Source organism: Bacillus infantis, assembly GCF_050107595.1.
Taxonomy (GTDB): domain Bacteria; phylum Bacillota; class Bacilli; order Bacillales; family Cytobacillaceae; genus Bacillus_AB; species Bacillus_AB infantis_C.
The window spans coordinates 573,808-631,478 of sequence record NZ_JBNILH010000002.1; the positions used below are offsets into that span (position 1 = coordinate 573,808).

At 46.5% G+C, this 57,671-nt stretch carries 54 protein-coding genes and 1 pseudogene (1 of these 55 running past the window's edge); 48 read left to right on the plus strand and 7 right to left on the minus strand.

Features of this window, described 5'->3' with window-relative positions:
- Positions 1-131 precede the first annotated feature (131 nt).
- From ACQCVH_RS06105 to ACQCVH_RS06265, 33 genes and pseudogenes are all read left to right on the plus strand, one after another.
- Positions 132-1,805 (plus strand): ribonuclease J, encoded by a 1,674-nt coding sequence (locus tag ACQCVH_RS06105; protein WP_426834875.1) that lies wholly within the window; start codon positions 132-134, stop codon positions 1,803-1,805.
- Between the two features lie 178 nt (positions 1,806-1,983).
- Positions 1,984-2,736, plus strand: a complete 753-nt coding sequence (locus ACQCVH_RS06110; RefSeq protein ID WP_426834876.1) for a ClpP family protease — start codon at positions 1,984-1,986, stop codon at positions 2,734-2,736.
- Entirely contained in the window at positions 2,733-2,951 is a 219-nt protein-coding gene (locus tag ACQCVH_RS06115) for a YlzJ-like family protein (protein WP_426834877.1), read from the plus strand. The genes ACQCVH_RS06110 and ACQCVH_RS06115 overlap by 4 nt, the downstream gene beginning before the upstream one ends.
- Before the next feature lie 270 nt (positions 2,952-3,221).
- Entirely contained in the window at positions 3,222-5,570 is a 2,349-nt protein-coding gene (locus ACQCVH_RS06120; RefSeq protein ID WP_426834878.1) for a DNA translocase FtsK, read from the plus strand.
- Between the two features lie 405 nt (positions 5,571-5,975).
- Positions 5,976-6,701, plus strand: a complete 726-nt coding sequence (locus ACQCVH_RS06125) for a GntR family transcriptional regulator (protein WP_426834879.1) — start codon at positions 5,976-5,978, stop codon at positions 6,699-6,701.
- 89 nt (positions 6,702-6,790) lie between these two features.
- The gene (locus ACQCVH_RS06130) at positions 6,791-7,888 is read left to right on the plus strand and encodes a BMP family lipoprotein (RefSeq protein WP_426834880.1); all 1,098 of its coding nucleotides are present in this window, start codon (positions 6,791-6,793) and stop codon (positions 7,886-7,888) included.
- Positions 7,889-8,159: 271 nt separating this feature from the next.
- A complete protein-coding gene (locus tag ACQCVH_RS06135) occupies positions 8,160-9,695 on the plus strand; it encodes an ABC transporter ATP-binding protein (protein ID WP_426834881.1) in 1,536 nt (511 codons plus the stop codon).
- Complete coding sequence (locus ACQCVH_RS06140) at positions 9,688-10,734, plus strand: ABC transporter permease (protein WP_426834882.1); 1,047 nt, start codon at positions 9,688-9,690, stop codon at positions 10,732-10,734. Before ACQCVH_RS06135 ends, ACQCVH_RS06140 begins: the two co-directional genes overlap by 8 nt.
- Positions 10,735-11,694: an ABC transporter permease gene (locus ACQCVH_RS06145; protein ID WP_426834883.1), complete on the plus strand. Its 960-nt coding sequence runs from the start codon at positions 10,735-10,737 to the stop codon at positions 11,692-11,694.
- A gap of 354 nt (positions 11,695-12,048) precedes the next feature.
- Positions 12,049-12,918: a GGDEF domain-containing protein gene (locus ACQCVH_RS06150; RefSeq protein WP_426834884.1), complete on the plus strand. Its 870-nt coding sequence runs from the start codon at positions 12,049-12,051 to the stop codon at positions 12,916-12,918.
- A 213-nt stretch (positions 12,919-13,131) separates the two neighbouring features.
- Positions 13,132-14,412 carry an EF-P 5-aminopentanol modification-associated protein YfmF gene (gene yfmF, locus ACQCVH_RS06155; RefSeq protein WP_426834885.1) on the plus strand — a complete coding sequence of 427 codons (1,281 nt, stop codon included), beginning with the start codon at positions 13,132-13,134 and terminating at the stop codon, positions 14,410-14,412.
- Complete coding sequence (gene yfmH, locus ACQCVH_RS06160) at positions 14,413-15,699, plus strand: EF-P 5-aminopentanol modification-associated protein YfmH (RefSeq protein ID WP_426834886.1); 1,287 nt, start codon at positions 14,413-14,415, stop codon at positions 15,697-15,699.
- A 68-nt stretch (positions 15,700-15,767) separates the two neighbouring features.
- The gene (gene ymfI, locus ACQCVH_RS06165) at positions 15,768-16,490 is read left to right on the plus strand and encodes an elongation factor P 5-aminopentanone reductase (protein ID WP_426834887.1); all 723 of its coding nucleotides are present in this window, start codon (positions 15,768-15,770) and stop codon (positions 16,488-16,490) included.
- Positions 16,491-16,566: 76 nt separating this feature from the next.
- A complete protein-coding gene (locus ACQCVH_RS06170; RefSeq protein WP_009791674.1) occupies positions 16,567-16,830 on the plus strand; it encodes a DUF3243 domain-containing protein in 264 nt (87 codons plus the stop codon).
- 195 nt (positions 16,831-17,025) lie between these two features.
- Positions 17,026-17,820, plus strand: coding sequence for a YmfK family protein (locus tag ACQCVH_RS06175; protein WP_426834888.1), 795 nt, complete (start codon positions 17,026-17,028; stop codon positions 17,818-17,820).
- Between the two features lie 20 nt (positions 17,821-17,840).
- On the plus strand, positions 17,841-18,746 hold the full coding sequence (locus ACQCVH_RS06180; protein ID WP_426834952.1) for a helix-turn-helix domain-containing protein: 906 nt from the start codon (positions 17,841-17,843) through the stop codon (positions 18,744-18,746).
- Between the two features lie 193 nt (positions 18,747-18,939).
- Complete coding sequence (gene pgsA, locus ACQCVH_RS06185; RefSeq protein ID WP_224903605.1) at positions 18,940-19,518, plus strand: CDP-diacylglycerol--glycerol-3-phosphate 3-phosphatidyltransferase; 579 nt, start codon at positions 18,940-18,942, stop codon at positions 19,516-19,518.
- Between the two features lie 48 nt (positions 19,519-19,566).
- Positions 19,567-20,808, plus strand: a complete 1,242-nt coding sequence (locus ACQCVH_RS06190; protein ID WP_426834953.1) for a competence/damage-inducible protein A — start codon at positions 19,567-19,569, stop codon at positions 20,806-20,808.
- Between the two features lie 369 nt (positions 20,809-21,177).
- Positions 21,178-22,224, plus strand: a complete 1,047-nt coding sequence (gene recA / locus ACQCVH_RS06195; RefSeq protein ID WP_426834889.1) for a recombinase RecA — start codon at positions 21,178-21,180, stop codon at positions 22,222-22,224.
- 331 nt (positions 22,225-22,555) lie between these two features.
- Positions 22,556-24,118, plus strand: coding sequence for a ribonuclease Y (rny, locus tag ACQCVH_RS06200; protein ID WP_426834890.1), 1,563 nt, complete (start codon positions 22,556-22,558; stop codon positions 24,116-24,118).
- A 114-nt stretch (positions 24,119-24,232) separates the two neighbouring features.
- The gene (locus ACQCVH_RS06205; protein WP_426834891.1) at positions 24,233-25,030 is read left to right on the plus strand and encodes a TIGR00282 family metallophosphoesterase; all 798 of its coding nucleotides are present in this window, start codon (positions 24,233-24,235) and stop codon (positions 25,028-25,030) included.
- A 202-nt stretch (positions 25,031-25,232) separates the two neighbouring features.
- On the plus strand, positions 25,233-25,493 hold the full coding sequence (gene spoVS, locus ACQCVH_RS06210; RefSeq protein ID WP_009791522.1) for a stage V sporulation protein SpoVS: 261 nt from the start codon (positions 25,233-25,235) through the stop codon (positions 25,491-25,493).
- A 233-nt stretch (positions 25,494-25,726) separates the two neighbouring features.
- Complete coding sequence (locus ACQCVH_RS06215; RefSeq protein WP_426834892.1) at positions 25,727-26,674, plus strand: dipeptidase; 948 nt, start codon at positions 25,727-25,729, stop codon at positions 26,672-26,674.
- A gap of 243 nt (positions 26,675-26,917) precedes the next feature.
- Positions 26,918-28,654 carry a 2-oxoacid:acceptor oxidoreductase subunit alpha gene (locus tag ACQCVH_RS06220; RefSeq protein WP_426834893.1) on the plus strand — a complete coding sequence of 579 codons (1,737 nt, stop codon included), beginning with the start codon at positions 26,918-26,920 and terminating at the stop codon, positions 28,652-28,654.
- Positions 28,655-29,521, plus strand: a complete 867-nt coding sequence (locus ACQCVH_RS06225; RefSeq protein ID WP_426834894.1) for a 2-oxoacid:ferredoxin oxidoreductase subunit beta — start codon at positions 28,655-28,657, stop codon at positions 29,519-29,521.
- Between the two features lie 816 nt (positions 29,522-30,337).
- Entirely contained in the window at positions 30,338-31,882 is a 1,545-nt protein-coding gene (miaB, locus tag ACQCVH_RS06230; protein ID WP_426834895.1) for a tRNA (N6-isopentenyl adenosine(37)-C2)-methylthiotransferase MiaB, read from the plus strand.
- Entirely contained in the window at positions 31,882-32,310 is a 429-nt protein-coding gene (locus ACQCVH_RS06235; RefSeq protein WP_224906549.1) for a YlbF/YmcA family competence regulator, read from the plus strand. The genes miaB and ACQCVH_RS06235 overlap by 1 nt, the downstream gene beginning before the upstream one ends.
- A gap of 254 nt (positions 32,311-32,564) precedes the next feature.
- Positions 32,565-33,113, plus strand: coding sequence for an outer spore coat protein CotE (locus tag ACQCVH_RS06240; protein ID WP_224906565.1), 549 nt, complete (start codon positions 32,565-32,567; stop codon positions 33,111-33,113).
- A gap of 159 nt (positions 33,114-33,272) precedes the next feature.
- A pseudogene (locus ACQCVH_RS06245) lies at positions 33,273-33,584 on the plus strand (VOC family protein); the annotation flags it as partial.
- 291 nt (positions 33,585-33,875) lie between these two features.
- Positions 33,876-34,316, plus strand: a complete 441-nt coding sequence (locus tag ACQCVH_RS06250; protein WP_426834954.1) for a VOC family protein — start codon at positions 33,876-33,878, stop codon at positions 34,314-34,316.
- A gap of 149 nt (positions 34,317-34,465) precedes the next feature.
- On the plus strand, positions 34,466-37,117 hold the full coding sequence (gene mutS, locus ACQCVH_RS06255) for a DNA mismatch repair protein MutS (RefSeq protein WP_426834896.1): 2,652 nt from the start codon (positions 34,466-34,468) through the stop codon (positions 37,115-37,117).
- An 18-nt stretch (positions 37,118-37,135) separates the two neighbouring features.
- Positions 37,136-39,061 (plus strand): DNA mismatch repair endonuclease MutL, encoded by a 1,926-nt coding sequence (gene mutL, locus ACQCVH_RS06260; RefSeq protein WP_426834897.1) that lies wholly within the window; start codon positions 37,136-37,138, stop codon positions 39,059-39,061.
- A gap of 94 nt (positions 39,062-39,155) precedes the next feature.
- Positions 39,156-39,695 (plus strand): helix-turn-helix domain-containing protein, encoded by a 540-nt coding sequence (locus tag ACQCVH_RS06265; protein ID WP_426834898.1) that lies wholly within the window; start codon positions 39,156-39,158, stop codon positions 39,693-39,695.
- A gap of 59 nt (positions 39,696-39,754) precedes the next feature.
- On the opposite strand, the gene ACQCVH_RS06270 is transcribed toward ACQCVH_RS06265, so the two are convergent.
- Positions 39,755-40,159 carry a nucleoside 2-deoxyribosyltransferase gene (locus ACQCVH_RS06270; protein WP_426834899.1) on the minus strand — a complete coding sequence of 135 codons (405 nt, stop codon included), beginning with the start codon at positions 40,157-40,159 and terminating at the stop codon, positions 39,755-39,757.
- Between the two features lie 233 nt (positions 40,160-40,392).
- On the opposite strand from ACQCVH_RS06270, the gene ACQCVH_RS06275 reads away from it, so the two are divergent.
- Positions 40,393-40,932 (plus strand): GrpB family protein, encoded by a 540-nt coding sequence (locus tag ACQCVH_RS06275; RefSeq protein WP_426834900.1) that lies wholly within the window; start codon positions 40,393-40,395, stop codon positions 40,930-40,932.
- 397 nt (positions 40,933-41,329) lie between these two features.
- Here ACQCVH_RS06275 and mreBH read toward each other — a convergent pair whose 3' ends face one another.
- Positions 41,330-42,337 (minus strand): rod-share determining protein MreBH, encoded by a 1,008-nt coding sequence (mreBH, locus tag ACQCVH_RS06280; protein WP_426834901.1) that lies wholly within the window; start codon positions 42,335-42,337, stop codon positions 41,330-41,332.
- A 255-nt stretch (positions 42,338-42,592) separates the two neighbouring features.
- Here mreBH and miaA point away from each other — a divergent pair, with 255 nt between their 5' ends.
- The 3 genes from miaA to spoVK all read left to right on the plus strand — a co-directional run bounded on the left by miaA (position 42,593) and on the right by spoVK (position 45,202).
- Positions 42,593-43,594: a tRNA (adenosine(37)-N6)-dimethylallyltransferase MiaA gene (gene miaA / locus ACQCVH_RS06285; RefSeq protein WP_426834902.1), complete on the plus strand. Its 1,002-nt coding sequence runs from the start codon at positions 42,593-42,595 to the stop codon at positions 43,592-43,594.
- 28 nt (positions 43,595-43,622) lie between these two features.
- A complete protein-coding gene (gene hfq, locus ACQCVH_RS06290; protein ID WP_022543740.1) occupies positions 43,623-43,856 on the plus strand; it encodes an RNA chaperone Hfq in 234 nt (77 codons plus the stop codon).
- 395 nt (positions 43,857-44,251) lie between these two features.
- Positions 44,252-45,202, plus strand: a complete 951-nt coding sequence (spoVK, locus tag ACQCVH_RS06295; RefSeq protein WP_253619074.1) for a stage V sporulation protein K — start codon at positions 44,252-44,254, stop codon at positions 45,200-45,202.
- A gap of 42 nt (positions 45,203-45,244) precedes the next feature.
- Here spoVK and ACQCVH_RS06300 read toward each other — a convergent pair whose 3' ends face one another.
- A complete protein-coding gene (locus tag ACQCVH_RS06300; protein WP_094767406.1) occupies positions 45,245-45,856 on the minus strand; it encodes a trimeric intracellular cation channel family protein in 612 nt (203 codons plus the stop codon).
- Between the two features lie 292 nt (positions 45,857-46,148).
- Between ACQCVH_RS06300 and hflX the strand changes: the two genes are divergently transcribed.
- From hflX to ACQCVH_RS06325, 5 genes are all read left to right on the plus strand, one after another.
- Positions 46,149-47,405, plus strand: a complete 1,257-nt coding sequence (gene hflX / locus ACQCVH_RS06305; RefSeq protein ID WP_426834903.1) for a GTPase HflX — start codon at positions 46,149-46,151, stop codon at positions 47,403-47,405.
- A 48-nt stretch (positions 47,406-47,453) separates the two neighbouring features.
- Positions 47,454-48,722 (plus strand): methionine gamma-lyase family protein, encoded by a 1,269-nt coding sequence (locus ACQCVH_RS06310; protein WP_426834904.1) that lies wholly within the window; start codon positions 47,454-47,456, stop codon positions 48,720-48,722.
- 161 nt (positions 48,723-48,883) lie between these two features.
- The gene (locus ACQCVH_RS06315) at positions 48,884-49,288 is read left to right on the plus strand and encodes a MerR family transcriptional regulator (protein WP_009791586.1); all 405 of its coding nucleotides are present in this window, start codon (positions 48,884-48,886) and stop codon (positions 49,286-49,288) included.
- A 34-nt stretch (positions 49,289-49,322) separates the two neighbouring features.
- Positions 49,323-50,657, plus strand: coding sequence for a type I glutamate--ammonia ligase (glnA, locus tag ACQCVH_RS06320; protein WP_009791587.1), 1,335 nt, complete (start codon positions 49,323-49,325; stop codon positions 50,655-50,657).
- An 843-nt stretch (positions 50,658-51,500) separates the two neighbouring features.
- A complete protein-coding gene (locus ACQCVH_RS06325; protein ID WP_426834905.1) occupies positions 51,501-51,797 on the plus strand; it encodes a hypothetical protein in 297 nt (98 codons plus the stop codon).
- A gap of 32 nt (positions 51,798-51,829) precedes the next feature.
- On the opposite strand, the gene ACQCVH_RS06330 is transcribed toward ACQCVH_RS06325, so the two are convergent.
- The gene (locus ACQCVH_RS06330) at positions 51,830-52,351 is read right to left on the minus strand and encodes a hypothetical protein (protein ID WP_426834906.1); all 522 of its coding nucleotides are present in this window, start codon (positions 52,349-52,351) and stop codon (positions 51,830-51,832) included.
- A gap of 214 nt (positions 52,352-52,565) precedes the next feature.
- Between ACQCVH_RS06330 and ACQCVH_RS06335 the strand changes: the two genes are divergently transcribed.
- The 3 genes from ACQCVH_RS06335 (at position 52,566) to ACQCVH_RS06345 (ending at position 54,117) form a co-directional block, all read left to right on the plus strand.
- Positions 52,566-52,937 carry a hypothetical protein gene (locus ACQCVH_RS06335; protein WP_426834907.1) on the plus strand — a complete coding sequence of 124 codons (372 nt, stop codon included), beginning with the start codon at positions 52,566-52,568 and terminating at the stop codon, positions 52,935-52,937.
- A 129-nt stretch (positions 52,938-53,066) separates the two neighbouring features.
- Complete coding sequence (locus ACQCVH_RS06340; RefSeq protein WP_426834908.1) at positions 53,067-53,600, plus strand: helix-turn-helix domain-containing protein; 534 nt, start codon at positions 53,067-53,069, stop codon at positions 53,598-53,600.
- A 196-nt stretch (positions 53,601-53,796) separates the two neighbouring features.
- Positions 53,797-54,117 carry an SPOR domain-containing protein gene (locus ACQCVH_RS06345; RefSeq protein ID WP_426834909.1) on the plus strand — a complete coding sequence of 107 codons (321 nt, stop codon included), beginning with the start codon at positions 53,797-53,799 and terminating at the stop codon, positions 54,115-54,117.
- 330 nt (positions 54,118-54,447) lie between these two features.
- Here ACQCVH_RS06345 and ACQCVH_RS06350 read toward each other — a convergent pair whose 3' ends face one another.
- The 3 genes from ACQCVH_RS06350 to lexA form a co-directional block, all read right to left on the minus strand.
- Positions 54,448-54,990, minus strand: a complete 543-nt coding sequence (locus ACQCVH_RS06350) for an IseA DL-endopeptidase inhibitor family protein (protein ID WP_426834910.1) — start codon at positions 54,988-54,990, stop codon at positions 54,448-54,450.
- 205 nt (positions 54,991-55,195) lie between these two features.
- Positions 55,196-55,477, minus strand: coding sequence for a DUF4257 domain-containing protein (locus ACQCVH_RS06355; protein ID WP_094767396.1), 282 nt, complete (start codon positions 55,475-55,477; stop codon positions 55,196-55,198).
- Positions 55,478-55,730: 253 nt separating this feature from the next.
- On the minus strand, positions 55,731-56,354 hold the full coding sequence (gene lexA / locus ACQCVH_RS06360) for a transcriptional repressor LexA (protein WP_009791598.1): 624 nt from the start codon (positions 56,352-56,354) through the stop codon (positions 55,731-55,733).
- Positions 56,355-56,512: 158 nt separating this feature from the next.
- Here lexA and yneA point away from each other — a divergent pair, with 158 nt between their 5' ends.
- From yneA to ACQCVH_RS06375, 3 genes are all read left to right on the plus strand, one after another.
- Positions 56,513-56,845, plus strand: a complete 333-nt coding sequence (gene yneA / locus ACQCVH_RS06365) for a cell division suppressor protein YneA (protein ID WP_426834911.1) — start codon at positions 56,513-56,515, stop codon at positions 56,843-56,845.
- Positions 56,846-56,860: 15 nt separating this feature from the next.
- Entirely contained in the window at positions 56,861-57,508 is a 648-nt protein-coding gene (locus tag ACQCVH_RS06370; protein WP_224906521.1) for a YneB family resolvase-like protein, read from the plus strand.
- 131 nt (positions 57,509-57,639) lie between these two features.
- Positions 57,640-57,671, plus strand: the 5' end (the start) of a protein-coding gene (locus tag ACQCVH_RS06375) for a DUF896 domain-containing protein (RefSeq protein ID WP_224906519.1). Its footprint extends 208 nt past the window's final position; the window shows 32 of its 240 coding nt (coding positions 1-32); the start codon lies at positions 57,640-57,642; its stop codon lies off the right edge, out of view.

The following is a 57,671-nucleotide window of genomic DNA, read 5'->3' on the forward strand; positions in this document are numbered from 1 at the left end:
TGCAGTCAGTATACATAAAAGTTTTAAGGACGTTTTCTGTTTATAAGCGTGTTAAGCTATACAGCTATATATATTAAAAAGGCTTGCCCCAGTCCGGGGTACAGCCGAAACAGCATTGGAGGAGCTTTTAGGTGAATAATAGAAAAAATGAAAGCATCAGGCTGATCGCCCTCGGCGGCGTCGGGGAGATCGGCAAAAATATGTACCTTGCAGAAGTGGATGAAGATTTGTATGTCATCGACGCAGGGCTAATGTTTCCGGAGAACGAAATGCTTGGGATTGATATCGTGATTCCGGATGTCTCCTATCTGGTCCAGAATAAAGACAGAATCCGGGGCATTTTCCTGACACATGGACATGAGGACCATATCGGGGCACTTTCTTATGTGCTTAAAAAGGTATCTGTCCCTGTCTATGGCACAAAGCTGACCCTTGCTTTGGCCAAGGCGAAGATGAAGGAGCAGGACTACAGGGGCAAAGCAGAACTGATTGAAATCAATTCCGATTCAGTGCTTGAATTTGAACATTCGAGTGTTTCTTTTTTCCGGACCAATCACAGCATTCCTGATTCAGTCGGTATATGCATCCATACTTCAGAAGGAAGCATCGTCTACACCGGCGATTTTAAGTTTGACCAGGCTGCTCCTCAACTGTACAAAGCGGAGATTGGAAAAATGGCCGGAATCGGCGACAATGGGGTATTATGCCTTCTGTCAGACAGTACAGACGCAGAACGGCCGGGATACTCAACATCCGAGGCAGTCGTGCAAAAGGCGATGGCACATGCATTTTATAGCGCAAAAGGAAGGGTCATCGCAGCCTGCTTTGCTTCTGATCTTATTCAGATCCAGCATATATTCGATGCGGCAGAGGAAAGCGGCAGGAAAGTTGCCGTGGCAGGGAAGAGCATCCAAAAGGTATATGACCTGGCAGTCCAGCTCGGTTATTTGGCTGTCAAAGATGACATCCTCATACCTTTATCAGAGCTTGGCAGCTTCCGGGACCATGAAGTGGTCATCCTGACGGCCGGCTCCCAGGGCGAGCCGATCGAGGCGCTGCAGAAAATGGCGAAAACGACCCACAGGCAGGTGACGATCCAGGAGGGAGACACCGTCTACCTCGCTGCTGCCCCGATCAGGGGAGGCGAAGTGTTCATTTATAAGACGATGGATATGCTTTACAGAGCCGGAGCGACCGTAATCACCGGTAAGAACAGTGCCACTGCATCAAGCCATGGAAGCCAGGAAGAATTGAAATTCATGATCAATCTGATGAAGCCGAAATATTTCATCCCGGTTCATGGAGAATATAAAACATTGAAGACACATGGAAAGCTCGCCGCAGAATGCGGAATCAGCCAAGACTCGATCCTGATTCCTGAAAAAGGGGATGTCTTCGAGATCAAAGAAGGCAGAATCAAGCAAAGCGGCCGCGTGCCGGCTGGAAATGTACTCATTGACGGAATCGGCGTCGGTGATGTCGGAAATATCGTCCTGAGGGACAGAAGGCTGCTTTCACAGGACGGAATCTTGATCGTTGTCGTTACGCTGAACCGCCATGATAAGCAGATAGCTGCTGGTCCTGAAATCATTTCCCGCGGTTTTGTGTATGTGCGTGAATCTGAAAAGCTGCTGGTTCAGGCAGCAGATATGGTCAAGGAGATCGTACACCGCGGCTCCCAGAAAGAAAGTTTTGACTGGGCTGCTGTCAAACAGGATATGCGCGACGAGCTCAATCAGTTCTTCTACGAAAAAACAAAGCGGCGTCCGATGATCCTGCCGATCATCATGGAAGTGAAGCAATAGATTATATTTTATAATAAGAGGGCATGAAGCAGCTGCTTCATGCCCTCTTATTGAAGTTTTAAAAGTTCTGCTCGTCCTCTGCTGAAAGAATTGCCGTCCCGCTTTTTTGGCTGTCCCGGAATGAAAAAGGCATTGGCGTCCATACTAACGATATTAAGCCTTGAAAGGAGAATACAGGATGGATGAGAATTTTTTTCAAAATGCCAATGAAGGCGGAGGAAGCCCGGAACAGCCCAAGGAAGACAAACCATCAGCCCTGATGGAAAAAATACAGCAGCTTGGCCAGACGAATGTGCCCCAGCTCCCGCAGGATACAACCATCCATTGTTTGACAATTGTCGGACAAATTGAAGGGCATCTTCAGCTGCCGCCGCAAAATAAAACGACGAAATATGAGCATCTGATCCCACAGATCGTGGCAATAGAGCAAAACCCTAAAATTGAAGGGCTGCTTGTTATCCTGAATACAGTGGGGGGAGACGTGGAGGCAGGACTGGCTATTTCTGAAATGCTTGCGTCCCTTTCTAAGCCGACCGTATCAATCGTTCTTGGAGGCGGCCATAGCATCGGTGTCCCGATTGCTGTTTCCTGTGATTATAGCTTTATTGCGGAAACGGCAACGATGACGATTCATCCTATCCGCCTGACAGGATTGGTGATCGGGGTGCCGCAGACTTTTGAATATCTGGACAAGATGCAGGACAGGGTCATCAATTTTGTGACGGGGCATTCAAAGGTATCAGAGCAGAATTTCAAGGACCTGATGTTTGCAAAAGGAAATCTGACCAGGGATATTGGAACGAATGTAGTCGGAGCAGATGCGGTCTCCTACGGCTTGATTGATGCAGTCGGCGGCGTCGGGCCTGCCCTTATGAAGCTGAATGAGCTGATTGATCTGAATAAAGGCAAGGAAGAGGGGCTGGTGCAATGATTTTATACACATCGATGCCCCAGGAATTGATCTTCCAGCCGGAAGAAAGTGCATTTAGCAGACAGAAGTTCCTTTCCTTTGAAGGAATACCTGTGCTTGCCGAAGCTGTCGGTGATATGCCTCAGCAATATACAGTGATCAGAGTCATGAGCACAGATCCGAATCATTTTCTGGATGAAAGATGCATGCCCGGCTCTAAAATTACAATAGTATAACCCAAAATTCGGGCTTTATGCTATAATATTGTTATACTACTAAGAGCAGCCAGATGGCTGCTTTCCTTGTAATGGCAATGGCTGGCAAGGAAGCAGCGCGGCCGGATTGCCGGGATGGGGAAAGGGTAATTCCGGTTTATGCTCCGCCTTTATAGGGCTCGGCAGTCTGCCGGGTTTTATTTGTTTTTTCAGTTGTCAGACGAACGTCTGCCGCATGTCAGCTATGGCAATAATGAATCAGGATAGAAATCTGCAGTACAGGGTGATGAAATGGCAAAAAGAAAAAGAAGGCAATCGAAGAGCAAAGAAAAACTGAAAAAAACCGTTCAATATGAACTGACTGGTTTGATACTGATTGTCCTGTCAGTGATTTCAATAGCAAAACTCGGGGCGGTCGGGACATCGATCGTCATGTTCTTCCGTTTTTTTATGGGAGAATGGTACATATTGGGGCTTCTGGGGATGGCTGTCTATGGAGGATATTTGATGTGGAAAAGGGAGCGGCCTTATCTTTTTCCTACAAAGCTGATGGGGCTGTACCTGATTATTGCTTCTATGCTGCTCCTTAGCCATGTGACACTTTTCCAGCTGCTTTCAAACGGCGGCAAGTTTGAGGATCCAAGCGTCATCGGCAACACATGGGAGCTGTTCTGGATGGAGGCAGGCGGCGAAACGAGCACGACCGATCTGGGCGGAGGGATGATCGGCTCGGTGCTGTTTGCGATGTCTTACTTCTTGTTCGATGAAGCCGGCACAAAGCTGATTGCTGCTTTATTGATTATAATCGGGCTCGTTCTGCTGACCGGAAAGACCTTTGGGGAAGCGGCAGGCAAGCTGTTTATCTCCATTTGGGGCTTCATCAAAAAGCAATGGGCAGCTTTCCTGGAAGATATGAAGGAATCGAAGCGGAAGTTCCGTGAAAGAAGCGATGAGCGGAGACAGAGGCAGGGAGAGCTCCGCCAGGCAGCCGAAGAGCGGGAGCCTGAACCGGCCATCAATATTACCCAGCCTCCGCAGCCGGCTGAAGAAGAGCCTTCACCTGAGCCGATCATTTCAAGCTTCGCTGAGCGGGCTTACCAGCAGCAGCCAGAACCTGTACAGGAAGCGGCAAAGCGGAAGTCCAAGCCGGGCGGTGAAGAGGCAGCAGAGGATGAGTCTGCTCCGGCCATCACTTTTACCGAAGTGGAAAATGTAGACTATGAGCTTCCTCCGCTTAGCCTTCTCACTATGCCGAGGCAGGCGGACCAGAGCGGTGAGTATGAACAGATACATGCCAATGCAGCCAAGCTTGAGCGTACCTTCCAGAGCTTTGGGGTTAAGGCCCGGGTCACACAAGTCCACTTAGGGCCTGCTGTAACCAAATATGAGGTTCACCCTGATGTGGGCGTGAAGGTTAGCAAAATCGTAAGTTTAAGTGATGACCTGGCGCTTGCGCTAGCAGCAAAGGGAATCAGGATCGAGGCCCCGATCCCGGGCAAATCGGCGGTCGGGATTGAAGTGCCGAACACAGAGGTAGCAATGGTCTCCCTGCGTGAGGTGCTCGAATCCAAGCAGAATGACAGGCCGGACAGCAAGCTGATGATCGGCCTTGGCCGCGATATCACCGGGGAAGCCGTCCTGGCTGAGCTGAATAAGATGCCCCATCTGCTTGTTGCCGGGGCTACGGGCAGCGGGAAAAGTGTCTGCATCAATGGCATTATCACAAGCATCCTGATGCGCGCCAAGCCGCATGAAGTGAAATTGATGATGATCGATCCGAAAATGGTCGAACTGAATGTGTATAACGGTGCACCACATTTGCTGGCACCTGTTGTCACCGATCCAAAGAAGGCTTCACAGGCGCTGAAAAAAGTGGTCAGTGAGATGGAACGGCGCTACGAATTATTTTCCCATACAGGGACCCGCAACATTGAAGGCTATAATGAGCATGTCAAACGGCATAATGCAGAAGAAGAGGCACAGCAGCCCCTCCTGCCTTATATCGTCGTCATTGTGGACGAGCTGGCTGACCTGATGATGGTCGCATCCTCGGACGTTGAGGATGCCATTACAAGGCTCGCACAGATGGCGAGGGCCGCTGGAATTCATTTGATTATCGCGACCCAGCGTCCATCTGTAGATGTCATAACAGGGGTCATCAAGGCGAATATTCCTTCAAGGATCGCTTTTGCAGTATCCTCCATGACTGATTCCAGGACCATCCTGGACATGGGAGGAGCAGAAAAGCTCCTTGGACGGGGGGATATGCTGTTCCTTCCTGTCGGCGCTTCTAAGCCGGTCAGGGTCCAGGGCGCATTTCTTTCCGATGAAGAAGTTGAAGAGGTAGTCGATTTCGTCATTTCCCAGCAGAAGGCGCAATATCAGGAAGAGATGATTCCTGATGATGTGCCTGAAACGTCGGCAGAGGTTGATGACGATCTTTATGAAGAAGCGGTGGAGCTTATAGTGGAGATGCAGACTGCATCTGTCAGCATGCTTCAGAGGCGCTTCAGGATCGGCTACACCCGCGCGGCGAGGCTCATTGATGAGATGGAGCTGAGGGGGATAGTAGGACCATACGAAGGCAGCAAGCCGAGGGCGGTCCTGGTTGCCAAAGCATCAGAGGAAGCAAGTTCTTAAGCAGATGAAAACCGGTCCAGGGAGGCCGGTTTTTTTGAGTTCAAAAAAAGATAGCAGTACAGCAGTGAATAAGGTTATACTATTAAAAGCGCTTTCATAAAATTGAAGGTCCGGCACGATTTTTATAGTCAGCGAGTCTTGCACAATGGAAAAACTTTCAATTTAGTTAGGGAATAAATAACAGGAAAGCGCTTAAAAAAGAATGATTTTTCCTGGTATTCCCGTTTCTGAATCGGGCGATTTTTATGTGTTTTCTGATAAATGCTTTAAAACCACCTTTTTTCGACAAATTCTCGAAATTCTATTTATTTATTAAATAAAAAGTGTTATAGTATTTTCGATTAGTAGGAATCATTAAACATCAGAGGTCTGATGTCTTGAGAAAAAAGGTTGGAGGAACCCTGCATGTCAATTAAGTCAGATAACCGGCATCTATACCTGCAAGTCATCGATCGATTAAAGCAGGACATTGAAGAGGGACTCTATAAAGAAAGAGAAAAGCTTCCTTCTGAATTTGACCTTGCAAAGCAGCTTGGAGTAAGCAGAGCTACACTGCGTGAAGCGCTCCGTATTCTTGAAGAAGAAAACGTGATTATCCGCAGGCATGGTGTAGGAACCTTTGTGAATGCAAAGCCTCTCTTCACTTCAGGGATCGAGCAGCTTAACAGCGTGACGAACATGATTCTGCAGGCAGGGATGAAACCAGGAACAGTTTTCTTAAGCTCAGTCACTCAGGGGCCAACCGAAGAGGATGTGCGCCGTTTCTCATGTTCGGCGGAGGAAGGGATTGTGGTTATCGAAAGGGTCAGGACAGCGAATGGGGAGCCTGTGGTCTACTGTGTGGACAAGCTGCCGGAAAAGATACTCCCGGAAAGCTTCACGCACGACCAGGAATCGATTTTTAATGTGCTCGAAGATGAAGCCAATAAAAAAATCACCTATGCCGTTGCCCAGATTGAACCAATCGGCTATCATGAGAAGATTTCCCCAATCCTTGAATGTGAACCGGAAACTGCACTGCTTGTGTTAAAGCAGATGCATTACGACGAAATGGATGAACCGGTCCTCTATTCGGTGAATTATTTTAAGGCCGACAAGTTCAGCTTCCATGTCCTGCGCAGGAGAATATAATTTTTTTGCGGATATGAAAGCGAAAACAAATCTGTTTTTCAGAATATTCCTGCTAAAATTTTCAACAAATTCCTTGGGGGGTACAAACCTTGAAAAAGCGTAAATTTGGTTTGGCGATGTCACTTGTTCTTGCAGCCGGCACAATTCTTGGTGCTTGCGGAAACAATGATGAAAAAGACGATGCAGCTGGTGAAGGCGGAAAAGAAAAAGAAAATGCATTCTCTGTTGCAATGGTAACTGATGTCGGCGGTGTTGATGATAAATCATTCAACCAATCTGCCTGGGAAGGTCTTAAGGCATTTGGTGAGGAAAACGGACTGGAAAAAGGCAAAGGCGGCTTTGACTATCTGCAGTCACAATCAGATGCTGACTACGCTACAAACCTGAACAACCTGGTTCGCCAGGACTTTGACCTTGTTTTCGGAATTGGTTTCATGATGCAGGGAGCAGTTGATGAAATCGCTCAGCAGCAGAAGGATGCACACTTCGCGATCGTTGATGCAGAAGTTCAGCAGCCTAATGTTGCAAGCATCCTATTCAAAGAGCAGGAAGCTTCTTTCCTTGCTGGAATCGCAGCAGGTTTAACAACTAAATCAAATAAAATCGGCTTCATCGGCGGTGTTGAAGGAGCTGTTATCGAACGCTTTGAATCCGGCTTCCTTGCAGGGGTACAGGCGATCAACCCTGAAGCACAAGTAGATGTACAGTACGCTGGCGCATTTGATAAAGCGGAACTTGGCCAAACGATTGCAGCTAAGATGTACTCTTCTGGAGCAGATGTTATTTTCCACGCTGCCGGAGGAACTGGAAACGGACTATTCAAAGAAGCCCGCGATCTTAAGCAGAAAGATCCTTCTAAAGAAATCTGGGCAATCGGCGTTGACTCTGACCAGTCAGCTGAAGGTGTTGTCGGCGACCATAACGTCATCATCACTTCTGCACTTAAGCGCGTTGACAATGCAGTGAAAGACCTTTCAACAAAAGCTATGGAAGGCAACTTCCCTGGCGGTGAAATCACTACTTACGGTTTGGCTGAAGACGGTGTAGGCCTTGCAGAAATCAATGACGAAGTTTCTGTGAAAGCCGACATTGAAGCTGCTGTAACTGAGTGGCAGGATAAAATCAAGAGCGGCGACGTTGTTGTACCTGGTACAAGAGCTGAGCTGGAAAACTTCAAGGCTGAATAATACAAAAGGGAATAAGGGGGTTGCAAGGCCCACTTATTCCTTTTTAATGCAAATCTGCAGGCTGGAACATTAATTGAAGAGCAGAATGTTTCTGCCTTTCACTTAGTGTTTTAGATTATCTTCTCTGAAATATAGATGTTTAAGAAACCTTGAAAACCGGATTGCAAAACTGCAGGCCGGAGGAATCGGCACTTGCCGGATTTTTTTACAGCTTCTAAGGTATGACCTCTTACTACTATATTTTCTATCAATTTGTGCGAGGAGTGGAAGAATGGAATACGTTATTGAAATGCTCAATATCCGCAAAGAATTTCCGGGCATCGTCGCAAACGACAATATTACTCTTCAATTGAAGAAGGGTGAAATCCACGCTCTCTTAGGTGAGAACGGGGCAGGAAAATCAACGCTGATGAACGTGCTGTTTGGCCTCTATCAGCCTGAAAAAGGTGAAATCCGTGTCAACGGTAAGCCGGTCAGCATCACGAATCCGAACATAGCCAATGACCTTGGCATCGGCATGGTCCACCAGCACTTCATGCTGGTCGACACGTTTACAGTCACTGAAAATATCATTCTTGGAAAAGAAACAACAACCGCCGGGAGGATTGATATTAAAAAAGCTGAACAGGAAGTAAGGGAAATCTCTGAGCGCTACGGCTTATCCGTAGATCCCCAGGCAAAGATATCCGATATTTCTGTAGGAATGCAGCAGCGTGTTGAAATCCTGAAGACGTTATACAGGGGAGCTGAAATCCTGATCTTTGATGAGCCGACCGCTGTTCTGACTCCACAGGAAATCGGCGAGCTGATCCAGATTTTCCGGACACTGATCAAGGAAGGCAAATCCATCATCCTGATCACGCATAAGCTGAAAGAAATCATGGAGGTCTGCGACAGGGTTACGGTCATCCGCAAGGGCGTTGGCATCGGCACAGTTAATGTAAGCGAGACAGATCCCAATGCGCTGGCAAGCCTGATGGTCGGACGTGAAGTCACTTTCAAGACCGAAAAGAAGGCTGCGGATCCAAAAGAGGTTGCATTTGAGATCAATGGGCTTACTGTTAAGGATTCGAGGGGCGTTCCTGTTGTAAATAATCTCAATTTAAAGATAAAAGCAGGCGAGATTGTCGGAATTGCCGGTGTTGACGGCAATGGACAATCAGAGCTGATCGAAGCGATTACCGGTCTTAGAAAAGCAGAGAGCGGGACAATCAGCCTGAATGGCAAAGATATCAGAAATCTTTCTCCGAGGAAGATCACTGAAAGCGGAATTGGCCATATCCCTCAGGACAGGCATAAGCACGGTCTGGTGCTCGATTTCCCGATCGGCGATAATATCGTGCTGCAGACTTACTACAAAAAGCCTTTCTCCAAATACGGGGTATTGAATTTTAAAGAAATTTACGATAAGGCCCGCAAGCTGATAAAAGAGTATGATGTCAGAACGCCGACTGAATATACAGAGGCAAGGGCATTGTCAGGTGGAAACCAGCAAAAAGCGATCATCGGCCGTGAAATTGACCGCGACCCTGATTTGCTTATCGCTGCGCAGCCGACAAGGGGCCTTGATGTAGGGGCCATTGAATTCATCCATAAGCGCCTGATCGAGCAGCGTGATAACGGAAAAGCCGTTCTGCTTCTTTCTTTCGAGCTGGATGAGATCATGAATGTCAGCGACCGGATTGCCGTTATTTATGAAGGTGAGATTGTAGCGGTCGTAGATCCGGCTGAAACGACCGAGCAGGAACTTGGGCTGCTGATGGCAGGCTCGAAAAGAAAGGAAGCGGGTGAAAAGTCTAATGTCTAGTCGTTTGAAAAATATAATGATTCCTTTAATAGCGGTTCTGCTTGGAGTTATTGTCGGCACCATCATCATGATTGCGACAGGCTATGATGCGGTTGCCGGTTATACGGCATTGTGGAACGGAGCATTTGGCGAAGTCTATTACACTGGTGAGGTTGTCCGCCAGGTAACACCATATATACTGGCAGGTTTGGCAGTCGCGTTCGCATTCAGGACCGGGCTGTTCAATATCGGGGTTGAAGGGCAGCTGATTGTCGGCTGGCTTGCAGCCGTCTGGGTCGGTGTGGCTTTCGATCTTCCGAAATTCATTCACCTTCCGCTGGCTGTACTGGCTGCAGCTGCTGCGGGTGCGCTTTGGGCCTTCATCCCAGGGCTGTTAAAGGCTAAATTCAAGGTGCACGAAGTAATCGTGACCATTATGATGAACTATATTGCCTTGCATGTAACGAACTATATTGTCCGTTCTGTATTGACTGATAATGCGGATAGAACGGAAAATATCGCAGATACAGCTTCCTTGAGATCTCCGTTCTTTGAAAGCATCACTGATTACTCGAGACTTCACTGGGGGATTTTGATTGCACTTGTTTGTGTGTTCATCATGTGGTTCCTGCTTGAGAAGACTTCCAAAGGTTATGAACTGAAGGCGGTAGGTTTCAACCAGCATGCTTCCCAGTATGCCGGAATGAGTGTAAGCTCTAATATTATTTTATCAATGGTCATTTCAGGTGCTTTTGCCGGGCTTGCCGGTGCAATGGAAGGTCTTGGGACCTTCGGCTATGCTGCAATCAAAGGCGGATTCACCGGTGTCGGCTTTGACGGAATCGCGGTTGCACTCCTTGGGGCAAACGGACCGATCGGAATCGTATTTGCGGCTATCCTGTTCGGCGGCCTTAAAGTAGGAGCACTGAATATGCCTCTTGAGGCTGGAGTGCCGAATGAACTGGTAGATATCATCATCGCGCTGATTGTATTCTTCGTAGCAGCCAGCTACATGATTCGCATTGTTATTGATAAGTTTGGCAAGAAGGGGGTGAAATAAGTGGGCTTTATGGATATTTTGCTGATCATTGTTCCTTCCACGCTTTTATGGGCGGCACCGCTTATTTTCACTGCATTGGGCGGAAATTTCTCTGAGCGTTCCGGTGTTGTCAACATCGGACTCGAAGGGTTAATGGTTATTGGAGCGTTCACTGCAATCGTATTTAACCTGACATTTGTTGATTCACTGGGAAAAGCAACTCCATGGCTCGCACTGGTCGCTGCACTGGTTGTCGGCGGACTTTTCGCCCTCATCCATGCGGTAGCTTCCATCACATTCCGGGCTGACCAGACCGTTTCCGGGGTAGCCATCAACCTGCTGGCTATCGGACTGGCATTATTCCTTGTCAAGTTCATCTATGATAAAGGCCAGACAGATATTATCCAGATAGGCTTCAGCAAGGTCGATATACCTTTATTAAGTGATATACCATTTATAGGGGAAGTCCTTTTCTCCAATACCTATTACACATCCTTTGTTGCTATCATCATCGCTTTCATCGCATGGTATGTGATGTTCAAAACGCCATTCGGCCTCCGTCTGAGATCAGTCGGTGAACATCCGATGGCTGCTGATACGATGGGGATTAATGTGACAAGAATGCGTTATATCGGTGTAGTCATTTCAGGTGCACTTGCAGGTGTAGGCGGCGGTGTCTATGCCCAGTCGATTTCCTCTGACTTCGGGCACGCTACCATCAGCGGGCAGGGCTTTATGGCTTTGGCGGCGCTGATCTTTGGAAAATGGCATCCGCTAGGTGCAATGGGTGCTGCTTTGTTCTTTGGCTTTGCCCAAAGCTTGAGCATTGTGGGCTCCAGCCTGCCGCTGCTTGAGAACATTCCGAATGTTTATCTGCTGATTGCGCCTTATGTCCTGACAATCCTGGCATTGACCGGCTTCATCGGCCGCGCAGAAGCACCAAAGGCACTCGGTACTCCATATATAAAAGGAAAAAGATAATAATGCTAAACCCGGTCATGCAGGCCGGGTTTTCCTGTGGATACAATAGATTACCATTTCAGGAGAAAGTTAACTGAATAGATTGACTGTTGGAAAAAGCTGCCTTAAAATTAAATAGTTAATATTCTATCATTTCTGATCGGGGCCGTCATATGCCAAATTCCTTGTTTTTAAATGATTATCATACAGATAAAATCGTTTCCTATAGCAGATAGATGGCTTATCCTCCTTCTGATCCTCTTCATATGCCATTCACCAGCTGCTCCCATTCAGGCAGAGAAGACAGTACTTCCGGCTGTCCTTGCTGCATTTTCTTTTCTCTATATTGCAGCCGCCCATATATACACAAGCTGTATGAAAAAAGGAAAAGCAAGCAGGCGTATTGCGGCTGTGTGGACTGGCTGCGACCATATTGCTGCTGCTGTACTTTTTTGGATTTATGGTGCAGGGGCAGCCGTCTTTTATCCGCTGGCCATTCTTCTTACTATGAATACGGCCATCAGGATGCGCACCAGAGGTGCATTTTTTTCAGCTCTGTTCTTGTCGATTTCTATTCTTGCCGGATCAGGTTTGGGGCAGGATGCAGGACTCGTTCTTCTGCCTTTAGGTATTCTTTGGGTTGCCGGGATTCTGTCCGGGGGTGCTGCCGCCAGGGGAATGAGGCAAAAGGCACAGATTGAAAAACTTAAAAGAATGGTGTACACAGATTTCCTTACCGGGCTTGCCAATAGAAGAGCATTCCATGAGCACCTTAACCTTATAGAAAAAACAGCCGAGCCCGGCTTCATTCTTTTAGGCGATGTAGATAACTTCAAAAGTATCAACGACCATTACGGCCATCTTGAAGGCGATGAAGTGCTGAAAAAGCTGGGGAGCGTATTCATGAAAGCTGAAAAGCTGAGCGGCTGCAGAATATACCGCTATGGAGGAGAAGAATTTGCCTTCCTTCTGCCGGGGAACAGCGAAGAAAAAGTCATTGGCATGCTGACCGGTCTCCTGGACAGTGTGGTTCAGGAGGTAATGGCCGGAGGGAAACAATCAGTCACAATGAGCTTTGGCGTCAGCTTCTTAAGCAGCGGAAATACGAAGCTTGCACTCGAAGAAGCGGACACGCTGCTTTACCAGGCCAAAACAAGCGGGAAAAGCAGGGCTATTTTCAGCAGCGGACTTATCCTGAAGAATACGCTGCCATCAGCGAAAATCAAAAACGCAAACAGCGGATAAGCATCATTAAAGAAAGCAGTCTCATAAAAGAGACTGCTTTCTTTATCGCAAAATAACCCAATTGACATACTCTCCCTGCGCATCAATCATTTGCTATCTCAATTTAGGAAGCGTTATAGTTAGAATATGTTTTATTTTTATGGAGAAGATTAAAAAATAACCTGAGCAGCGCCTACATAAGATAAAAAAAGCAGGAAATTTAGGAGGATGTATATGGCCGTTATGGATGAAATCGTAAAAAAGATGGAAGGTTATGACCTCCATATAGTCAAGACCGGCAAATTTAAAAACAATACACTGATTTGGAAAATGAAAGCTCCTCTTCAAAAAGCAGATGCGACTGTACGAGCGCTTTTACCGTATGTCCTGCAGAGCAGTTCAAGCAGGTTTCCAGCCACAGGGCTTCTCCGTTCGCATCTTGACGATTTATACGGCGCCAGCCTGTATGTGGATTTGGCGAAAAAGGGCGAGTACCATGTTGTCACTTTTTCAATGGATATCGCCAATGAAAAATTTCTTTCGGATCCAGCACCTCTATTAAGGAAGGCTTTTGAATTCCTGGCTGAAATCCTGCTGAAGCCAAATGCGCAGGATGGGAAATTCAATGAGGAAACAGTCAGACAGGAAAAAAGGACACAAAAGCAGCGGATTCAATCTGTCTTTGATGATAAGATGAGATATTCCAATTTCAGGCTTGTTGAAGAAATGTGCAAAGGAGAGCCTTATGCCCTTCATGTAAACGGCGAAATGGATGAAGTCGACAGCATCACCCCTGAAAAGCTCTACCAGTATTATGAACGGGCATTTGCAGAAGATCAGCTCGATTTTTATGTGATCGGCGACGTCGATCCTGGCGAAGTAGAAGCGATGGCAGGGGAGTATCTGAAGTTCTTTCCGAGGGAGCCTAAGCAGCTTCCGCACGGATCCGCAGCAGAAGCAGGGGACGTAAACGAAGTCAAAGAAATCCAGGATGTAAAACAAGGGAAGCTCAACATAGGCTACCGGACCAACATCCGCTATGGAGATAAAGATTACTACGCCCTTCAGGTTTTCAACGGCATTTTCGGCGGCTTTTCACATTCGAAGCTGTTTATTAATGTCAGGGAAAAAGCAAGCCTTGCCTATTATGTTGCCAGCAGGCTTGAGAGCCATAAAGGATTGATGATGGTCATGTCCGGCATCGATAATAAAAACTATGACCAGGCAGTCGGCATCATCAGAGACCAGATGGAAGCCATGCGAAACGGCGACTTTACGGAAGAAGAAATGGCACAGACAAAGGCAGTGATCAAGAATCAGCTTCTTGAGACAATTGACACTGCCAGGGGGATGACAGAGATCCTTTATCATAATGTAGTCGCCGGCCAGGAAATTTCCCTTGACCTGTGGATGGAAGAGATGGACAAAGCCACGAAAGAAGATATTGTCGCCGCAGCAAAAAAAATCAGCATGGATACCGTATATTTCTTAACAGGAACGGAGGCGGGCGAATAAATGGAAACGATTGTTTTTGACCAATTGAAAGAAAAATTATATTACGAGAAAATGGCCAATGGCCTTGATGTCTATATACTGCCGAAGCAGGGATTCAACAAAACATATGCCACCTTCACAACCAAATACGGCTCTGTCGACAATCACTTTGTCCCGCTTGGGAAAGAGGAGTTTGTAAAGGTTCCTGATGGCATCGCCCACTTCCTTGAGCATAAATTGTTTGAAAAAGAAGACGGCGACGTTTTCCAGCAGTTCAGCAAACAGGGAGCTTCCGCCAATGCTTTTACATCCTTCACAAGGACAGCCTATCTGTTTTCCAGCACCTCTGAGGTTGAGCGGAACCTGGAGACACTGATTGATTTTGTCCAGGATCCATATTTTACGGAAAAGACCGTAGAAAAGGAGAAAGGCATCATCGGGCAGGAAATCACCATGTATGATGACAATCCGGACTGGCGCCTTTATTTCGGCCTCATCCAGAATATGTATCAGAATCATCCTGTGAAAATTGACATTGCAGGGACAGTGGAATCAATCTCCCACATTACTAAAGATCTATTGTATGAATGCTATAACACATTCTACCACCCGAGCAATATGCTGCTATTTGTTACCGGTCCAGTTGACCCTGAAGCGATCATGGGGCAGATCAGGAGCAACCAGGAGAAAAAGGAATACAAAGACCAGCCGGCAATCGAACGCAGGTTTGAGCAGGAAATGACTGGTGTTGCGGAGAAGAAGCAGGTTCTGAAGATGAATGTGCAGAGCTCGAAATGCCTATTGGGCGTCAAAGCGCTTAATGTGAAGCAGGAAGGCACTGAAATGCTGAAGAATGAACTGACGCTGAATGTTATGCTGGATATTCTGTTTGGCAAAAGCTCCAAAAATTATGAAACTCTCTACAGGGAAGGGCTTATTGATGAAACCTTCTCGTATGATTACACACAAGAGCAGGGATTCGGCTTTGCGATGCTTGGCGGTGATACAAGCGACCCGGATCAGCTTGCAGGCACATTGAGGAGCATGCTGCTTGAAGCAAAGACAGGTGATGTATTCAGCCAGGGAGCGCTGGACAGAACGAAAAAGAAAAAAATCGGGGCATTCCTCCGTTCCGTCAATTCACCCGAATATATCGCAAACCAGTTTACACGATATGCTTTTAATGGAATGGATCTGTTTGAAGTGGTGCCTGAAATAGAGAAGATCAGTTTAGAACAGCTAAAAGAGACAGCAAATGTTTTTCTGGCCGAGGACAGATTTACTGTCTGCCAGGTTGTGCCCAAATAAAAAGGAAAGCGCCGGTTTCCGGCGCTTTCTGTCATTGTGGAAAATAATGAGCGGGAGCGGAACAGAGAATGAAGAAATTTACATTGATAACCGGTGCAAGCGGAGGCATAGGAAGGGCGATTGCACTCAAGCTTGCTGGAGAGGGGCACTCGCTCTATCTGCATTATAACAGGAACAAAGAGGCCATTGAGGAGCTGCTGGGGGATCTCGCACAATACCAAGGTGAATATATCCCGGTCCAGTGTGATCTGGCAGATCCCCTCGGATATAAGAAAATCGCTGGAAGCATCTTCTCCCTCGATGCGATTATCCATAATTCCGGGGCAGGCTTTTATGGATTATTGGGTGATACGGATGACCAGATCCTCGAAAGGCTGATGCGGGTGCATGTGATGTCCCCTTATTCGCTTACCAGGGAGCTGCTGCCTAAATTGGTCCAAAAGCGGCAGGGGAACATAATCATGGTCTCTTCCATCTGGGGCCAGGCAGGCGCTGCCTGCGAAACAGCCTATTCGGCTGCAAAAGGTGCGCAGATTGCGTTTGTAAAATCTTTAAGCAAAGAGGTCGCCCTGAATGGCGTAAGAGTGAATGCGATTGCCCCTGGTGCTGTAAAAACACCGATGATGGAATCATTCAGTGAATCGGAAATAATGGAGATAGAGGAAGAAATACCGATGGGGAGGCTGGCAGCACCTGAAGAGATTGCGAATGCTGCAGCTTTCCTGCTTTCTGAAGGGTCTTCCTATATCACTGGCCAGGTGCTTGGCATAAATGGCGGCTGGTACATGTAAAATTACAGACAGATGCATATTTTGCTCCTCCTGAAAGCAAAATAACTTTGTACTATACTACAAGGAGGTACGAACAATGTCTGTATTGGATAACTGGAACCATTGGAAGGATTTCTTGGGAGACCGTCTTCACCATGCCCAGAATGAAGGCATGAACAAAGATGTAGTCAATGACCTTGCTTATCAGATCGGCGACTATCTTGCAAAACAGGTTGATCCGCAAAATGATCAGGAAAAAGTATTGGCTGATCTATGGTCAGTTGCAAGCCAGGAAGAGCAGCATGCCATTGCCAATATGATGGTCAAGCTTGTTCAGAACGACGGTTCACAGCAGCAATAGAACTTTCCATACAGGTTCATTCCAAAGAGAGGCCAACCCTCTCTTTTTTTTCTTTGCAGGCAATGAAAAAATATCGGGAAAGAATCGAAAGACATTGGTTTTTTCTTTCATCTTCAGGGAAAATCATTTATTATAGAAGCTAGACAAAAATATGCAGGGAAATGTCGGATTTGTCACGATCTGGGAGGTTTACCTATGGAAGAAAAAACTGAATGGTACCTTGAATACGAAATACAAAAAAACCGGCCTGGGCTGCTTGGTGACATTTCTTCGCTCCTGGGAATGCTTTCCATAAATATTGTCACCATTAATGGAGTGGATGAAGGGCGAAGGGGATTGCTGATCCTTGCAAAAGATCATGAACAAATCCAAAGACTAGAGTCTATTTTACATACAATGGACACAATAAAGGTAATAAAGCTCAGAGAACCAAAGCTGAGGGACAGGCTGGCGGTACGCCATGGCCGATACATACAGAGGGACGCAGACGATAAGAAAACTTTCCGTTTCGTCCGGGATGAGCTGGGGCTGCTCGTTGATTTCATGGCAGAGCTGTTCAAGCAGGAAGGACATAAGCTGATTGGCATAAGGGGCATGCCCCGCGTCGGCAAAACAGAATCGATCGTGGCATCTAGCGTCTGCGCCAACAAAAGATGGCTCTTTATGTCGTCAACATTGCTTAAGCAGACCATCCGGAATCAGCTGATCCAGGATGAATACAATGAAAATAATCTGTTTATCATTGATGGAATTGTTTCAACCAGAAGGGCAAATGAAAGGCACTGGCAGCTGGTGAGGGAAATCATGCGCCTCCCGGCAGTCAAGGTCGTTGAGCATCCGGATATTTTTGTGCAGAATACAGAATATTCGATGGAGGATTTTGATTATATTATTGAACTGCGCCATGATCACAATGAAGAGATTAAATATGATGTGGTTGAAAATAATGATATGTTCTCCGGGACCGATTTTGGGGGATTTGATTTTTAGTAAGGTGGAAGGTGTTTGTATTGACAGAACTAGGCAATCATTTAAAAGAGGCGAGAATCGCCAAGGGCATGAGCCTTGAGGATCTCCAGACAGCAACGAAGATCCAGAAGCGCTATCTCGTAGGAATTGAAGAAGGAAATTACAGCATGATGCCGGGCAAATTCTATGTCCGGGCATTCATCAAGCAATATGCCGAGGCTGTCGGCATTGATCCTGAAGAGCTTTTTGAGCAGTACAAGGATGACATCCCAGTCACCGCTGCGAGTGATGACATACCTGAAAAGCTTTCAAGGGTTCAGACCAGGAAGAATATTTCCGGCAGCAATTCGAAGCTTGCGGACCTGCTCCCCAAAATACTGATTGGTGTCTTCGTTGTCGGCGTCATCGCACTTCTCTATTATTTCATCGTTATGGCAAACAACGGGAAAGATGAGGGTGAGCCGGCCGATAACGGCAATACCCAGGGTGTTGAATATGGCCAGTCGGATGATCTTGCAAAAGAAGAGCCTAAGGAAGAGGAAGGCAAGGAAGAAGGCGATGGTGCTGCTGAGGAAGAAGAGCCGGCTGAGGAAGAAAAGCCGGAACCGCCTGCACAGGAAGTTGCTGTCGTCGAGTCAGCTGGCAATGATACTGTATATGAAGTGAAAAACGCTGATAAATTCTTGCTGAAAGTGGTCAGCACAGGCGAAACCTGGGTGAGCATCAAGAATGGCAAAGGCTATTCCTTCTTCGAGGGAATGCTTTTAAAAGGTTCTGCCGAAAGCCAGACAATCGATTTGTCGAAAGAGTCTGAGGCTGTGCTCGTAGTTGGAAACACCTCCCAGACTGAACTGTATATCAATGATCAGAAGCTGGAATATGCTATTCCTTCTTCCCAGAGTGTTAAGCAGGATATTACCATCCGCTACACAAAAACGACAGAATAGCCATCCATGCGATGGCTATTTTTTTCTCTCAGCGGCCAGAATAGAAGAGTGGAACAAGATAAAAAAGTGAAAAAATTGCTATATTTATTTTTTTGCTGTAAAACTATAGAGTAAGACTTTTCTGAGGGCATAAATGTTTTCTGCGCCTTTAGCGCAAGTCTGCCGAAACTACATAGCTTTTTGGAGGTACATAATGAACTTGCCTAATAAAATTACTGTATCAAGGATCTTCTTGATTCCGCTTTTTTTAATTGTGATGCTTGTTCCCTTCTCATGGGGAGAGACAGCCTTTTTAGGAGCTGAAATGCCTGTCACGCATCTTGTCGGGGCCTTGATTTTTATCATTGCTTCTGCGACAGACTGGGTTGATGGCTATTACGCAAGGAAGCTGAATATGGTCACCAATCTCGGGAAATTCCTTGATCCGCTCGCAGATAAACTGCTTGTATCAGCAGCGCTGATTGTTCTGGTCGATCTTGAACTGGCGGCTTCCTGGATTGTCATCGTCATTATCAGCCGTGAGTTTGCCGTTACAGGCCTCAGGCTTGTCCTTGCAGGGGAAGGGGAAGTTGTGGCAGCCAATATGCTTGGCAAGGTGAAAACATGGGCACAGATTGTCGCCATTTCGGCACTCTTGCTGCACAACATCATCTTTGAATTAATTTCCGTGCCGTTCGATGACATTGCGCTTTGGGTGGCAATGATCTTTACAATCTGGTCAGGCTGGGATTATTTCTACAAAAACAAAGCCGCCTTCATCAATTCCAAGTAATATGCAAGAGACTGTAATATGAGGCTTCAACAGGAGGGGACAAAGGATATGAATGCAGAAATCATTGCGGTGGGTTCGGAGCTTTTGCTTGGACAAATCAACAATACAAACGCCAGATTCCTCTCCAGGCAGCTGGCGGATATCGGCATCAATGTGTTTTACCATACAGTTGTTGGAGACAATCCTTCCAGGCTCAAAGCTGCGATCGGGATAGCCGAGGAGCGCTCTGACCTGGTCATTTTCACAGGGGGCCTCGGCCCGACCAAGGATGATTTGACAAAAGAGGCCATTGCAGAGCATCTTGGCGCCGAGCTTGTCCATAATGAAGAAGCGCTCCGCCAGATCGAGCTTTATTTCGAAAGGGCCGGCCGGGTGATGACAGAGAACAACCGGAAGCAGGCGATTGTACTTAAAGGGTCTGAAGTGCTTCCGAATGACCATGGCATGGCGCCGGGAATGGTATATGCAAAAGGAACTAAAACCTATATGCTCCTTCCCGGCCCTCCGAAGGAAATGGAGCCGATGTTCCTCGCCTACGGACACCCTGCACTGCTTGCCAGGATGGATTCTCAGGATAAAATTCTCTCCAGGGTGCTCCGGTTCTTCGGAATCGGGGAAGCGATGCTTGAGACAGAGATCGAGGACCTGATTGACAGCCAGTCCAATCCAACTATAGCGCCTCTCGCTGGAGACGGGGAAGTGACCCTGCGGCTGACAGCCAAGCATCAAAGTCTTGATGCGGCCCTGCAGCTGATAGAAGAAACGGAAGAGAAGATACTCAGCAGGACCGGCGAATTCTTCTATGGCTATGACGATTCCTCCTTAATGATTGAGCTGACAAAAGCGCTGAAGGAAAAAGGCCTGACGATCGGCTGTGCTGAGAGTCTGACAGGCGGCATGTTCCAGCAGGAATTCACTTCCATACCTGGAGCAGGGAGCCTCCTTAAAGGCGGGGTTGTCTGCTATACAAATGAAGTGAAGGAAAAGGTCCTGAATGTAAAAAAAGAAACCATTGAAAAAGATGGCGTTGTCAGTGAAGCGTGTGCCACTGAGCTGGCTGAGAATGCGGCCGCACTGACAGGGGCCGACATTGGAATCAGCTTTACCGGGGTTGCAGGTCCTGATGAGCTTGAAGGAAAACCTGTCGGCACCGTCTATATCGGGATAGCCATCAAAGGCAGGCCCACACATGTGGAGAAGCTGAACCTCGGCGGATCCCGTGCAGCCAATCGGTCCCGATCAGTAAAATACGGCTGCCATTTCTTATTAAAAGAGCTGAAAGAAAAATAGAAGGAACAGGCCGTTTACTATGGCCTGTTTTCTATTTTATTGAAATCCCGGCTTCTTCGGACTTCACAGAATTCTTATCTTATCTGGCAATATGGCAAACTGCGAAACTGTGCTAATCTCTCTTTCTATTATTCAGACAGCTGGCCGATTTGCCGTTTCCGTATAAAAAGAGGCGGCTGAAAAAGAGTTTTCTCTTAAGCGAATCAGGGTATTTACCCATCAATGTCCCTCTCAAAAAAAACGAATGAATGTTCGACTTTTTGCTCGACAAACAAGCAGAAAAAGTATATAGTAAAGATAGGTTCTTTGAGATAGATTTTGAAATATGCAATGCATATTTTTCTTTATATATAAAGGAGGAAATCACTAGTGAGTGAACGTCAAGCTGCATTAGATATGGCTTTAAAGCAAATAGAAAAACAATTTGGTAAAGGATCGATCATGAAGCTTGGGGAGCAGACTGACCGCAAGATATCAACTTCCCCGAGCGGCTCCCTGGCGCTTGATGTTGCGCTTGGAGTCGGAGGCTACCCTAAGGGGCGCATAGTTGAAATCTATGGTCCGGAAAGCTCGGGTAAAACGACTGTTGCCCTTCATGCGATTGCAGAGGTGCAGGCGAATGGCGGACAAGCTGCCTTTATCGATGCTGAGCATGCCCTTGACCCGGTATATGCCCAAAAGCTGGGCGTTAACATTGATGAATTGCTGCTTTCCCAGCCTGATACTGGGGAACAGGCGCTTGAAATTGCTGAAGCCCTTGTACGAAGCGGTGCCATTGATATCCTTGTCATCGACTCAGTAGCTGCCCTTGTACCGAAAGCAGAGATTGAAGGGGAAATGGGTGACTCCCATGTCGGTCTTCAGGCCCGCCTTATGTCCCAGGCCCTTCGTAAATTATCAGGTGCCATTAATAAATCAAGAACGCTCGCCATCTTTATCAACCAAATCCGTGAAAAAGTCGGAGTCATGTTCGGAAACCCTGAAACTACTCCAGGCGGCCGTGCGCTTAAGTTCTACTCTTCCGTACGTCTGGAAGTGCGCCGTGCTGAAACTTTAAAGCAAGGCAATGAAATGGTCGGAAACAAAACCAAAATCAAGGTCGTCAAAAATAAGGTTGCTCCTCCATTCCGTGTCGCAGAAGTTGACATCATGTACGGAGAAGGCATCTCAAAAGAAGGCGAAATCATTGATATGGGCTCTGAACTGGATATTGTCCAAAAGAGCGGCTCCTGGTATTCATACAATGAAGAGAGACTTGGCCAGGGACGCGAAAATGCGAAGCAGTTCCTTAAGGAGAATCCTGACTTAAGGCTGACCATCCAAAAGCAGATCCGTGACCACTACGGCCTCGATGAAGAGAAGATATTAGAAGAAAACCAGGATCAGGATCAGGAGCATTTCGAACTGATTGATTGATCACTTGAGGCAAAGCCACAGGCTTTGCCTTTTGCTTTTTTATGCTGTGGTGTTAAGATTGGCTGTAAAGGCATGGTGCAGGAGAAGGTTTTGGAGGAGAAAGAGATACTTTCGGCCCAGTTGGCAGACTTGTCCGAAATATTAAAAAAAGCCGCAAGGACAAACCCTTGACAATAAAAATCCACAGCTTTACAATTATATTGTATATTTTACATTTTTATGAGTATTTGAAAACGTTTAAAGCCTTAGTGCTGTATGTTGATCTTAAACAATGTACATGCCGACACTTTAGAAACGTAACACAAAAAAGTTCATAGCAAGAGGAGGTGAAATGATGGATATTTTATTAGTCATCTCCATTTTGCTTGCCCTAGTCGTCGGTGCAGTTGTTGGCTATTTTATTCGCAAATCGATTGCCGAAGCAAAAATTGCAGGTGCTAAGAACGCTGCTGAGCAAATCCTTGAGGATGCAAGGCGTGAAGCTGATGCTTCAAAGAAGGAAGCCCTGCTGGAAGCAAAAGATGATATTCACAAGCTTCGGACTGAAGCTGAACAAGAAGTTCGTGATCGAAGAAATGAGCTGCAAAAACAAGAAAATCGTTTACTGCAAAAAGAGGAGAATCTTGACCGGAAAGATGAATCGCTTGATAAGCGTGAGTCAATCCTGGAGAAAAGAGACGATTCTCTTAACAAAAAACAACAGCATATTGAAGAGATGGAAAGCAAAGTGGACGAGATGGTACGAGCACAGCAATCTGAGCTGGAACGCATCTCAGGCTTAACTCGTGAAGAGGCAAAATCCATCATTTTAGATCGGGTCGAGCAGGAAGTTGCTCACGATATTGCCATAATGGTGAAGGAAACGGAAAACCGCGCGAAGGAAGAGGCTGACAAGAAGGCGAAGGAAGTATTGTCATTGGCCATCCAGCGCTGCGCTGCAGACCATGTTGCAGAAACGACCGTATCAGTGGTCAATCTGCCTAACGATGAAATGAAGGGACGTATCATCGGCCGTGAAGGACGTAATATACGTACACTTGAAACGCTTACCGGAATTGATCTCATCATCGATGATACTCCGGAAGCAGTCATTTTATCCGGGTTTGATCCAATCCGCCGTGAGACAGCAAGGCTTGCTCTCGAAAAATTAGTTCAGGATGGACGCATTCACCCGGCGAGGATTGAGGAAATGGTGGATAAAGCGCGCCGCGAAGTGGACGAGCATATCCGTGAAATCGGTGAGCAGACGACCTTTGAGGTCGGCGTACACGGACTTCATCCGGATCTTATCAAAATTCTCGGCCGCCTGAAATTCCGTACCAGCTACGGACAGAATGTGCTGAAACACTCAATGGAGGTTGCCCAGCTTTCAGGGCTGCTGGCTGCTGAACTTGGCGAGGATGAAACGCTTGCCCGCCGCGCCGGTTTGCTTCATGATATCGGTAAAGCAATCGACCATGAAGTAGAAGGAAGCCATGTTGAAATCGGTGTTGAACTTGCGACTAAGTATAAAGAGCATCCGGTTGTCATCAACAGCATTGCTTCTCACCATGGCGATACAGAGCCAACATCTATTATCGCTGTACTTGTTGCTGCAGCAGATGCTTTATCAGCAGCAAGGCCTGGAGCGAGAAGGGAAACGCTTGAAAACTATATCCGCCGTCTGGAAAAACTGGAGGAGATTTCCGAATCCTATGATGGAGTCGAGAAATCATTTGCCATCCAGGCCGGAAGGGAAATCAGGATCATGGTTAAGCCTGATCAGATTGATGACCTTGAGTCACACAGGCTCGCAAGGGATATACGCAAGAAGATTGAAGAAGAGCTTGATTATCCAGGACATATCAAGGTTACGGTCATCCGTGAAACGAGAGCCGTTGAATACGCAAAATAAAGCAGTGCTTCGGCGCTGCTTTATTTTTTTTGCCGTATCGATACGAATGGAATTCATCTTTTTTGTGTTACAATGTTAACAGTGAAGAAATTGAAGTTAGGAAGGGTTTGCTGAATGAATATTTTGTTTGTTGGAGACGTAGTTGGTTCTCCCGGGCGTGATATGGTAAACGAATATCTGCCTAAATTAAAAGACAAGTACCGTCCGCAGGTGACCATTATTAATGGTGAAAATGCAGCCGGCGGAAAAGGAATTACTGAAAAGATTTACCGGGGCTTTTTGGAAGCAGGCGCGCAGGCGGTGACCCTCGGCAATCATACATGGGATAACAGAGAGATATTCGAGTTTATCGAGAGTGCGAAATATCTGATCAGGCCTGCCAACTTCCCGGATAATAATCCTGGAAAAGGCATTGTATATTTAAAAGTGAACAGTGATGAAGTGGCTGTCATCAATCTCCAGGGCCGGACCTTTTTACAGCCGTCCGACTGTCCGTTTAAAAAAGCCGATGAACTCATCGAGGAAGCGCGGAAGCGCACTCCCTTCATCTTTGTCGATTTTCATGCAGAAGCGACAAGCGAAAAGCAGGCAATGGGCTGGTATCTTGATGGAAAGGTTTCTGCTGTGGTCGGTACGCACACACATGTCCAGACGGCAGATAACAGAATCCTTCCGGACGGTACTGCCTTTATAACCGATGTGGGCATGACTGGCCCCTATGACGGAATCCTGGGCGTTGAGAAGGAAGCTGTATTGAAGCGGTTCATTACAAATCTTCCAGTCCGTTTTGAAGTGCCGAAGGAAGGCAGGGACCAGCTTAGCGCAGTGTCGGTTGAACTGGACAGGAAAACAGGGCTGGCCAAGAAAATAGAACGGATCCTGATTAACGAAGATCATCCTTTTTTCAGCTGAAGAATAGGGGGCTGCCTTTCCATAGGCAGTCCCTTTTTGTATTGAAGGACCTTTGAAAGTACGCAATTTTCCAATATTTTGTCCAAGCTGGAATATGTTTTTTATCCTCTGAATATAGTAGCAATGGAATGATATACCTGATGTGTCCGGGGGCAAATATCCTATGGGCATGCAGGAGGGGATAAACAAGGAGGAGCTAGGAATGGAAATATTAAAAGTTTCAGCAAAGTCTAATCCTAATTCTGTAGCTGGTGCGCTTGCTGGTGTTCTGCGTGAAAGAGGCGGCGCAGAAATCCAGGCAATTGGTGCGGGTGCATTGAACCAAGCGGTTAAAGCAGTAGCGATCGCCCGAGGATTCGTAGCGCCTAGCGGAGTGGATTTGATCTGTATTCCTGCTTTCACCGATATTAAGATTGATGGTGAAGAGCGGACAGCGATAAAGCTGATTGTGGAGCCAAGATAACAAAAGGGGAAAAGCAGTGCATATACAAAAAAATGTCCTTTGTTTTGGGCAATAAATAGCCGGCAGCACATCATCTTTGCCTGTTTGCGTGTAGATAGCAAACAGGCTTTTTTCAATCCTGGGAAAGAGTATGCCCCAGTTTATTTTTACATCGATTGCTGCAGGGATAAAGGAAATATAATAGCATCCATCGAATATAGATGCTATCCAGATATATTGAAAGGGGAGGAAGCATGAACATTTTCGATTCTCACTGTGACGTTCTTTATAAAATGTTTATTGATCCTTCAATTGATTTCAGGAGCAGCAGCCGGCTGCATGTCGATTACGAGAAGCTTCGGGAAGCATGTTCTAAGGTGCAGTGCTTTGCCGTCTATGTCCCGGAATCCGTCCATCCGAATATGAAGTTTCATGCTGCGCTATATATGATTGAGCTTTTTTACGATAGGGTGCTCAAGCCGTTTCCGAAGATGAAGCATATTAAGGAAAGAGGGGAGGCATACCAGCTGAAAGAGGATGAAATCGGCGCAGTTCTTACGCTTGAAGGGTGCGACTGCATCGGGGATGATCTTCTTAAGCTGAAAACACTGATAAGGCTTGGAGTATCTTCTGTCGGGCTCACATGGAATTACAGCAATTATGCAGCAGACGGCGCCCTTGAGGAAAGGGGCGCAGGATTATCGTCCTTTGGAAAAAAAGCAGTCAAAATCCTGAATGAAAAGCAGTGCTTATGCGATGTATCCCATCTCTCCGAGAAAGGATTCTGGGATGTAATGGAACTGGCAGAATATCCTTTTGCATCGCATTCCAACTGCCACGCCCTTTGCCCTGTGCCCAGAAACCTGAACGACAATCAGCTGAAGGCGCTGATTGAAAGGGACAGTGTTATCGGCTTGACTTTTGTCCCGGATTTTTTGACAGGCACCAAACAATCGGCGATTTCTGACATCCTTAAGCATATAGACCATGTCTGCTCCCTGGGAGGAGAAGACCATACAGGTTTTGGATCAGATTTTGACGGCATTGATGATACAGTAGAGGGACTGTCTTCTTTTAAATATTATGGGAACCTAGTAAACGAGCTTCAAAAATATTATTCTGAGATACAAGTGGAAAAATTCCTTTTTCGCAATATGGAAAAAAGGCTGCCTCCTGCCGGAAGAAACGAGTTTGACGGATGAAGGACTTCCTTCAAAAATACCATTCACACAGGGGCTCAGGACAGGATTATGCGAGCCTTGCCTCCCGGGGATTTATTCTTTGGAAAGGGTTGCTTTTTTCGGGGGTTCGGTCTAGAATTGAAAGCGTTTAGTACCCTTTTGCACCTTTTTTAAAGCTGTTTTCCGTTGTTTAATAGGCTGCGGGGGTTTATTAATAGACCATACAATTATACATATATAGAACAATCCGAAGGGGTGTAATGAATGTTAAAGCAGCTTTCTTGGAAAGTAGGCGGACAGCAAGGGGAAGGAATTGAGAGTACAGGGGAAATCTTCTCTATAGCCCTTAACCGCCTTGGCTATTATTTATACGGGTACCGGCATTTTTCTTCAAGAATCAAAGGAGGGCATACGAATAATAAGATCCGGGTCAGCACGTCCCAGATCCGTTCCATTTCCGATGATCTTGATATTTTAGTAGCTTTTGACCAGGAAACAATCGATGTGAACTATAAAGAGCTGCATGAAAAAGGCGTCATTATCGCCGATGCAAAATTTGATCCGAAGAAGCCTGAGGATACGAATGCATCGCTGTTTGCCGTACCTTTTACTGAGCTTGCCACTGAGCTTGGGACTTCTTTGATGAAAAATATGGTCGCTGTCGGTGCAACCTGCAGCATTCTTAACCTGGATATCAAGGTTTTTGAGGAAGTTGTCCAGGAAATCTTCGGCAGAAAAGGGCAGCAGGTTGTTGATAAGAACATGGAAGCCATCAAAGCCGGATTTGACCGGATGAAGGAACTGGCTGGCGAAGGCGCTGAGCTGATGGAGCTTGAAAAAGCTGATGGAAAAAAACGCATGTTCATGATCGGCAATGATGCCATTGCACTTGGTGCGCTTGCAGGCGGCTGCCGGTTCATGGCAGCTTATCCGATCACTCCGGCATCTGAAATCATGGAGTACCTGATTAAGAAGCTTCCTCCGCTTGGCGGCAGTGTTATCCAGACAGAAGATGAAATTGCGGCTGTTACCATGGCGATCGGCGCCAATTATGGCGGTGTCCGTGCAATGACTGCTTCGGCAGGACCCGGGCTGTCATTGAAGATGGAAGCAATCGGCCTTTCCGGCATTACCGAAACACCGCTTGTGATTGTAGACACACAGCGCGGAGGACCTTCTACAGGCCTTCCTACAAAGCAGGAGCAGTCTGACCTGATGGCGATGATCTATGGCACACATGGGGAAATCCCGAAAATCGTATTTGCGCCAAGCACGGTCCAGGAAGCATTCTATGATGCAGCAGAAGCTTTCAATCTGGCAGAAGAATACCAGTGCCCTGTCATCATGCTTTCTGACCTGCAGCTGTCTCTCGGCAAACAGACAGTTGAGCCGCTGGACTTCAGCAAAGTTGAAATCCGAAGAGGCAAGCTTGTGGACGAAGAGCTGCCTGAAATTGAAAACAAGGGTTATTTCAAGCGCTATGAAGTGACAGAAGACGGGGTATCTCCGCGCGTGGTGCCAGGCATGAAGAACGGCATCCATCACGTAACCGGCGTGGAACATGACGAAACTGGAAAGCCTTCTGAATCTGCTGCCAACCGGAGAGATCAGATGAACAAGCGTTTCCGGAAAGTCGAAAATATCAAGTTCAGCAATCCGGTCCATAAAAATGCTCCGCATGATGAAGCAGACCTCCTGATTGTCGGCTTCAACTCCACAAGGGGAGCTATTGAGGAAGCCATGGGCCGCCTTGAAAAGGATGGCCTGAAGGTAAATCATGCTCATATCCGCCTGATCCATCCGTTTCCGTCTGAAGAGCTCAGACCGCTGATGGAGTCTGCCAAAAAGGTGGCCGTTATTGAAAATAATGCGACAGGCCAGCTGGCAAATATCATTAAAATGAATGTCGGCCAGCATCAAAAAATCAATAAAATACTGAAATATGACGGGAATCCGTTCCTGCCGAATGAAATCCATACCACTTGCAAGGAGCTGTTCTAAATGGCCACATTTAAAGATTTTCGCAATAACGTCAAGCCCAACTGGTGCCCTGGATGCGGAGACTTCTCTGTCCAGGCCGCCATCCAGCGGGCAGCTGCCAATGTAGGGCTCGAGCCGGACAGCCTTGCAGTCGTCTCAGGCATTGGATGTTCCGGCAGGATTTCCGGCTATATCAACTCATATGGATTCCACGGCATCCACGGGCGCGCACTCCCGATTGCCCAGGGTCTTAAAATGGCGAACCGCGATCTGACTGTCATCGCTTCCGGCGGTGACGGAGACGGCTTTGCCATCGGGATGGGGCATACCGTCCACTCCATCCGCCGCAATGTCGATATTACCTATATTGTAATGGACAATCAGATTTACGGACTGACAAAAGGGCAGACTTCACCAAGGTCCGCGGCCGGATTCAAAACAAAGTCCACGCCGCACGGCTCTGTCGAGCAAGCCATTTCACCGATGGAAATGGCTCTGACAGCGGGGGCGACGTTTGTGGCCCAAAGCTTTTCAACTGATCTGAAGGACCTGACAGCGCTGATCGAAGCAGGCATCAAGCATAAAGGCTTCTCGCTCATCAATGTTTTCAGCCCGTGCGTTACTTATAATAAAGTGAATACGTACGACTGGTTCAAAGAAAACCTGACAAAGCTCGCCGATTTAGAAGGCTATGACTCTTCAGACCGCTCCATGGCCATGCAGACGCTGATGAAGCATGACGGACTTGTCACAGGTTTAATCTACCAGGATACAGAGCGCAAATCCTATCAGGAAATGCTCCCCGGCTATTCCGAAACACCGCTTGCCCATGCCGACCTGAAGATCGATGAAGAGCATTTCGGAAAACTGACAGCTGAATTTATGTGAGTAGAAAAACCGCTGGGCTGACCCGCGGAAAGCGGAGGTCCTGGAACGGAAAATAACAGACTACCTGCAAAGAGCTGGGGTCCTGCAAAGTAAATAGTTCAGATCATATGGAGTCAACAGCTGAACCACACACGTTTTGTAATGGAAATAGCATGGTCATTAAAAAAACAAAATAGCCTGGGATAACCCGGGCTATTTTAAATAGGTTGTTCTTATGCCCCCATCGCTGGAAAATTGAACTGCCGAGTTATTATTAATAAAACCAGGTTCCCTGCTAATGGAGAAAAATAGCGGGAGAAATTCCCCTTATTTGAAAAATAGCACTGAAAACCCCTTAAATAGAGGGAGAAGTTTCCCTTATGTGACTTGGAAGTGTGAAAATAGAGGGCTTTTCTTTTAATAGAGGTAAAAACTCCTCTTATTTTACCCAAAAACCGCTCTAATCTGCGATTAGCAGTAAAACCTCCCCTTATTTTTCTATCACTGGTTACTCACTCTTCAGCTTTCCATCTGCTGTATTTGCAAAGAGCAAGTATGCACTCAAAGCGGACTCATATGCCATTTTCAGTGTTTTCCACGGAAAGTGAACTACTTGCCTGCAAAGCCCATGCCTTTTTCCTTTTCAAAAAATAAATCCATCCATCATTCTCAGCTGCCAAAGTACCAATAGAGTCAGTATCCTTACAGGATTTCTATTGTTTTCAGCGTTTTAAACCCTTATACTATTATAATGTGTACAACATTCTAACTGCGCTTACATGAAAAAATGAAAACAGCGATTTCCGTTTGGTTATACAGAAGAAAGGGGTACTTTCTATGAACGAAAAACAGCGGATGGAAGGCCAGCTGGCTGCTGCTGCAAATCCTTCGGACAAAAAATCCGAAAAGGACTACAGCAAATACTTTGAAACCGTATATGCGCCTCCTTCCTTGAAAGATGCAAAAAAACGCGGGAAGGAAGAGGTCCGCTATCATAAAGATTTCAATATTCCGGCTGAATTCCAGGGCATGGGGAATAACCGCAAATTCTATATCAGAACATTCGGCTGCCAGATGAACGAGCATGATACAGAAGTCATGGCCGGCATCTTCCTCAGTCTCGGCTATGAGCCGACTGGCACTGTCGAGGATGCGAATGTCATTCTCCTGAACACATGTGCAATCCGTGAGAATGCCGAAAACAAAGTGTTCGGCGAGCTTGGCCATTTGAAGCACCTGAAAAAAGAACGCCCTGACCTGCTGCTTGGCGTATGCGGCTGCATGTCGCAGGAAGAATCAGTCGTCAATAAAATCCTGAAGACATATGACCAGGTGGATATGATCTTTGGCACGCACAATATCCACAGACTTCCAAACATTCTGCAGGAAGCTTATATGTCAAAAGAGATGGTTGTCGAAGTGTGGTCAAAAGAGGGAGATGTCATTGAGAATCTGCCTAAAGTCCGCAAAGGCAATATCAAGGCCTGGGTCAACATCATGTACGGCTGCGATAAGTTCTGCACCTACTGCATTGTCCCTTACACAAGGGGCAAGGAGCGGAGCCGCCGCCCTGAAGAGATCATCCAGGAGGTGCGCCAGCTTGCCGCCCAGGGGTATCAGGAAATCACCCTGCTAGGGCAGAACGTCAATGCCTATGGGAAGGACTTTACAGACCTCCAGTACGGCCTAGGCGACCTGATGGATGAAATCAGGAAGATTGACATTCCGAGAATTCGCTTCACAACGAGCCATCCGCGTGATTTTGATGATCACTTGATTGAAGTGCTTGCCAAAGGCGGCAACCTTCTTGAGCATATCCATCTTCCAGTCCAGTCAGGCTCGACAGATGTCCTGAAAATCATGGCAAGGAAATATACGCGTGAACAGTATCTGGAGCTTGTGAGGAAAATCAGGGCAGCCATCCCGAATGCAACTTTTACAACAGATATCATTGTCGGCTATCCGAATGAGACGGAAGAGCAGTTCGAGGAAACTCTTTCCCTCTATAGGGAGGTCGGATACGAGTCTGCCTATACTTTCATTTACTCTCCGCGTGAAGGCACACCAGCGGCCAAGATGAATGATAATGTGCCGATGGAGGTCAAGAAAGAGCGCCTTCAGCGCCTGAATGCCCTGGTTAATGAAATGTCGGCTGAAGCGATGAAGAAATATCACGGACAGACTGTAGAGGTCCTGGTTGAAGGCGAAAGCAAGAACAATCCCGAGGTTCTGGCAGGGTATACAAGAAAGAACAAGCTTGTTAACTTTAGAGGACCAAAGTCAGCAATTGGAAAGATTGTTTCTGTTAAAATTACAGATGCAAAAACATGGTCATTAAATGGAGAAATGGTTGAAGAGCTTCAACCAGCTGAGGTGAAATAATGGGGAAATATACAAAAGACGATATCATTGCACGTGCAAGGGAGCTTGCACAAATCATAGCAGAAACAGAAGAAGTGGACTTTTTCAAAAGAGCGGAAGCGCAGATCCACAGCAATGAAAAGGTCCGTACTGCGATTACCAGCATAAAAGGACTTCAGAAGCAGGCAGTTAACCTGCAGCATTTTGGAAAGGAAGAAGCTTTAAAGAAGACCGAAGCCAAAATCGAGGAGCTTGAGCGCCAGCTTGACGAGATTCCGGTTGTCCAGGAATTCAAGCAATCCCAGGTGGAAGTGAATGAGCTTCTTCAGCTTGTTGCGACCACGATCAGCAACAAAGTCACAGATGAAATCCTCGTTTCTACAGGAGGCAACATCCTGAGCGGTGAAACAGGAGCAGAACTGCAAAACAAAAACGGCTGCCAGCATTAATGCTGGTGACCCTTGCATCCCTTTTGGGTGCAGGGGTCTTTTTTTTGCCAATTTGAAACTGAGCGGAGTTCTGCCTCCTTAAGCCCGTGTCCCCCCAGTCCGGGCAACCATGACACCAAACCATGGGTATCCGCATAGAATACCGTATATCGCACCTTACAAGAAGCTCTGCATGCACCCTTAAAATTGTAATCACACTAGTCTAATATCCCGCATAGGATGAATTGAAAATGAATGAGGAGGGTTCGCTCGCAATGGGAGAATACAGAGAGATAATTACAAAAGCCGTCGTAGCGAAGGGACGCAAATTCACCCAGTCCAATCATACGATATGCCCGGCACACCACCCGTCAAGCATCCTTGGCTGTTGGATTATAAACCACAAGTATGAGGCGAAAAAGGTCGGCAAGACAGTTGAAATCTGCGGCTATTATGACATTAACGTTTGGTATTCCTATAACGATAATACGAAGACGGAAGTCGTTACTGAACGGGTTGATTATAAAGATGTCATCAAACTTAAATACCGTGATCAGGACTGCTTAGATGATCAGGATGTCATTGCCAAAGTACTGCAGCAGCCGAATTGTGTTGAAGCAGTCATTTCCCCGAACGGGAACAAAATCATCGTCCATGTGGAAAGGGAATTCCTTGTGGAAGTAATCGGCGAGACGAAAGTCTGTGTAGCCGTGTACCACGGCGAATGCGATTGCGATGATGACGAAGTATGGGGCCTCGATGTCGAGGATGAGGAATTCGAGGATCTGAATCCGCACTTCCTGGTCGGAACAGAAGAAGAATAATCGTAAACTAGGAAGGTTCCGCTTCCTAGTTTTCTTTTGTTTTCTGCCGCAGCAGCCAGTCAAAAAGACCAAGGCAGTCTCCGTCAAAAGGCTGAATTTTCTGCATGCTGTTTCTCCTATAATGAAGCTGAGGCCGAACTGCACAAAGGAGAGATTATAATGCAGATTTATCAGGTTAACCTGCAGTGCTTCCATCTTGAAGAGATGTGCGCCTTTTATACGGAAGTACTGGAGATGGAGCTGATCCACCAGACTGAGAAATGGTTTTCCGTAAGGGCAGGAAGCACAAAGCTGTTTTTTGAAAAAGGGGGAACAGTCCCTTTTTATCATCTTTGCTTCCGGACAGATGCAGCTTATTTTGATCATATTTATAGCAGGCTTGGAGCAGAAAGCTGCCTGCTTTCCAATGAAGAAGGGGAATACAGCCTTTTTTGGGAAGGGAAGCAGGCTTATTTTGCTGATCCGGACGGCAATATACTGGAGTGCCTTGAGCGGCCGGCATCCCGCAGCCAAACAGCCGGGGGCTGGCATGATGTCGGGGAAGTCGGCTTCCCCTCGGCTGACGTTGCCGGAATGCAGGCAAAGCTGATGCCGATCCTTGCTGATAAGCAAGGGGCAGATAGCAGTTCATTCGCGTATTATGGTGATGATGCGGGTGTCCTTGTCCTCGTAAAAGAAGGACGCTGCTGGTACCCCACAGACCGGAGAGCCGAAATCCACCCGATTAAATTAATCGTCTCAGGCAGCAGTGATGCCCATTATATGGACGATGACCTTCCGTACGAGATTCAGGTCAGAGGGGAGTGGCAGCAGCCAGTATCTGCCGTTCAAGTCAGGATCGCCAGGCCGACAAACCAGCTGGAAAAAATCAAGCATTTTTATGGAGAAGGACTTGGGCTCAAGGAGCTGGGAGGATTCCACCATGAAGGATATAAAGGTGTGATGTACGGTCTTCCGGAAAGGGAATACCACCTTGAGTTCACAGAGACGGATGAAAAACACGAGCTCCCCGGTCCTGCAAAAGACCATCTGCTCATCCTGTATATCCCTGATCTTCATAAGCTTAACTCAGCTGCAGACCGGCTGATGGCAATGGGCTATCAGGAAGTTGAGCCGGAGAATCCCTACTGGGGAAGGGGCGGCATTACCATCGAAGATCCAGACGGGTGGAGGATTGTGCTGATGAATACAGCGGGCATCTGAAATATTTTTAAAAAAGCAATGCCAGATATCCCCTTAAACCCGTATTTCTGCCTGCTGTCATATTGCCCCTCAGCAAACAACGGGAGCTTCGCTTATGCTATAATAGATAGCTGAAGAGAAATAATGAGAGATGTTGTTTGGAGGATATTATGGCAGCTTACACGCCGATGATACAGCAGTATTTACGAGTAAAAGCAGACTATCCTGATGCCTTTTTATTTTTCAGGCTCGGAGATTTCTATGAAATGTTTTTTGAGGATGCCATCAGGGCGTCCCAGGAGCTTGAGATTACCTTAACAGGCAAGAATGGCGGAGTGGAAGAAAAAATTCCGATGTGCGGGGTTCCCTACCACTCTGCCCAGCAATATATAGAGCAGCTTGTTGAAAGAGGCTATAAAGTAGCCATCTGCGAACAGACAGAGGACCCCCGCCAGGCCAAGGGTGTCGTAAAAAGGGAAGTAGTGCAGCTCATCACGCCCGGTACCCTGATGGAAGGGCGAGGGCTCAATGAGAAGGAAAATAACTATATTGCGTCCATTTCCGCTTTTTCAGACGGTTCGTTTGGGTTTGCCTGCAATGACCTTTCCACAGGAGAGAACAAAATCACCCTGCTTGCCAGCCAGGAAGAGGTTTTGAATGAGCTATCGATGTCAGGGGCTAAGGAAGTGGTTGTTTCTTCCGGCTTCGACCCGGAAATGGAGCGCAAGTTCAGGGAGCGTTCTGTCGCGGCTGTGTCTTACGAACAGGACGCAGGCATACAAGAGATGAGCGCTCCTCTATTGGATGCCCTTAATCAGGACAAGCTCAGGGAGACAGCGGCAAGATTGCTGAATTATTTGTTCAGGACACAGAAACGGAGCCTTGACCACCTGCAGCCGTTTGCCACATACCAGGTGCACCAATTCATGAAGATTGACTATTTTTCCAAAAGGAATCTGGAGCTGACTGAAACGATCAGGTCGAAAGGGAAAAAAGGTTCGCTTTTGTGGCTTCTGGATGAAACCAAGACGGCAATGGGGGCAAGGATGCTCAAGCAGTGGATCGACCGCCCTTTGATTGACAGGGAAGCAATCGGACGGCGCCATTCGCTCGTCCAATCCCTGTTGGACGATTATTTTGCCAGGCAGGACCTGCGAGAAAAGCTGAAAGAGGTTTACGATCTCGAGCGCCTGGCAGGGCGCGTGGCGTTCGGGAATGTTAATGCCCGCGATCTGATCCAGCTGAAGAGCTCGCTTCTTCAGGTCCCTCTGCTAAAGGAGCTTGTCGGAAGCCTGCAGAATGAGGATGCACAAGAACTGGCTGAGAAGCTTGATGCATGTGAAGAAATCACAGATCTTCTTGAAAGCGCGATTGTCGATAATCCGCCGATCTCCGTGAAGGACGGGAATATGATCCGGGATGGCTACCATGATGAGCTGGATCAGTACCGTGACGCGAGCAGGAACGGCAAAACATGGATTGCAAAGCTGGAGGCCCAGGAGCGGGAACGTACGGGCATCAAGTCTTTAAAGATCGGTTATAACCGGGTATTCGGCTATTATATCGAAGTTACGAAGGCCAATATCCACCTCCTTGAGGAAGGGCGTTATGACCGGAAGCAGACCCTGGCCAATGCAGAACGGTATATCACACCGGAGCTGAAGGAGAAGGAAACACTGATCCTCGAAGCGGAAGAGCGCATTACTGAGCTTGAGTATGAGCTGTTTTGCCATGTCCGCGACCATGTGAAGGAATATATCCCAAGGCTGCAGTCACTAGCTAGGACGGTCAGTGAGCTTGATGTGCTGCAGTGCTTTGCACAGATCAGCGAGGACCGCCATTATGTACGCCCTGTTTTTTCCGGCAGCCGGGAAATCAGCGTGAAGGAAGGGCGCCATCCAGTCGTGGAAAAAGTGATGGACAGCCAGGAATATGTCCCGAATGACTGTGTGATGGGAGACGGCCGCGAGCTGCTCCTGATCACAGGACCGAATATGTCCGGTAAGAGCACCTATATGCGCCAGGTTGCCCTGACAAGCATCCTTGCGCAGATCGGCTGCTATGTTCCGGCATCTGAGGCGGTGCTGCCGATTTTTGACCAGGTATTTACAAGGATCGGGGCAGCGGATGACCTGATCTCCGGTCAAAGTACCTTTATGGTTGAAATGCTGGAGGCAAAGAATGCGATTGCCAATGCCACACAGAACAGCCTCATCCTTTTCGATGAAATCGGCCGCGGGACTTCCACCTATGATGGCATGGCGCTGGCCCAGGCGATCATTGAGTATATCCATTCACGGATCGGGGCAAAGACCCTGTTCTCGACCCACTATCATGAGCTGACAGTTCTGGCTGAAGAGCTTCCTGATCTGCAGAATGTCCATGTTAGTGCCATAGAGCAAAATGGCAAGGTTGTGTTCCTTCACAAAATTAAAGAAGGAGCAGCAGACAAGAGCTATGGGATTCACGTCGCCCAGCTGGCAGAGCTGCCGGCAGAATTGATTGACCGGGCAAATGAAATACTTGAGCAGCTTGAAAGGAAAGAGGGAGAACCGGCTGAACTGCCGGTTCGCGAAAAAGTAGCGGCGGGCATGCCTGAACTCACAGCAGCTGACCCGGCCCCAGTACCGGCCCAGGAGGTTCGCGATGCCCAGCTGTCATTCTTTGATGGCCCGGCAGAGCCGAAGAAAGCAAGCTTGAGCCCGGCCGAAAAGAAAATCCTGGACAAGCTGGCCAAGATGGATATTCTTGAAATGACGCCGCTTGACGCGATGAATACTTTATATGAACTGCAAAAAACGGCAAAAAGCACGAAGAAATAGTAAGAGGAGGTGTTGCTCGTGGGAAAGATAGTTCAGCTCGATGATGCCCTTTCCAATAAAATTGCCGCAGGTGAGGTGGTCGAACGGCCGGCATCTGTCGTAAAAGAGCTGGTGGAGAATTCCATTGATGCGGGAAGCACCATAATCGAAATTGATGCAGAAGAGGCGGGCCTCTCAAAAATCCGCATCATTGACAACGGGGAAGGCATTGAAGAAGATGATGTGATCACCGCCTTCCAGCGCCATGCCACAAGCAAGATCAAAGATGAAAATGATCTGTTCCGCATCCGGACACTCGGCTTCAGAGGGGAGGCGCTGCCCAGCATCGCCTCTGTCTCCAGGCTGGAGCTGAAGACCTCGACAGGAGATGCAGGCACAAGGATCCTGATTGAAGGCGGAAAGGTGGCGGAATTTGAAAAGGCCGCGAGCCGGAAAGGGACAGATATCACCATTTCCGATCTGTTTTATAATACACCGGCCCGGCTGAAATATATGAAGACGATCCATACGGAGCTTGGCAACATTACTGACGTGGTGAACCGCCTCGCCCTTGCCCACCCGGAAGTATCCTTCCGCCTTGTCCATAACGGGCGGAAGCTCCTGCATACGGCAGGGAACGGGAATGTGCAGCAGGTGCTGGCCTCTATCTACGGCATGAATATCGTCAAAAAGATGATTCCTGTCGAGGCAAGCTCTCTCGATTTCCATGTTCATGGCTATATCGCACTGCCGGAAATCACCCGTGCTTCACGCAATTATATCTCAACAATGATCAACGGCCGGTTCATCAAGAATTATCCGCTGGTTAAAGCGATCCAGGAAGGCTATCATACCCTGCTGCCGATCGGGCGTTATCCGATTGTGCTTTTGAATGTACAGATGGATCCGCTGCTTGTGGATGTCAATGTCCACCCTTCCAAAATGGAGGTCAGGCTGAGTAAGGAGCATGAACTGAATGAGCTTGTAGCGGGTACCATTAAAGAGGTCTTCAAATCACAGGAACTGATTCCTGCCGGCTTTGCCCCGGCAAGGGCTGAAAAACCGAAGTCTGAGCAGACCTTTTTTGAACTGGACCATCTTCCGGAAAAAGTGATGGAACCTAGGGGAGAACAGGCTCAGCACGTGCAGAATGACAGCAGGCAGGCACCGTTTGAATCCGGACAGCCAATGTTCATCAAAGAGGAAATGGCTGTCAAGGAGCGTGAGGAAGCATCTGCATTTAAGCCGCAGGATATACTGCGGACTGATGGCATAGCATTTCCATTCAGAGCTGAACAGCCAGCAGGCAGCCAAGACTATTTGGAAGATGATGAAGAAGAGGTGATCGAGGGGACAGAAGAGCCGGAAGCTGCTGCCGTTCACAGGGTGCCGCCATTATATCCGATCGGCCAGATGCATGGCACCTATATTCTCGCCCAAAATGACCGCGGCCTTTATATCATTGACCAGCATGCTGCCCAGGAGCGGATCAAGTACGAATATTTCAGGGACAAAGTCGGCCAGGTGGAAAGCGAGCTGCAGGAAATGCTCGTTCCGCTGACATTCGAATATGCTGCGGATGAATATATTAAAATCAATGAACATGTTACTGAGCTTGAAAAGGTAGGAATCTTCCTCGAGCCTTTCGGGCAGAACACATTCATTGTCAGGTCCCACCCCCAGTGGTTCCCTAAGGGAGAAGAGCAGCAGATCATAGAGGATATGATTGAACAAGTGCTTTCCATGAAAAAGGCCGATGTGAAAAAGCTGAGGGAAGAAGCAGCCATCATGATGAGCTGCAAAGCTTCTATCAAGGCCAACCACCATTTGCGCAATGATGAGATACAGGCTCTGCTTGATATGCTCCGCAAATCATCAGACCCGTTCACATGCCCGCACGGCCGTCCGATTATCATCCATTATTCTACCTATGAAATGGAAAAGATGTTTAAAAGAGTCATGTAATTCTATCTTTTATTTAAATATTTATGAACTATGTCAGAAAGCCCTTCCCCCAGAGGAAGGGCTTTCTATATGATAGAAATGGAGGCGAAGTGAAATGAAAAGATATTGGCTCGTGAAACTCAGGAAAAACAGGAATCTGACCCAGTCAGATATTGCAGATCTTATTCATATAGACAGGGCTTATTATTCACAAATTGAATCAGGCCTGAGGAATCCGAGCGAAGAAATAAGCAGATCAATCGGCAGGGTCCTCAACATTGACCCTTTGCTCCTTTTCTCTGATACCAATGCTTTTCAGGATGCATTTTTTCAGACCCGAAGCATCCTTGCCCACAGCGATCTGGATCTCCGCTATACATGGGTTTATAACCCGACCGGCATGGAGAAGGTCCAGCATTTTATCGGTGCCAGGGATGATGAGCTAAATTACACTATAGATGCAAAGATAATATTAAATCTAAAGAAAAAGGTCATCGACACCAAGAAGACCATCTCTGTCTATGACAGCTGTTTCCACGATGGAGAATCTTACAATTATTGCTTTATCGGCTATCCGCTTGTCGACCAGTCCGGCGTATTGATTGGGGTAGGCACCATTGCCATGAGGCTGGATAATATGACAGAGGAAGAATGAACACGATGCCCTTCTGGCAGGAAGGGCAGCCATGCGTACAGACCCCGGATTTTTCAGTTTTATCGATGTTCTGTTACACACTCTGCTTCGATAAGTTCCTCTTTTAATTCCTCCAATGTGCCGCTGATATGGATAACCTGCTGCAAAAAATAAAAGGTGGAAGCTTCAGCAGGATTATCTTTAAGATCTTCCTCTGAATATAGATACACCCGTTTTCCAAAGCCAAGGGCGAGTCCAAGCTCAATATGGCTTCCCTTCCCTGCCGGAAGGATGATGACAACAAAATCTGCTTCCTTCACTGATGCAAATTCAGCTTCCCCGATTGAGCGGAGCTCCCCCGCATTTTCAGCCCGGCTATTGCCGGTCCAGTCATAAGTTTGGTAAAAGCCTTTCTCCATTAAGAATGCCGCAAGCTCCCGGACCTGAGAAATATTAGCAAAACTTGAACCGATGTAAAACTTCATCCTATCATCCTTTCAATGGGTTATTCATCGTGTATAGTGTCAGAACAATTTGTCAATGAGAGACATACTTTTTTAATTGTTAATAATAATATTATGTAAACAAATATGCTAACCTTCAGAGTTAGCCTGTCTGCTTCAGTTTTACACACTTTCGACCATATGCCTGTGACAGGAGGAAATTAAGGCACCAACAGCGAAATAGTGAACGAGCATTGGAAGGGGGAGGATATGGTATGGAACTCGGCTTAAATCCTGACGAAGTAAGGCTGGCTGACCATTCACCTGGCTGGAAGAAAGAATTTCAAAAGGTGCGCAAAAATCTGCAGGTAAACACAAATATCCCTGACAGCCATATCGTGCATATTGGCAGCACGGCTATCACAGGCATCCCAGCTAAACCAATCATAGATGTCATGGCAGCTATTGAAGATCTGGCTGCTATTGATAAACAACTGATTGCCGGACTGAGAGCCGCAGGTTTTCAACAATTGAAAGTAAAAAGGCCCGGGGAAGTGGTTTTTGCCAGATTTACAGATAATGATTACAAAATCAAAACCCATTTTTTGCATCTTGTCGAATATGAAGGAGAATTATGGAAGAATCTCCTTTTCTTCAGGGATTATTTAAATGAGAACGAAGACGCAAGAAAAGAGTATGTACAGCTGAGGCTCGATTATATAAAGAAGACATCTACAGGCATTAAAGAGTACACAGAGTACAAGGAAAGCTTTGTGAAAAGGATTGCAGCGCTCAGGGGAACAGAGGGAAAGTAATGAAAAAAGGCAAGAAAGCCTGTCTCTTAAGGATTTTTTGCACGCCTGCAGATCCAGTTGGAGCATGCTTTTACCACTAAGCGTAAAACAAATAGAGACACGAACGAATAGGTATAATTCCATTTATATAGTAAGGAAAGCAATGCTCATTTGCATCAGCCGGTTGCGGTCAATCAGAACAAATAGCAGAACAATGAATCTTAGATTTAAGATCATTCAGCTCCTGGACCATTTTGAACATCATGCTTGCCTCCTATCATGTTACCTAGTTGTTGATTATTTCCAATACGGCGCAAAATTATGCAGCAGGGAGGGGCTGCACTAAAAGCAAAACAGCCTACAAAACGGCTTAGAAGAAAGTCCGTTTTATAGGCTGATTTTTGATATTAAAAGTGATTTATCTCACTGCGGTCTGCAGCTTATCAATAAACTTAAGCGCCTTGCCTGTGCCGATTGCCACAGACTCAAGAGGGCTTGACGCAAGGTGGACAGGAACCACGATTTCCTGTGAAAGCCAGTCCTGCATGCCGTTCAGCAGCGAGCCGCCTCCTGTTAGGATAACGCCGCGGTCCACTATATCGCCGCTCAGTTCTGCCGGGCTGTCTTCAAGAGTGGCCCGGATGGCTTCGAGGATATGAAGCAGGGATTCTTTCATGGCATCCCTGATTTCATATGAAGTAAGGGTAATGGTCTTCGGCAGTCCTGTTACCAGATCCCTGCCGCGGATGTCCAATTTCATTTCTTCATGGTCGATGAGGGCATAGCCGATTTCCATTTTGACCTGTTCGGCTGTTCTTTCCCCGATCAGGACATTGTACTCTTTGCGTACATATTGGATAATATCGTCATCAAGCCTGTCTCCGCCTATGCGGACAGAATGGCAGGCTACGACGCCGCCAAAAGAAATGATCGCCACCTCTGTTGATCCTCCGCCAATATCCACAATTACATTCGCTACCGGTTCATCGACCGGAAGCCCTGCACCGATCGCTGCAGCTACCGGCTCTTCAATCAGATGAACCTTCTTTGCTCCTGCATTCCGGACAGCATCATGGATGGCCCTTCTTTCAACGCTTGTAGAGCCTGAAGGGGTGCAGACCACCACATTCGGCTTGCGGATGGCAAAGCCAAGCTTTTTCGATGCCTGCCTCATGACATGGCGAAGCAGCTCGGTCGTAATATCATAATCCGCAATAACGCCATCCTTCAAAGGACGGATGGCAACGATTTTGCCCGGCGTCTTGCCGATCATTTCCTTTGCTTCCTTGCCGACAGCAAGCACCTTCCTTGTATCTGTGTCAATGGCCACAACAGAAGGCTCGTTTAGGGCAATGCCTTTATTTTTGCTGTATACCAGTATATTTGCAGTACCTAAGTCAATTCCAATTTCAGAAGTTGAAATCATCCTATCACCTATTCTTTCATTATGATTGCCTAATAATCTTCTGTAACATTAGCACGAAAAAGGGGGTCTTCTGACGAATGTTATCGAATCGTTAAATAAATGTAATGAATGATGAAATTTTTATCATAAATGGTAAAATAAAAGGGAGGAATTGGCTGAATAAATAAAATCCTTGTTGGCTATACTGCATAGATATTCAACTGCGTATGCAAGTTATGGTAGGATATAGGAAAGCCAAAAGGGTATTAAGCTCTTATGGCGCAGAGAATGAAAGATAAAGGCAGTGTGAATGAATTGGATACAAAGCAGAAATTGATCGTGCTGATCGGCCCGACAGCTGTCGGCAAAACCAGGCTCAGCATTGAATTGGCCAAAAGGTTTGATGCTGAAATCATCAGCGGCGACTCTATGCAGATCTATAAAGGCATGGATATAGGGACAGCCAAAATTACAGAAAATGAAATGGAAGGAATTCCCCATCATTTGATTGATATTAAAGCGCCAAATGAACCCTTTTCCGCTGCTGAATTTCAAGAGCTTGTCAGAAAGGAAATCGAAAGCATCGCTTCCCGTGGGAAGATGCCTATGATTGTCGGGGGAACTGGCCTTTACATACAATCTGTCATATATGACTACCAATTTTCCGATGCCCCGTCAGATGACGCCTTCAGGGAGGAGCTGGAACAGCGCCTTGAATCCGAAGGGGCAGAAGCGCTTTATAAGGAATTATTGAATATCGATCCTGCCAGTGCCGGAAAAATGCACCCCAATAATACAAGAAGGCTCATCCGTGCGCTTGAGGTATACCATTGTACAGGAAAGACCATGTCCCAGTACCAGGAACACCAGGCAGCTGAGCTGCTGTATGATACAAGCATCATCGGGCTCTCCATGGACAGGGAAAAGCTGTATGAGCGGATCAACAGCCGGGTCGACAAAATGATGGATGATGGCCTCCTGGAAGAAGTGGAAGCCCTTCACAGACAGGGGCTGAAAGACTGCCAGTCAATCCAGGCAATCGGCTATAAGGAAGTCTACGAATACATTAACGGCCGTAATTCTCTGGAAGGCGCGGTCGAAAATCTGAAGCAAAATTCTCGAAGATACGCAAAAAGGCAGCTGACCTGGTTTCGAAACAAGATGAATGTGGAATGGTTTGATATGACACATGTATCCGATACAGGCTTGCTTGAAAAAAAAATCGCGGAAATTTCTGCGTATATTGAAGGAAAGCTTCAAATAAAATCGAATACATAATATAGAGACAAAAGAGGAGGATTTATCAATGAAACAATCCGTTAATATTCAAGACCAATTTCTAAACCAGCTTCGCAAGGACGGAACAGGAGTTACTGTTTTCCTTTTGAACGGATTCCAATTGCGCGGGCAGATCAAAGGATTTGATAACTTCACGGTGCTGTTTGAATCAGAAGGGAAGCAGCAGCTGGTCTATAAGCATGCCATTTCCACTTTTTCTCCGCAGCGCAATGTCCAGATCGATCTTGAAGGACAGCAATAGTCCATCCTATAAAGGAAAGTCCGCTTCTTCCGGGAAGCGGGCTTTTTTATATGAAAGGCTTTGTTAAACATTGTTGTTGATTTTGGGCTCATGCGTGTGAAACTTTGTTTCACACGCATTTCAGCATAGCTGAAATGCAGCCAGATGAAAAGAAACTAATTCCCTTTTCAGCAACTTTCTTTAATGATTTTGAAGGCTTGTGAATATATATAAAAATAACGGTTATTTCTCGGGAAACCGCAGGATATGACATAGCCCGGCTCCTGCAGAGAGAAAAACCAGGTATTTTGTCGCTTCAGCAGTAAATGTGGCTTCTTTTCTGCCTGAAAGATAGGCATTTGTCACAAGAAACAGCTTCAGGGAGTATACTGGTGGGAAATAGTGAGGTGAAAGCTTTGGACCAGCCGATACGAATGAAAAATAATGGCCAGATCAGCATTGTGCTCAATTCGCAGAAAAGGAAGCCATTCACAAAGGAAAGCCCGGACATTCAAGTTGTTCCAAGGGCACTGCCTCAGGAGCATGCAGCACTTAAGGAAATTGAGGAAGAGCTTGCAGCCCTTGTCGGCATGGAAGAAATGAAACGGATGATAAAAGAAATTTATGCATGGATATATGTTAACAAGAAAAGGGAAGAAACCGGCCTGAAGGCGGGGAAGCAGGCTCTGCACATGATGTTCAAGGGCAACCCGGGTACAGGGAAGACAACGGTCGCCAGGCTGATCGGCAAGCTTTTCCTCAGGATGAATGTCCTTGCCAAAGGCCATCTGATCGAGGCGGAAAGAGCCGATCTTGTCGGTGAATATATCGGCCACACCGCGCAAAAGACCCGTGACCTGATCAAGAAGGCAATCGGCGGCATTCTTTTCATAGATGAGGCCTATTCACTGGGCAGGGGAGGAGAAAAAGACTTCGGTAAAGAAGCGATTGATACGCTTGTCAAGCATATGGAGGACCGGCAGCACGAGTTCATCCTGATCCTTGCCGGCTACTCCAGGGAAATGGATTATTTCCTTACCCTCAATCCCGGCCTTCATTCAAGGTTTCCGCTCGTTATCGATTTTCCTGATTATACAATCGAGCAGCTGATGGAAATCGCGCAAAAGATGCTGGTTGAAAAGGAATATTCCCTGAGCCATGAAGCGGAGAAAAAGCTGAGGGAGCATCTGGTATGGGCAAAATCGGATATCAGCACAACAGCTTTTTCAAATGGGCGCTATATCCGCAATATCCTTGAAAAATCGATCCGTGCCCAGGCGATGAGGCTGCTGATGCAAAGCCATTTTGACCGCCATGAGCTGATGACGATCAGAAGCAATGATTTAATGTTTGAAGAAGATATGTAAGAAAAAAAGCAGGCTTCCGGCCTGCTTTTTGCTTTCTGTATTTTATTGCCTGGCTGCGCCAAGCCGCCTCGCCGGAAGCTTCCAGTGATAAGTGTATGACAGCACCCGGAGAAGGGTGATGGATACAAAAAGGCTGTATAATGCGACGGCCGAGTCTGCCAGCCCAAGCCCGATGGCAAAGCCGCAGAGGATCGCCCAGACTGCGTATATTTCAGATCTCAGCACCAGCGGCTTCCTCCCTGCCAGAAGGTCGCGGATGATGCCTCCTCCGCTTCCGGTCAGCACGGCAGCCACAATGACAGCGCTGAGAGGGTGGCCCATTTCTGAAGCGTAAATCGCGCCCTGAATCGCAAATGCAGACAGGCCGATTGCATCAAAAAAGTTTCCCCATTTCTGCCAGTGTCTTAACAGGTTATTGGGAAACAGGAATACCGCTGTAATGGACAGAAGGGCTATCTGGAAGAACATCCCCTGCTCCCAAAGGGCTGAAACCGGCACCCCAATCAGAAGGTTGCGGATGGCGCCTCCGCCAAACGCAGTTACAATCCCGAGTATATAAACCCCTAAAATATCATATTCCTCTTCCATGGCAATGATCGCGCCGCTTACTGCAAAAGCAATCGTGCCAATCATGCTCAATACTTCCCATGTCATGGTGCATTTCTCCTCTGGTGAAGCCTGGAATCCAGGCTGGTTTATTCTTTATATCAGTGGAAAGGCTAATCTCTCCACAGCATCTTTTTACCTCAAACAATATGATTTTAACACGCAAAAATGATTTTTCAATCATTATTTTCCAGCAGCTGTGAAGAATAGGAGGGAGAAGGGTTTTAAAGCGTTCAGACTGGTAAAAATAGTAGGATGGAGCGCATATTTTTGGTATGATATTTGAAGGTCGGATGTACGTATTCCAGTAAGGCGATTTTTTATAGAAAAGAGGGATTCCTTGGAAAATAAAACGGAGTTCGAAAGAGTTATTCTAGTCGGCTGCCAGACTGGGGAGGACGACAGGCATTTCCAGTATTCGATGGAAGAGCTTGCATCTTTGACAGAAACGGCCAACGGCAAAGTGCTGGCTGAGCTGTCCCAGAAAAGAGAAAGAATCCATCCTTCTACATATATAGGAAAAGGCAAGGTTGAAGAATTAAAGATGCTGGAGGAAGAGGTTGGAGCAGACCTGATCATTTTCAATGATGAGCTTTCACCAAGCCAGGTCAGGAATGTTTCCAATGAAGTGAACAGCAGGGTCCTTGACCGGACTCAGCTGATCCTTGATATTTTCGCACAGCGGGCCAGGTCGAAGGAAGGGAAGCTGCAGGTTGAGCTTGCCCAGCTGCAGTACCTGCTCCCAAGGCTTGGCGGGCAGGGCCTCCAGCTTTCAAGGCTCGGTGCCGGGATCGGAACGAGGGGGCCGGGTGAAACAAAGCTTGAATCCGACCGCCGCCATATCCGCAGGAAGATTGATGATATCAAATCGCAGCTGTCGGTGATCGTGCAGCACAGGGACAGATACCGCGAGCGCCGGAAAAAAAATAAAGCGTTCCAGATTGCCCTTGTCGGCTACACGAATGCCGGGAAATCGACCCTGTTCAACCGGCTTGCCGAAGCTGAATCCTTTGAAGAGAACCAGCTCTTTGCAACGCTTGACCCGATGACAAGAAAGCTCATCCTCCCAAGCGGTTACCTGGCGCTTGCAACGGATACGGTCGGGTTCATCCAGGATCTGCCGACAACCCTTGTTGCGGCATTCAGGTCGACGCTTGAGGAAGTGAGTGAAGCAGACCTGCTGCTTCATGTTATCGATTCATCGAATCCGGATTATTTCCAGCATGAACAGACCGTAAACAAGCTGCTTGAGGATCTTGATATCCAGCACATCCCGCAGCTGGCGGTTTATAATAAAAGTGACCAGGTGCATCCGGATTTCGTTCCATCGGCAAAGACTGAATCCGTCGTGATCAGCGCCTTTGCGGAAAATGACCGCAGCATGCTGAAGCGGAAAATCGAAGAGCTGGTCCTGGGCATGATGAAGCCTTATCAGGTGGAAATCCCGTCAACTGAAGGCAGGATTCTGTCGCAGCTGAAAAATGAGACAATTTTGAGGGAGCTCTCATTCCAGGAAGAGACAGAGGTCTATCTCTGCAAAGGGTATGCCCTTGAAGATCATCAGATCACAGGAGAACTAAACAAATACACAGTATAAAAAAGGCCGGAGGGGATGAACCCTCCGGCTCTTGGATTGGAGAACAGCATGTTTCAGCATTTAGAATACGGAAGCCGGATTCAAGAACTGGCTTCACAGGCAGAAGAAAAAATTGCATCCGTTCATAAAAAGATTGACCAAAGAATCGAAGCCAACCAGTTTAGGGTGCTTGAAAGCTTTCAGCATTACAAGGTGAGCGATTCTCACTTCATTCCTTCGACCGGCTATGGCTATGATGATATCGGCCGGGATACACTTGAAGAAATCTATGCAAGGGTGTTTGGAGGAGAAGCAGGTCTTGTAAGGCCGCAGATCATCTCAGGAACACATGCTATCTCTACCGCTCTTTTCGGTATCCTCCGCCCAGGGGATGAACTGATTTATATGACCGGGAAACCTTATGATACTCTTGAGGAAATCGTCGGCATCAGGGGCAAAGGGACAGGCTCTCTGAAGGAATTTGGCATAAGCTACAGCAGCGTTCCACTCGGTGAGGATGGTTATGTGGATTTTGAAGCCGTGAGGAGCGCAATTAAGCCGAATACGAAGATGATTGGAATCCAGCGGTCCAAAGGCTACGCTGTCAGGCCTTCTTTTACAATTGCCCAGATCAAGGAAATGATTGAGTTTGTAAAAGAGATCAAGCCGGATGTGGTTGTCTTTGTGGACAATTGCTATGGGGAATTTATAGAGGAAATGGAGCCTTGCCATGTTGGCGCTGACCTGATGGCCGGATCCCTCATCAAGAATCCAGGCGGAGGCCTTGCCAAAACCGGCGGCTATATTGTCGGCAAAAAGGAACTGGTTGAGGCATGCTCTTACAGGATGACCTCGCCTGGGATCGGAGCGGAAGCGGGGGCCTCACTGTACAGTCTCCAGGAGATGTACCAGGGATTCTTCCTTGCTCCGCACGTTGCCGGCCAGGCGCTGAAAGGGGCCGTATTCACTGCAGCGCTGCTTGAAATGCTCGGGATGAATTCTTCGCCAAAATGGGATGCGGAGAGGACAGATCTGATTCAATCCGTCCAGTTCGATGACCGGGATAAGATGGTGGCATTCTGTCAGGCCATTCAATACGCATCTCCCGTCAATTCACATGTAACCCCGTATCCTGCTTATATGCCGGGCTATGAGGATGATGTCATCATGGCGGCAGGAACATTCATCCAGGGGGCGAGCATCGAGCTTACCGCCGATGGACCGACCCGCCCGCCGTATGTTGCCTATGTCCAGGGTGGCCTCACTTACTCGCATGTAAAAATTGCCATTTGCACAGCCATCAGCTCTTTAGCAAAAAAGGGTTTAATACAACTTTAATAGGTGAATATATAAAAGGGCAGCATGGCTGTCCTTTTTAATTTTTGTCAGGGGAAATTTTTTTGTGTTTTTAATGTTATAAAACCTCACATGTGGTTGACAACAAATCTGACATTACATATAATAAACACAAGAAATGATTGCAAAGGAGGAGAAATCGGATGAAAGGCAGTGAAATACGCCGTTCCATGCCGCTATTTCCAATTGGGACTGTAATGCAGCTGACTGAGCTGACAGCCAGGCAGATCCGCTATTACGAAGAGCACCAGTTGATTTCTCCAGCACGAACTGACGGAAATAGACGGCTTTTTTCCCTGAATGATATTGATAAGCTCCTCGAGATCAAGGATTTGATTGATCAGGGAGTCAATATGGCGGGAATCAAGCAATTATTCGCCATGCAGGAACAAACATTATCAGCTGAAGTACAGCAGCAAGCAGAAAAAGTAAGGCGCGATTTGTCTGATGATGAATTGAGAAAGCTCCTGAGGCAGGAAATGATGCAGGCCGGCCGATTCAACCGGCATTCACTCCGCCAGGGAGATATGTCCCGCTTTTTCCATTAAATAAAATTGATGTGTCCTAAGGGAGGAAAAACTAATGGCTAACTACACAAAAGATGACATTAAACGTATTGCTGAAGAAGAAAACGTAAAATTTATCCGTCTTCAATTTACGGATATCCTCGGAACAATCAAAAACGTGGAAATCCCGATTTCCCAGCTTGAAAAAGCGCTGGACAACAAAATGATGTTTGACGGCTCTTCCATCGAAGGCTTCGTCCGCATTGAAGAATCCGATATGCTTCTTTATCCTGACCTCAGCACTTGGGTTGTATTCCCTTGGACAGCTGAAAAAGGCAAGGTTGCCCGCCTGATCTGCGATATCTATAATCCAGATATGACTCCATTTGATGGTGACCCGCGCAACAATCTGAGAAGGATCCTTGATGAGATGAAGGAATTAGGCTTCACAGACTTCAATCTCGGACCTGAGCCGGAGTTCTTCCTTTTCAAGCTTGACCAGCAGGGTGAACCTACTCTTGAACTGAATGATAACGGAGGCTATTTCGACCTTGCGCCGACAGACCTTGGTGAAAACTGCCGCCGCGACATCGTGCTTGAGCTTGAAGAAATGGGCTTTGAAATTGAAGCTTCCCACCACGAAGTGGCTCCAGGACAGCACGAGATCGACTTTAAATATGCTGATGCGCTGACTGCATGCGACCAGATCCAGACATTCAAGCTTGTTGTTAAAACAATCGCCCGCAAGCACGGCCTGCACGCAACATTCATGCCAAAGCCATTGTTCGGCGTAAACGGATCAGGGATGCACTGCAATATGTCCCTGTTCAATGAAGGCAAGAACTCATTCTATGATACTACTGGAAACCTTGAGCTAAGCGATACTGCCCGCCAGTTCATCGCCGGCATCATCAAGCACGCTCCGGCTTTCACAGCTGTAACGAACCCGACTGTCAACTCTTATAAGCGCCTTGTTCCCGGCTATGAAGCACCTTGCTATGTGGCATGGTCTGCAAGGAACCGTTCACCGCTTATCCGCATCCCGGCATCACGCGGCATGAGCACACGTGTTGAGGTCCGCAGCGTTGACCCGGCAGCAAACCCATACCTGGCTATGGCAGTGCTATTAAAAGCAGGACTTGACGGGATCAAGAACAAACTGACTCCTCCAGCGCCAGTTGACCGCAACATCTATGTAATGAACAAAGAAGAGCGCGTCGCAGAAGGCATTGAAGATCTTCCTGCAACACTTGCCCAGGCTCTTGACCAGCTGAAGAGCAATGAAATCATGGTTTCAGCCCTTGGCGAGCACATCTTCGAACACTTCATCGAAGCGAAGGAAATTGAGTGGGATATGTTCCGCACACAAGTTCACCCTTGGGAACGCGAGCAGTACCTGCAGATGTATTAATAGATTTGGCCCCTTGATACCATTGGTATTGAGGGGTTTTTTGTGTTTCGGGTATTTAAGGGAGTTTAGTTTGGTTTGAGAGGTGCCTGTTTTTTTTTGCGGAAAAACTTATTCGAAGACTTTCTTCATATATTTGACCAGGGTGCCTTAAAAGGAGTTATGAGTCACTCTGGTGGTGGGGGAAGCTGGGCAGAGTGTCTCAAGAGGAGAATATGAGTCACTCTGAAGTGGGGAAAGCCGGGCAGAGTGTCTCAAGAGGAGAATATGAGTCACTCTGAAGTGGAGAAAGCCGGGCAGAGGGTCTCAAGAGGAGAATATGAGTCACTCTGAAGTTGGGAAAGCCGGGCAGAGTGTCTCAAGAGGAGAATATGAGTCACTCTGAAGTGGAGAAAGCCGGGCAGAGTGTCTCAAGATGAGAATATCAGTCACTCTAGAGGTGAAAAAGCCAACCAGAGTGCTTCAAGAAGAGAAAATGAGTCACTCTGATGGTGGGGATGGCTGAGCAGAGTGACTCAAAATAAGGATATGACTCACTCTAAAGGTGAAAAAGCCAACCAGAGTACCTCAAGAGGAGAATATGAATCACTCTGATGGTGGGCAAGGCTGAGCAGAGTGCCTCAAGAAGAGAATATGAGTCAATCAGACACTAAAGAAAGCCGGTCAGTCCTGGAATTGGTTCATTCTTGCCTTTTCATATTTCTTGTTATTTCGAATGCGGTCCTGCCGGGCCATACTGAATGCTCATATATCCTCCTGCTTGCTTTTTGCTCAATATGTTAGTTTATTTTCCACTTTCCTACCACGATAAGATTGCTTATAATACACTAAAAAGGGAGGTGATAAATGGATAATTCTCCGGTTTGGCTAAAAGCAGCTGCCATCTTACTCTTTTTAGCATCAACCTCATTCTTAATCATGGGTAAGGACGAATTGTTCTTTGTGACTTCGGTATTACTTATTTTTATTGCTTCTTTAACAAGAACTATTCTTCATTCCAACCCAAAAGATAAATCATATAACTTTAACTTGGTGATGACTATTTTCTTTGGATTGTCACTATCTTTTGGCATATTCTATTTTTTCTTTTTAATGGAAAAAGCCCTTTCTCACTCTAGAGGGCTTCTTCTATATCAAAAATAGCCCTTTTCTTCTTAAAGGGCTGAATTTCTTCCTTACTTTGGCTGTGCCTCGGTGACCGTAGTTCCGAGTAATGAGTTGTCCACATACGTGTTTATTTTCCAGCGTCCTTCCCTGACTGGAGTAATATTTGCTATAAATTTTAGTACATTTTCCGAATAGGGCATACTTTGTTTTTCGTCGCTGGACAAATCAACCACCTCGGTGTCTGCAAGGTATATTTCCTCGTTTTTATCCTTTTCGCTAATCCCCTTAATTGTCACTTTCTTATTCAGCATTTCCTTCTTTTCTTCTGGTGTCATCCATAAATACCAAGTGTGTATTCCTTGGGTATCTACCCTGAAAACATCCGGGGAAAGTGCATATTTCCCTATTTCTCCATATAAATTTAATGACTTCCCTTCCAGTTCTATAGCTGTGCGAGCTGTAGGCGACCAGGTTTTCAGTTCTTCTGCAGAATTGTGGCTTACGGCAGGAAGGTCTTGTTTTTCATTTTCATGAGAACATCCTGAACTGATCACAAGTAAAAAAAGTACATAAGTTAATATTTTCTTCAATAATCTATCTCCTAACTGTATAATTTATACAATTATAACCTGGTATGTTAACAGCAGGAACATCAAGAGGGTTGGGAAAATTTTTATAGACTATGGTGTTATCTGATCGCGGCATTATTTTCTGAATTTCAGAGTGGACTTTAAATAGATTGAAGATAAACAAAACTAAAATTTTGAAAGGATGGTTATCATGCATTTTAACAGGGTCCTGAATTTGACTGAACTGGAAGCATGGGACATTTTTTTGGATGATAGAACATATCGTATGATTCTCATTGATGAAAAAAGAGCGAGCATTCCTGATGATTTTTCTCAGGAAGATAAGTTATTATCTAGCGAAATGAGATCAAGCATTATCAAAGCAGAAATATACTCGGAAGAAAAAATTCTGGATGATGATATATATTTCCTGGAACAGCTGGCAAAAAGCTTTACTGATCATCTTGCGCTTGCACATTGCCATGTAAGAGTGAATTTTTCTGCAGCAGATATAGAATATGCGCTGAATGACCATGTAAAAAGCAAAATTGGCTGCACTTACGATGATATTCCTATGGAAAGATTTTTTTATCTGAATCAAAATTAGGGATTTTATGTGGATTTAAAAGCCAGAAGTATTGCAGCTGTTTTTTTTATTGAAATAACACATTCAGTAAGTTCTATTCCTTCTCTTTTCGCCAATAGAGCATTATTATGATGAAAAGGGAGGAATAGTATGAAACGCGACTGGCTGATAACGCTTAGAAAAAATAAAAATCTGACTCAAGCGGACGTGGCAGACTCGATTTTTATCGACCGGGCCTATTATTCGCAAATCGAATCTGGTACAAGAAATCCCAGTGTTGATATAAGCAGAAACCTTGCTAAGGTATTAGATATAAATCCATCACTATTATTATCTGATTTAGCTGCATTTCAAGAGGTGTTCACCCGGACGCAATGCATGCTGGCTCACAGCGATCTTGATATGAGGTACACATGGATTTTTGATTCAGCCAATCAGGAGGAAGTCAATCATTTTATTGGTGCCAGAGATGATGAATTAAGCTTTTGCATCGATTCTCAAAAATTGATATCTCTTAAACAAAGGGTGCTTGATACAAAAGAAACATCTGGAACATTTGCAGAATATGAATATAACAATGAAGTACACACGCATTACATAGTAGGATATCCCCTGCTTGGAGAAGAAGGCGAATTAATTGGCATTGGGACATTCGGGATTAAAATAAATGCGGCAGGTCATTGAATTTCAAAAGGTTTTATACAATCAGCTTTTTTAGAGAATGCTTCTATGGGCAGCCCTGCATATTGGTCATAATCCAATGCGGGGCTGAAGAGTGAGTGAGATTGGCATCATAAAAATAGTTGAAAAGTTCTAAATAGTCTTTTTCTTGTATATTTATTAAAATTGGAAAGAAATTTAGAGTAAAGGAGGAAAACGATTGTTGAGAAAATTGTTGTTTTTTACTATGATTTGTTTCACATTATTCTCCTTTAACTACAGCTCGTCAGCAGCTGCTGAAAGTAACGTACAAGGAAATGAAGAAGGTCCATTTAGGCTGCTGACAGGAACATTCAGCAACACAGATATTCATGCTGGAGCACGGGAAAAGCTGAGGCAGAAAACAGGATGGATTGTTTACACAGTAGAACAAAACGGACTCAGGTTAAAAACGGGAACTTTCAAAACCCGAGCGGAAGCTGAAAAAGGCAAGCAATATATTGAAGAAAAATTTGGATGGACGATGTATGTTATTAAGTAACTAATTTCTTAGCCCTGAATGAAGGACACTAAAGTGTTCCTTCCATTCAGGGTTTTTTGATACAATTAGAAACCATCCTTGGCTAGCCGGCCAGTGGATACAATAATCTATCAAACATTGTATGCAGCATGTGAAAGGGGTCCATGGACTGGATGGCGGAACTTTTCATGTTTCGCGGGCAGAAGCATATACCTGGGCTTCTATGACTGTGGGAATGAGGGTTACCCAGGCTGTCAACGGCCGCAAAGGAGTCCATGCGATTCTGTCATATCATGTAATCGATCAATAACAAAAAAGCTGTTCTTGAAGGTTCAAGAACAGCAGATTTAATTATCTCACCGCATCAAAAGCATTGATCTGCCACTTGCCGCGGACCTTTACAAACGTAACCTTTTTCTTTTCGTGCTGTTTTTCGCCGTAAGGCACCATGAATTCAAACTGGCGGATATCTTTCCGGAAATAAATGAGCTTTGCCTTGGCTTTATTCCACTCCAGCAGGCTGCCGCCATCGGCATTTGGCTGTGCCATCTTTCCTTTATACTCAATGAATCTGTATTTCTTATAACCTTTATTGATTGCATTCAAGGTGAAAGATTCATTAAGGTACTTGGTCAGCTTTGCTTTCGTATTGATCTCACTGCAGAGGTAGCGGTATACCGTGCCTTTGTACTGAAATGTTTTGATAGAGCAGGCTGTATTCTTCTTAGATGGGATATGTCCATTCATAGCATTCCCGTGGTGCACACGTGCGCTCTGCGCCAGTTCGATTGCTTTCTTGCTGCTTAAATCCCCGGTCGCAGATTTTGCCGAAGCGCTAAGGCTGAATGTAAACAGGGCGACAGCAGCTAACAGGATGGATAATAATTTTTTCATTTTAAGGCCTCCAATAAGATTATTCACTTGCTATCCTTATATTACCTTCGTTTCTCCTCAAAAGAATTACAGAAAGGTTACCAAAATGCAGAAGATTGTTTACAGTTTTCAGGCATAAAAAGAGCCTCTGCCCAATTTCCCGGGAGAGGCTTCTTACGTCTTTACTTTTGCTGTTTTGAGCATAGCTTCTGCTTTTCCTCCTGTTTCATTTCTTTTCGGCCCTGATGAGGTCCAGGCTGCGTATCAGGGCTTCACCGCCAAGTCCAGCAAGCATGGACAGGAATGCTACCTTCAAGAGGGAGCTTGCATCTGACGAAAGCACAAGCAGCGCTGAGGCGAGTGATCCCAATACCATTTCCTCCAAAAAGCCGAGATAGATGAATTGCTTCGTTCTTTTCGGCATGATCAGCTTCCCGTGTTTCTTTAGATGCCCAACCGCGCCGACAAGGCCACCAATGAATATTGCGAAGACGACATGCTGCCACATTTGCCTCACACTCCTAAAGCCGGAATTTTTGGTGCGACCTTAGGTCAATCATGGTGCTGTTTCTATTATATAACAGACCTGGAGGGGAAAGATATGCATAAATCGACTGAATTTTCAGATTTAACTTAATGGTACATATGTACTCTACAGGAAGATATAAGCAGCAAAGATGCGACTATTCTAGTGCCTGCGAGGCTTTTCGGGCAGAAGACAGCCCAGGCGGCAAAGGGCCTGGGCTGAGAGAATCATATAATCAGTGGATATGGCGGTAGACGCCAATGACCTTGCCAAGAATGGAGACATTTCTGAGAATGATAGGCTCCATTGTAGAGTTTTCAGGCTGAAGCCTGATATAATCTCTTTCCTTGAAGAAACGCTTGACAGTTGCTTCATCCTCATCTGTCATCGCAACGACGATATCGCCATTGTTGGCTGACTGCTGCTGGCGGACGATGACATAGTCGCCGTCAAGGATGCCGGCTTCAATCATACTTTCACCCATGATTTCAAGCATGAAGACCTGTTCGGCTGCCGGCGCCATGCTTTCAGGAAGCGGGAAGAACTCTTCTACATTCTCTATCGCAGTGATCGGCTGTCCTGCTGTAACCTTCCCGAGGATAGGAACGTTGACGACATTGTTCCTTGGAATATGCGATGTTTCATCGAGCTCCAGGATTTCGATAGCACGGGGCTTGGTCGGGTCCCGTCTGATCATTCCCTTGCTTTCGAGGCGGGCCAGATGCCCGTGCACAGTCGAGCTGGAGGCCAGGCCGACTGCTTCCCCTATTTCCCTGACTGAAGGGGGATAGCCCTTCGCTTTCACTTCTTCCTTGATAAATTCAAGTATGTCCTGCTGCCTTTTTGATATTTTAGCCATGTATTCGCACCCCGTATGGTTATTATTGATTAAATTATAGCATGTACCCGGAACAGATACAAACATAAGTTCGAATTTTTGTTGACGGAAAACACATGTTCGGTATATAATAAATTTAACGAAATACGAACATATATTCTCGGTGCGGGGTGTCTTGTATGAAAAAATTGTGGAATCAATACTCATATGCTATTATACTTATCGTTTTGAGCTTTGGGGCGGCTTTGCTGCTTACCGGATATGATAAGATATTCGGGGAAGAAGATTATATGAAGGTAACGGTTGATGAAGGAGATACATTATGGGGGCTGTCCCGGGAATTTTCGGACAATCATAATCTGTCTGCAGAAGATTTTGTGATGTGGGTGGAAGATGAGAACGGAATCGCCGGCAGTGCAATCAAAGCGGGAGAGCAGATCATCATCCCGGTAAAAGCGGACAGCCATACAAGACAGCTGCAGGATGATCTGCAGAACTTTGCAGGTGAGTGATTTAAAGGAGCATATATGAAAGCCGTAATTTATTGCAGGGTATCAACAACTAAAGAAGCGCAGGAAACATCGCTGGAAAGGCAGGAAGAGGAACTGACTGCACTTGCCGGGGAAAAGGGCTTTGAAGTAGCCAAGGTCATCAGGGAGCAGGCCAGCGGCTATGACCTGGAGAGGGACGGTGTGCTTGAGCTTCTTGATCTTATAAAGGATGAAGGGATCAAAGCGGTCCTTATTCAGGATGAAACGAGGCTCGGAAGGGGAAATGCCAAAATCGCCCTGCTTCATTTCATTTATAAAGAAGGAGCTGTGCTCTACAGCATTTCCCATAATGGGGAGCTGCAGCTCTCCGAATCAGATTCCATGGTTCTTAATATCGTCTCAATGGTGGAGGAATATCAGCGCAAGCTGCATAATATCAAGATTAAAAGAGGCATGAAAAGGGCAGTGGACAGAGGATTCAGGCCAGAGAAGAACCTTAAGAATCTGGGAGAGCACTCTGGAAGGGAGCGGATCGAGGTTCCAATAGAAGAAATTGTCCGCCTGAGAGCCAGCAAGCTTACATTTTCGGAAATTGCAGCAACTCTCAGAGGCTTCGGCTATCCTATTTCCAAGGCGACGGTGCACAGGCGCTATCAGGAATACATAGATGCACAGGAAGAGTAAAAGTGTTTGCCTTGGCAAACGCTTTTTTTTATAGTAACATTTGATGTATTCTCCGGCCGTTTAGACTAGGGGACTAAGGGGAAGACGACTAGAGAAAGCTAAATGAAATGAATAAAAAAAGGAGCGTTATTATGCTGCCTAAAGATAAAATGGCCAGAATCAA

What these genes read in the sequence shown, in the direction of transcription:
- mutS (WP_426834896.1), top strand. Translation starts at nt 34,466, where the DNA reads ATGGCAGCTTACACGCCGATGATACAGCAGTATTTACGAGTAAAAGCA.
- ACQCVH_RS06135 (WP_426834881.1), top strand. Translation starts at nt 8,160, where the DNA reads ATGGAATACGTTATTGAAATGCTCAATATCCGCAAAGAATTTCCGGGC.
- ACQCVH_RS06225 (WP_426834894.1), top strand. Translation starts at nt 28,655, where the DNA reads ATGGCCACATTTAAAGATTTTCGCAATAACGTCAAGCCCAACTGGTGC.
- pgsA (WP_224903605.1), top strand. Translation starts at nt 18,940, where the DNA reads ATGAACTTGCCTAATAAAATTACTGTATCAAGGATCTTCTTGATTCCG.
- ACQCVH_RS06175 (WP_426834888.1), top strand. Translation starts at nt 17,026, where the DNA reads ATGGAAGAAAAAACTGAATGGTACCTTGAATACGAAATACAAAAAAAC.
- ACQCVH_RS06215 (WP_426834892.1), top strand. Translation starts at nt 25,727, where the DNA reads ATGAACATTTTCGATTCTCACTGTGACGTTCTTTATAAAATGTTTATT.
- spoVS (WP_009791522.1), top strand. Translation starts at nt 25,233, where the DNA reads ATGGAAATATTAAAAGTTTCAGCAAAGTCTAATCCTAATTCTGTAGCT.
- ACQCVH_RS06235 (WP_224906549.1), top strand. Translation starts at nt 31,882, where the DNA reads ATGGGGAAATATACAAAAGACGATATCATTGCACGTGCAAGGGAGCTT.
- yneA (WP_426834911.1), top strand. Translation starts at nt 56,513, where the DNA reads ATGAAAAAATTGTGGAATCAATACTCATATGCTATTATACTTATCGTT.
- ACQCVH_RS06205 (WP_426834891.1), top strand. Translation starts at nt 24,233, where the DNA reads ATGAATATTTTGTTTGTTGGAGACGTAGTTGGTTCTCCCGGGCGTGAT.
- ACQCVH_RS06140 (WP_426834882.1), top strand. Translation starts at nt 9,688, where the DNA reads ATGTCTAGTCGTTTGAAAAATATAATGATTCCTTTAATAGCGGTTCTG.
- ymfI (WP_426834887.1), top strand. Translation starts at nt 15,768, where the DNA reads ATGAAGAAATTTACATTGATAACCGGTGCAAGCGGAGGCATAGGAAGG.
- hfq (WP_022543740.1), top strand. Translation starts at nt 43,623, where the DNA reads ATGAAACAATCCGTTAATATTCAAGACCAATTTCTAAACCAGCTTCGC.
- ACQCVH_RS06190 (WP_426834953.1), top strand. Translation starts at nt 19,567, where the DNA reads ATGAATGCAGAAATCATTGCGGTGGGTTCGGAGCTTTTGCTTGGACAA.
- ACQCVH_RS06220 (WP_426834893.1), top strand. Translation starts at nt 26,918, where the DNA reads ATGTTAAAGCAGCTTTCTTGGAAAGTAGGCGGACAGCAAGGGGAAGGA.
- rny (WP_426834890.1), top strand. Translation starts at nt 22,556, where the DNA reads ATGATGGATATTTTATTAGTCATCTCCATTTTGCTTGCCCTAGTCGTC.
- lexA (WP_009791598.1), bottom strand. Translation starts at nt 56,354, where the DNA reads ATGGCTAAAATATCAAAAAGGCAGCAGGACATACTTGAATTTATCAAG.
- ACQCVH_RS06275 (WP_426834900.1), top strand. Translation starts at nt 40,393, where the DNA reads ATGGAACTCGGCTTAAATCCTGACGAAGTAAGGCTGGCTGACCATTCA.
- ACQCVH_RS06300 (WP_094767406.1), bottom strand. Translation starts at nt 45,856, where the DNA reads ATGACATGGGAAGTATTGAGCATGATTGGCACGATTGCTTTTGCAGTA.
- ACQCVH_RS06110 (WP_426834876.1), top strand. Translation starts at nt 1,984, where the DNA reads ATGGATGAGAATTTTTTTCAAAATGCCAATGAAGGCGGAGGAAGCCCG.
- ACQCVH_RS06350 (WP_426834910.1), bottom strand. Translation starts at nt 54,990, where the DNA reads ATGAAAAAATTATTATCCATCCTGTTAGCTGCTGTCGCCCTGTTTACA.
- ACQCVH_RS06355 (WP_094767396.1), bottom strand. Translation starts at nt 55,477, where the DNA reads ATGTGGCAGCATGTCGTCTTCGCAATATTCATTGGTGGCCTTGTCGGC.
- yfmF (WP_426834885.1), top strand. Translation starts at nt 13,132, where the DNA reads ATGGCCGTTATGGATGAAATCGTAAAAAAGATGGAAGGTTATGACCTC.
- yfmH (WP_426834886.1), top strand. Translation starts at nt 14,413, where the DNA reads ATGGAAACGATTGTTTTTGACCAATTGAAAGAAAAATTATATTACGAG.
- ACQCVH_RS06315 (WP_009791586.1), top strand. Translation starts at nt 48,884, where the DNA reads ATGAAAGGCAGTGAAATACGCCGTTCCATGCCGCTATTTCCAATTGGG.
- ACQCVH_RS06170 (WP_009791674.1), top strand. Translation starts at nt 16,567, where the DNA reads ATGTCTGTATTGGATAACTGGAACCATTGGAAGGATTTCTTGGGAGAC.
- miaB (WP_426834895.1), top strand. Translation starts at nt 30,338, where the DNA reads ATGAACGAAAAACAGCGGATGGAAGGCCAGCTGGCTGCTGCTGCAAAT.
- miaA (WP_426834902.1), top strand. Translation starts at nt 42,593, where the DNA reads ATGGCGCAGAGAATGAAAGATAAAGGCAGTGTGAATGAATTGGATACA.
- ACQCVH_RS06265 (WP_426834898.1), top strand. Translation starts at nt 39,156, where the DNA reads ATGAAAAGATATTGGCTCGTGAAACTCAGGAAAAACAGGAATCTGACC.
- ACQCVH_RS06240 (WP_224906565.1), top strand. Translation starts at nt 32,565, where the DNA reads ATGGGAGAATACAGAGAGATAATTACAAAAGCCGTCGTAGCGAAGGGA.
- ACQCVH_RS06340 (WP_426834908.1), top strand. Translation starts at nt 53,067, where the DNA reads ATGAAACGCGACTGGCTGATAACGCTTAGAAAAAATAAAAATCTGACT.
- ACQCVH_RS06120 (WP_426834878.1), top strand. Translation starts at nt 3,222, where the DNA reads ATGGCAAAAAGAAAAAGAAGGCAATCGAAGAGCAAAGAAAAACTGAAA.
- ACQCVH_RS06310 (WP_426834904.1), top strand. Translation starts at nt 47,454, where the DNA reads ATGTTTCAGCATTTAGAATACGGAAGCCGGATTCAAGAACTGGCTTCA.
- ACQCVH_RS06270 (WP_426834899.1), bottom strand. Translation starts at nt 40,159, where the DNA reads ATGAAGTTTTACATCGGTTCAAGTTTTGCTAATATTTCTCAGGTCCGG.
- ACQCVH_RS06150 (WP_426834884.1), top strand. Translation starts at nt 12,049, where the DNA reads ATGAAAAAAGGAAAAGCAAGCAGGCGTATTGCGGCTGTGTGGACTGGC.
- glnA (WP_009791587.1), top strand. Translation starts at nt 49,323, where the DNA reads ATGGCTAACTACACAAAAGATGACATTAAACGTATTGCTGAAGAAGAA.
- ACQCVH_RS06370 (WP_224906521.1), top strand. Translation starts at nt 56,861, where the DNA reads ATGAAAGCCGTAATTTATTGCAGGGTATCAACAACTAAAGAAGCGCAG.
- ACQCVH_RS06325 (WP_426834905.1), top strand. Translation starts at nt 51,501, where the DNA reads ATGGATAATTCTCCGGTTTGGCTAAAAGCAGCTGCCATCTTACTCTTT.
- ACQCVH_RS06125 (WP_426834879.1), top strand. Translation starts at nt 5,976, where the DNA reads ATGTCAATTAAGTCAGATAACCGGCATCTATACCTGCAAGTCATCGAT.
- ACQCVH_RS06115 (WP_426834877.1), top strand. Translation starts at nt 2,733, where the DNA reads ATGATTTTATACACATCGATGCCCCAGGAATTGATCTTCCAGCCGGAA.
- mreBH (WP_426834901.1), bottom strand. Translation starts at nt 42,337, where the DNA reads ATGATTTCAACTTCTGAAATTGGAATTGACTTAGGTACTGCAAATATA.
- ACQCVH_RS06250 (WP_426834954.1), top strand. Translation starts at nt 33,876, where the DNA reads ATGGACGATGACCTTCCGTACGAGATTCAGGTCAGAGGGGAGTGGCAG.